The organism is Actinophytocola sp. KF-1, assembly GCF_054661535.1.
Genome location: NZ_BAAFVK010000003.1, coordinates 1 through 57,671 on the forward strand (window position 1 = coordinate 1; position 57,671 = coordinate 57,671).

The 57,671-nt window shown below is 73.7% G+C and carries 28 protein-coding genes (1 of these 28 running past the window's edge); 11 read left to right on the forward strand and 17 right to left on the reverse strand.

Features of this window, described 5'->3' with window-relative positions; all coding sequences use genetic code 11:
• Nucleotides 1–208: 208 nt before the first annotated feature.
• The gene (locus ACYQ77_RS10280; protein ID WP_459709794.1) at nucleotides 209–958 is read right to left on the reverse strand and encodes a GNAT family N-acetyltransferase; all 750 of its coding nucleotides are present in this window, start codon (nucleotides 956–958) and stop codon (nucleotides 209–211) included.
• 22 nt (nucleotides 959–980) lie between these two features.
• Here ACYQ77_RS10280 and ACYQ77_RS10285 point away from each other — a divergent pair, with 22 nt between their 5' ends.
• Nucleotides 981–1,955 carry a GlxA family transcriptional regulator gene (locus tag ACYQ77_RS10285; RefSeq protein ID WP_459709796.1) on the forward strand — a complete coding sequence of 325 codons (975 nt, stop codon included), beginning with the start codon at nucleotides 981–983 and terminating at the stop codon, nucleotides 1,953–1,955.
• Between the two features lie 163 nt (nucleotides 1,956–2,118).
• On the opposite strand, the gene ACYQ77_RS10290 is transcribed toward ACYQ77_RS10285, so the two are convergent.
• Nucleotides 2,119–5,097 carry an AfsR/SARP family transcriptional regulator gene (locus ACYQ77_RS10290; protein WP_459709798.1) on the reverse strand — a complete coding sequence of 993 codons (2,979 nt, stop codon included), beginning with the start codon at nucleotides 5,095–5,097 and terminating at the stop codon, nucleotides 2,119–2,121.
• Nucleotides 5,098–5,223: 126 nt separating this feature from the next.
• Between ACYQ77_RS10290 and ACYQ77_RS10295 the strand changes: the two genes are divergently transcribed.
• Nucleotides 5,224–5,406: a hypothetical protein gene (locus tag ACYQ77_RS10295; RefSeq protein WP_459709800.1), complete on the forward strand. Its 183-nt coding sequence runs from the start codon at nucleotides 5,224–5,226 to the stop codon at nucleotides 5,404–5,406.
• On the opposite strand, the gene ACYQ77_RS10300 is transcribed toward ACYQ77_RS10295, so the two are convergent.
• The 8 genes from ACYQ77_RS10300 to ACYQ77_RS10335 form a co-directional block, all read right to left on the reverse strand.
• The gene (locus tag ACYQ77_RS10300) at nucleotides 5,399–6,538 is read right to left on the reverse strand and encodes a GNAT family N-acetyltransferase (protein ID WP_459709802.1); all 1,140 of its coding nucleotides are present in this window, start codon (nucleotides 6,536–6,538) and stop codon (nucleotides 5,399–5,401) included. The genes ACYQ77_RS10295 and ACYQ77_RS10300 overlap by 8 nt on opposite strands.
• Before the next feature lie 5 nt (nucleotides 6,539–6,543).
• Nucleotides 6,544–7,737 (reverse strand): MDR family MFS transporter, encoded by a 1,194-nt coding sequence (locus ACYQ77_RS10305; RefSeq protein WP_459709804.1) that lies wholly within the window; start codon nucleotides 7,735–7,737, stop codon nucleotides 6,544–6,546.
• Between the two features lie 31 nt (nucleotides 7,738–7,768).
• Nucleotides 7,769–8,035 carry a hypothetical protein gene (locus tag ACYQ77_RS10310; protein ID WP_459709805.1) on the reverse strand — a complete coding sequence of 89 codons (267 nt, stop codon included), beginning with the start codon at nucleotides 8,033–8,035 and terminating at the stop codon, nucleotides 7,769–7,771.
• Nucleotides 8,036–8,139: 104 nt separating this feature from the next.
• Nucleotides 8,140–9,663, reverse strand: a complete 1,524-nt coding sequence (locus tag ACYQ77_RS10315; protein WP_459709806.1) for an aldo/keto reductase — start codon at nucleotides 9,661–9,663, stop codon at nucleotides 8,140–8,142.
• Nucleotides 9,660–11,300 (reverse strand): B12-binding domain-containing radical SAM protein, encoded by a 1,641-nt coding sequence (locus ACYQ77_RS10320; protein ID WP_459709808.1) that lies wholly within the window; start codon nucleotides 11,298–11,300, stop codon nucleotides 9,660–9,662. The genes ACYQ77_RS10315 and ACYQ77_RS10320 overlap by 4 nt, the downstream gene beginning before the upstream one ends.
• A gap of 13 nt (nucleotides 11,301–11,313) precedes the next feature.
• Nucleotides 11,314–13,491 carry a PDZ domain-containing protein gene (locus tag ACYQ77_RS10325; protein WP_459709810.1) on the reverse strand — a complete coding sequence of 726 codons (2,178 nt, stop codon included), beginning with the start codon at nucleotides 13,489–13,491 and terminating at the stop codon, nucleotides 11,314–11,316.
• A complete protein-coding gene (locus tag ACYQ77_RS10330) occupies nucleotides 13,488–14,168 on the reverse strand; it encodes a hypothetical protein (protein ID WP_459709812.1) in 681 nt (226 codons plus the stop codon). The genes ACYQ77_RS10325 and ACYQ77_RS10330 overlap by 4 nt, the downstream gene beginning before the upstream one ends.
• A 34-nt stretch (nucleotides 14,169–14,202) precedes the next feature.
• Entirely contained in the window at nucleotides 14,203–14,415 is a 213-nt protein-coding gene (locus ACYQ77_RS10335; RefSeq protein WP_459709814.1) for a hypothetical protein, read from the reverse strand.
• A gap of 369 nt (nucleotides 14,416–14,784) precedes the next feature.
• On the opposite strand from ACYQ77_RS10335, the gene ACYQ77_RS10340 reads away from it, so the two are divergent.
• Nucleotides 14,785–16,602 (forward strand): S8 family serine peptidase, encoded by a 1,818-nt coding sequence (locus ACYQ77_RS10340; protein ID WP_459709816.1) that lies wholly within the window; start codon nucleotides 14,785–14,787, stop codon nucleotides 16,600–16,602.
• A 42-nt stretch (nucleotides 16,603–16,644) separates the two neighbouring features.
• Here ACYQ77_RS10340 and ACYQ77_RS10345 read toward each other — a convergent pair whose 3' ends face one another.
• From ACYQ77_RS10345 to ACYQ77_RS10355, 3 genes are read right to left on the reverse strand one after another with little or no spacing between them, the layout of a single operon-like run.
• Entirely contained in the window at nucleotides 16,645–17,538 is an 894-nt protein-coding gene (locus ACYQ77_RS10345) for a carbohydrate ABC transporter permease (protein ID WP_459709818.1), read from the reverse strand.
• A 1-nt stretch (nucleotide 17,539) separates the two neighbouring features.
• A complete protein-coding gene (locus ACYQ77_RS10350; protein ID WP_459709819.1) occupies nucleotides 17,540–18,436 on the reverse strand; it encodes a carbohydrate ABC transporter permease in 897 nt (298 codons plus the stop codon).
• A gap of 26 nt (nucleotides 18,437–18,462) precedes the next feature.
• Nucleotides 18,463–19,740, reverse strand: a complete 1,278-nt coding sequence (locus ACYQ77_RS10355; RefSeq protein WP_459709820.1) for an extracellular solute-binding protein — start codon at nucleotides 19,738–19,740, stop codon at nucleotides 18,463–18,465.
• A 246-nt stretch (nucleotides 19,741–19,986) separates the two neighbouring features.
• On the opposite strand from ACYQ77_RS10355, the gene ACYQ77_RS10360 reads away from it, so the two are divergent.
• On the forward strand, nucleotides 19,987–21,036 hold the full coding sequence (locus ACYQ77_RS10360) for a LacI family DNA-binding transcriptional regulator (protein WP_459709822.1): 1,050 nt from the start codon (nucleotides 19,987–19,989) through the stop codon (nucleotides 21,034–21,036).
• A gap of 4 nt (nucleotides 21,037–21,040) precedes the next feature.
• Here the strand turns inward: ACYQ77_RS10360 and ACYQ77_RS10365 are convergent, their stop codons facing one another.
• From ACYQ77_RS10365 to ACYQ77_RS10375, 3 genes are all read right to left on the reverse strand, one after another.
• Entirely contained in the window at nucleotides 21,041–22,066 is a 1,026-nt protein-coding gene (locus tag ACYQ77_RS10365) for a peptidoglycan-binding domain-containing protein (protein ID WP_459709823.1), read from the reverse strand.
• 110 nt (nucleotides 22,067–22,176) lie between these two features.
• The gene (locus ACYQ77_RS10370; protein ID WP_459709825.1) at nucleotides 22,177–22,737 is read right to left on the reverse strand and encodes a DUF6292 family protein; all 561 of its coding nucleotides are present in this window, start codon (nucleotides 22,735–22,737) and stop codon (nucleotides 22,177–22,179) included.
• Nucleotides 22,734–23,081: a hypothetical protein gene (locus ACYQ77_RS10375; protein ID WP_459709826.1), complete on the reverse strand. Its 348-nt coding sequence runs from the start codon at nucleotides 23,079–23,081 to the stop codon at nucleotides 22,734–22,736. The genes ACYQ77_RS10370 and ACYQ77_RS10375 overlap by 4 nt, the downstream gene beginning before the upstream one ends.
• Nucleotides 23,082–23,806: 725 nt before the next feature.
• On the opposite strand from ACYQ77_RS10375, the gene ACYQ77_RS10380 reads away from it, so the two are divergent.
• From ACYQ77_RS10380 to ACYQ77_RS10400, 5 genes are read left to right on the forward strand one after another with little or no spacing between them, the layout of a single operon-like run.
• The gene (locus ACYQ77_RS10380; RefSeq protein ID WP_459709827.1) at nucleotides 23,807–24,796 is read left to right on the forward strand and encodes a TauD/TfdA family dioxygenase; all 990 of its coding nucleotides are present in this window, start codon (nucleotides 23,807–23,809) and stop codon (nucleotides 24,794–24,796) included.
• Nucleotides 24,793–26,043 (forward strand): serine hydrolase domain-containing protein, encoded by a 1,251-nt coding sequence (locus tag ACYQ77_RS10385; protein WP_459709828.1) that lies wholly within the window; start codon nucleotides 24,793–24,795, stop codon nucleotides 26,041–26,043. The genes ACYQ77_RS10380 and ACYQ77_RS10385 overlap by 4 nt, the downstream gene beginning before the upstream one ends.
• 1 nt (nucleotide 26,044) lies before the next feature.
• The gene (locus tag ACYQ77_RS10390; RefSeq protein ID WP_459709830.1) at nucleotides 26,045–35,089 is read left to right on the forward strand and encodes an amino acid adenylation domain-containing protein; all 9,045 of its coding nucleotides are present in this window, start codon (nucleotides 26,045–26,047) and stop codon (nucleotides 35,087–35,089) included.
• 13 nt (nucleotides 35,090–35,102) lie between these two features.
• Nucleotides 35,103–54,626: a non-ribosomal peptide synthase/polyketide synthase gene (locus ACYQ77_RS10395; protein ID WP_459709832.1), complete on the forward strand. Its 19,524-nt coding sequence runs from the start codon at nucleotides 35,103–35,105 to the stop codon at nucleotides 54,624–54,626.
• Complete coding sequence (locus ACYQ77_RS10400) at nucleotides 54,623–55,864, forward strand: MFS transporter (protein ID WP_459709834.1); 1,242 nt, start codon at nucleotides 54,623–54,625, stop codon at nucleotides 55,862–55,864. Before ACYQ77_RS10395 ends, ACYQ77_RS10400 begins: the two co-directional genes overlap by 4 nt.
• A gap of 68 nt (nucleotides 55,865–55,932) precedes the next feature.
• Here ACYQ77_RS10400 and ACYQ77_RS10405 read toward each other — a convergent pair whose 3' ends face one another.
• On the reverse strand, nucleotides 55,933–56,148 hold the full coding sequence (locus ACYQ77_RS10405) for an MbtH family protein (RefSeq protein WP_459709836.1): 216 nt from the start codon (nucleotides 56,146–56,148) through the stop codon (nucleotides 55,933–55,935).
• Nucleotides 56,149–56,290: 142 nt separating this feature from the next.
• Here ACYQ77_RS10405 and ACYQ77_RS10410 point away from each other — a divergent pair, with 142 nt between their 5' ends.
• Together ACYQ77_RS10410 and ACYQ77_RS10415 are read left to right on the forward strand one after the other, a co-directional pair.
• Nucleotides 56,291–57,052, forward strand: coding sequence for a thioesterase II family protein (locus ACYQ77_RS10410; RefSeq protein ID WP_459709838.1), 762 nt, complete (start codon nucleotides 56,291–56,293; stop codon nucleotides 57,050–57,052).
• Between the two features lie 80 nt (nucleotides 57,053–57,132).
• Nucleotides 57,133–57,671, forward strand: the 5' portion of a protein-coding gene (locus ACYQ77_RS10415; RefSeq protein WP_459709840.1) for a winged helix-turn-helix domain-containing protein. 430 nt of this gene lie beyond the right edge of the window; the window shows 539 of its 969 coding nt (coding positions 1–539); the start codon lies at nucleotides 57,133–57,135; its stop codon lies beyond the right edge, outside the window.

Genomic DNA, 57,671 nt, shown 5'->3' on the forward strand with positions numbered 1-57,671 from the left:
GTCTTCGCCGACGACTTCCAAACCATCAAGGTCTTCGCCGAACGCGACAACACCAACATCATCCACTGGAACCGCTACGACACCGGCGGCCACTTCGCCGCACTCGAAGTCCCCGAAACCCTCACCGACGACATCCGCACCTTCTTCGCCACACTGCGCTGACGCGCACGACAGGCCGAGCCCGCACGCGGGCTCGGCCTGAGGCACGTCACGTGGACGAGTACCAGGTGGACATTCCCGCGACGGCGTAGCCGAGCGACTCGTACAGCGGCCGTCCCAGGCGGGAGGCGGTCAGCGTGAGCCGGTGGTCCCGCAGCTGCTGGATGCTCGCCAGCATGACGGCCCTGCCGACCCCACGCGACCGGAACGCCTCGGTCGTCCCGACCCAGTAGTGGCTGCCGACGCCGTCGGCGAGCAGGGACACGCACGCACCCGCGGGCTGGGCGTCGACCAGTGCGAGGTGGACGGCCGCGTCACCGCGCTCGACCAGACCGGGCGGGAAGAGGTCGCCGGGACGGGGTGGCTGGAACCGGGTCAGTCCGAAGCTGTCGATGACGATCCGCTCGGCGGCGACGAGGTCGGCCTCGTCGAGTGCCCGGACGACGTCGAGCGCAGGGGCCGGGGCAGGCCCCGGCTCGCGCAGCATGACCGGCATCTGCCAGTCGCGCAGGCCGAGGAGGCCCAGATCGGTGGCCGAGTAGGGGTCCTCGAGGTCGACCGGTCCGGCCGCCTGCCGCACCAGTGCCGTGATCTCCGCGATCTCGGCGGCGTCGAGGTCCGGCTCCTGGATCAGCACGCGGGTGCCGTTGCGCGCGCCGCCGACGACGGCGAGGTAGCCGCGTGCGCGGACGACGCGGTCGCCTCTCGCCGTGCCGGTCGCCGCCCAGAAGGCCGCGGAGTTGCGGGCCTGCAGCAATGGCGCGTCGTCGAGGCTCACTGTCGGTCTGTCGGCGGTCATGCCGAACGGTACCGTGCTACGAATGGCTGTGCCCCCGCGCCGGATCGCGTTCCTCGTCTACGACGGCGTGACCCTGCTGGACGTCGCGGGGCCCGCGGAGGTGTTCACGGCGGCGAACCGGTTCGGCGCGGATTACCGGACCGTCCTGTTGTCACCGACGGGGGCGGACGTCCGGTCGAACCTCGGGTTCGCGGTCACCGTCGACGGCGCCGTCACCGCCGGGCCCGCGCCGCACACGTACCTGGTGCCCGGCTCCGACCTGTACCCGCGCCGCCCCGTGCCGCGGGAGCTGGCGGAGGCCGCGCGGGTGCCCGCGGCGGGCGCCGAGCGCGTCGCGTCGATCTGCACGGGCGCGTTCGTCCTCGCCGCCGCCGGCCTGCTCGACGGCAAGCGCGCCACCACGCACTGGCAGGTCACCCACGAGCTCGCCGCCCGGTGCCCGACGTGCCAGGTCGAACCCGACGCGATCTACGTCCGCGACGGCACCACGTACACCTCGGCGGGGGTGACCGCCGGCATCGACCTGGCGCTCGCGCTCGTCGAGGAGGACCACGGGCCCGACCTGACCCGTGAGGTGGCCCGCGCGCTCGTGGTGTACCTGCAGCGTGCGGGCGGCCAGTCGCAGTTCTCCGCGCCGCTGCAGGGCCCGCCGCCGCGTTCCCCCGCGCTGCGGAAGATCACCGACCTGGTGACCGCCAACCCGCAGGGGCGGCATTCGCTGGGGGAGCTCGCGAAGCACCTCAACGTGAGCACCCGCCAGCTCACCCGCCTGTTCCACGACGAGCTGTCCACCACGCCGGCCCGGTACGTGGAGGACATCCGGTTCGACATGGCGAGGGCGCTGCTCGACCAGGGGCACACCGCGACGCACGCGGCGACCCTCGCCGGGTTCCCCAGCTACGAGAGCATGCGCCGGGTGTTCGCGAAGAAGCTGTCGATCAGCCCCGCCGCCTACCAGCGCCGGTTCCGCACCGCCGCGCGAGACGACACGGGATAGCGCCGGATCGCCGACGGCATCGTGATCGAGCGCTGGACCGGCCGCGACGACCTCGGCACCGCACCGCGGTTTGGCCGGGTGCCGCCGTCACCCATGTACCTGCTGCGGTCCGCGCCGGCCGAGCGGCGCGCGACCGCCCGTTTCCGCCGTGATCCCGGCACGCCTACCGGGGCAGGCGCAGGGAACGCGGCCCCAGCTTCAACTCGGCGAGGATGTCCGCGCAGTCGCGGCGGCACACCTCGGCGGCGGCGTTCTCGCCGAGTGCGGTGAACACCAGGTCCATGCGCGCCAGCGTGCGTGCCTGCTGCAGCGCCGCGCCGAGCGCGCGCCAGATCTCGAGCGACTGCCGCAGCGGCTCGACCGCCTGCGCGGGCGTGGCCCGGCCCGCTTCGAGGTCGCCGCGGGACCGCAGCACCTCGCCGACGCCCTCCCGGTCCCCGACCTCCTGCTGGACGCGCAGCGACCGGTCCAGCCGCGCCTCGGCGTCCGCCCACCGGCCCAGCCTGATGTCGAGGTCGGCCTGCGCCTGTTCGACCCACGCGGTGCCGCGGTCGTCCTCCAGCGCACGGGCGGTGACGTACGCCTTCTCCAGCGCGCGTTCCGCCTCGGGGTGCCTGCCGACGTCCATGAGCGCCAGGCCGTAGTCGCGCAACAGGATCGCCATGGTCCGGCCGCCGACCGTGTCGCCGAGCTCGACCGCCTCCTCGATCAGCTCCACCGCCCGTTCCGGTTCGCCGAGGTCGGTGTGCAGGTTGGCCAGCGCGTTGAGCACCCGGCACCGCAGCCGCGGCTGGATCGCGCCGCGGCGCGCCAGCTCGAGGGCCTGGTCCAGCGCGTCGGCGGCGTCGGTGAACCGGTCCAGCATGCGCGCGGCCCGGCCCGCGTGGTTGAGCGCCTGGAACTCCCGTTCCTGGTCACCGAGCCGCCGCGCGACGGCGAGCTCCGCCGCGGCGATCGCGGGCAGCTCCCCGTACTGGTCGCGCTGCGACCGCATGGCGAACAGCGCGCCGAGCAGCCGCACCAGCATGTCCTCGTGCCCGTGGGCCTCGGTGGCCACGATCGCCGTGTTCAGCGTGTGCTCGCGGTCGTCCTCATAGGACCGCAGCGCGAGGAAACCCGCGATCCGCAACGCGATCGTCCCGGCCAGCGTGCCGTCGCCGAGCCGGCACGCCTGGTTCACGGCGCTGACGAGGGCGACCCGCTCGGCCTCGAACCACTCGGCGGGCGCGCGCCGGACCGCCTCGGCCACGGCCGGTGCCGGGCCTGCGTCGGCGGGCAGGGCGAGGTCGGCCGCGAACGCCATGCCGTGGTCGAGCCGTTCGTCGGCCTCCGTCGCGAGCACCAGCCAGCCGGTCAGCATCGCCGATTGCGCACGGGCGAGCGTGGCGGGCTCGTCCTCGGCCGCCGCGCGCTCGCGCCCGAAGTCCGCGACGAGGTCGTGCAGCCGGAACCTCGGCTGCCCGAACGCGTCCCGGCCGAGCGGTTCCACCAGGTGCGTGTCGACGAGTTGGTCGAGCACCGGCTCGACCGGTCCGCCGCCGGTGGCGTCGAGCAGGCGGTGGGCCACCCACGCGGGCCAGTCCGGCGCCGCGATCAGCGCGAGCCGCCGGAAGAGGCCGCGCAGCGGCGGGTCCAGCGCCTGGTAGCTGAGCTCGATGCTGGCCCGCACGTCGAGGTCGCCGACCGCCAGCTCGTCGAGCCTGCCGCGTTGTTCGGCCAGCCTGCGCCGGAAGTGCGCCAGCGTCCACTCGGGATGCACCGACAGCCGGGCGGCGGCGATGCACACCGCCAGCGGCAGGTGCCCGCACAGGTCGGCGATCGCCGCGGCCGCGTCCGGTTCCCGTGCCACCCGTTCCGCGCCGACGACGCGGGCCAGCACCTGCGCCGCCGCCTCCGGAGCGGGCACGGGCACCGTCCACCTGGCCGGCCCGGCCAAGGCGGCGAGCTGCCGCCGCGACGTGACCACGGCGCCGCAGGAGGCCGCACCCGGCAGCAGCGGCCGCACCTGGGCCTCGCTCGCGGCGTCGTCGAGCACCACCAGCAGCCGCCGCTGCGCGAGGTGGCCGCGGTACATCGCGACCCGCTCGTCGCGGTCGTCCGGCAGCGCGGCACCGTCCACGCCCATGTCGCGCAGCAGCCTGCCGACGACGACGTGCGGGTCGGCGGGCTGGTGCGTCCCGCGCAGGTCGGCGTACAGCTGGCCGTCCGGGAAGTCGTCGCCGACCGCGTGCGCGGCCGCCAGCGCCACGGTCGTCTTGCCGACCCCGCCGGGCCCGACCAGCACCACGACCCGGCCGGACGGGGTGGGTGTGCGGAGCGTGGCGCACACCTCGCCGATCAGCTCGTCCCTGCCCGCGATCACCGCCGTCACCGGCGGCAGCTGCCGGGGCACCACCCGGGCGGGGGCCGGGGGCGCCACGACGTGGTCACCGTTGAGGATCCGCTGTTCGAGGCGCCGCAGCGGCGGCCCGGGTTCCACCCCGAGGTCCTCGACGAGGCGGCGGTAGGCGTCCTGGTAGGCGGCCAGGGCGTCGGCGCGCCTGCCCGCACCGGCGAGCGCCAGCATCTTGATCTCGTGCAACCGCTCCCGGTACGGGTGGTCGACGATCAGCGTCGCGACCCTGCGCAGCACGTCGTCGTGGCGGCCGAGGGCCAGCTCGGCGCTGAGCTGGGCCTCCGCGGCGGCGAGCAGCTCCTCGTGCAGGGCGTGCCTGGTGTCCTGGGCGAAGTCCTCGGCGATGTCGGCGAGCGCGGGCCCGCGCCACAGCGCCAGCGCCTCGTCGAACGTGCGGACGGCGGCCTCGAGCCTGCCGTCCGCCCGGGCCTGCCTGCCCTTCTCGACCAGCGCCCGGAACTCGACGAGGTCCAGTTCGTGCCCGCGCAGGCGCAGCTCGTACCCGCCGGGCCGGGACAGGATCAGGTCGCCGGTGCCGTCGCCGAGCCGCTTGCGCAGGCGGCTGATCATGTTGTGCACCTGCGCCTTCGCCGTCGTCGGCGGCCGTTCCCACAGCAGGGCGATCAGCTGGCTGGTCAGGGTCAGCTGGTCGGCGTTCAGCAGCAACGCGGCCAGCAGGAGCCGGTCCCGGCCGCCCCCGAGCGCGACCGGGCGTCCGGCAGACGACACCTCGATCGGCCCAAGCACGCCCAAACGCACCGAAACCCCCGCAGACAACGCACCGTTCGACTTCCCGCAGTTGTCGAACGGTACCCGTGCGGCGCGGCCCGTGCCCGGACCTGTCGACCCTGCCGTCCTACGGTTGCCAGGGGCGTGACCCAGCGCCTGCGCTGCTGTTCGGTGCTGCCCCTGCCGAGGTGCTTGGCGACCATGTGCGCGTGCCTGCCGCGGCGCGCCGAGTACGTGCGGGGACTGGCCCCGGCGCCGCAGCTTCTCCACGACTGGGGCAGCCGCCGCGCCGGGCGCGATGGCATCCCGGTCGAACCGGTCACGTGACCCCGCCGAGACGGGCGAAGGTGGCGCGGTGGTGGCGGTCGAGCAGCGCCGCCAGTTCGGTCACCTCGCCGGTCAGCCCGGCCGGGACCCGCACGTACGTCGACCGGGGTGCCAGCCCGCACCCGCGTGCGACCTTGGCCTGGTAGGTCAGCGGGCCGAACACGACGGTGCGCAGCCGTGCCCGCAGCGCGTACGCGATGACCTCGTAGTAGCAGACCGCGAAGTACCCGAAGTGCCGCTGCGCGTCCGCGGACAGGCCGGCCATCTTGACGTGCAGTTCGCCGCTGTGGGCGTAGCACAGCGCGAACGCCTCCAGCGCGCCGTCGCGCTCGGCCACCAGCACCCGGCACCACGGCGCGAGGTGCCGCTCGATGCGGTCCAGCAGCCCGTGCATGACCTCGTCGGGGATCTCGTGGCCGTGCCGGCGCAGCTGCTCGGTGTGCAGCCGCGCCATCTCGGCCTTGCGCTCCCCGAGCCGGTCCTCGCGCACCACCATGCCCGCACCGGCGAACTCGCGGCGTTCCCGGCGCACCGTGTTGCGCCGCCGCTTCGGCAGCGCGGCCAGGTAGGCGTCGAAGTCCCGCCACGCCGGGTCCAGCGCCAGCTCGGCCTGCGCGAGCGCGGCGAAACCGAGGTAGCCGCGGTCCGTGAGCAGGCCGGTCAGTAGGTCGCCGTCGGGTACGTGCGGCACCGCCGTGACCGGGCAGTCCCAGTCGCGGGCGGCGGCCGCGAGCTCATCGAGCATCGCGGGGAACGCGGCCGGGTCGCCGACGACACCCGGCAGGTAACCGCTCGGCAGCGTCGCGGTCGCCACCGGGTAGCCCGCCGCGGTGAGCCGGCCGGCGAGCCGGGCACGCATGGCGGTGATCTCCGCGTACGCGGCCGGGTCGGTCGCCTCGTCCACGTCGCCGGACAGCAGCAGCGCGATCGGGTCGTTGGTCGGGAAGGTGCCCGCGGCCACCCGCTGGGCGACCAGGCCCGCGTCGCCGGCGAGCACGTACCGGCCCTCGTCGCGGCGGCCCTCCTCGTCGGTGGCCAGCCACTCCGGTGTGGTCAGGATCGACCGGTGCGGCAGCGCGGTCCGCCAGTCCGCGGCCAGCTCGGCGATCCGGGACGCGCGTCGGGTGGTCATCGGCCTCATCTCGCGGGGGCCCGCCCCAGCCGCAGCTGCCAGGCGGCGGTCAGCACACCGACCGCGGCGCAACCGAACCAGAGGGCGTCGGGGTGGACGTCGTAGGCGAGCGTACCGGCCAGGGGCGCCGCGGCCACCGCGGCGGCCATCGCCGCGCCGTACACGCCCAGGTACCGGCCGCGGGTGTGCGCCGGGACGAGGCTCGCCACGTACGCGGTGCCGACCGCGACGACGACGATCTCGCCCAGCCCCCACACCAGCACGGTGCCCGCCAGCGCCGGCACGTCGGTGGCGAACGCGACCAGCCCGTAGCCCGCCCCGATCAGCAGGTAACCGGCGGCGAGCGCGGTGCCGGGCCGGAACCGCTTGAGGCGGGCGGCGGTGAGCGGCTGCAGGATGGCGACCGCCACGCCGTTGACCGCGAGGACCAGCCCGAAGTCCGCCGCCGTCAGGCCGAGGTCGGTGACGGCGAGCGGCAGCGTGACGAAGTTCTGGAAGAACACGAGGAACACCAGGAAGGTGATCACCGAGAACGCCAGGAGCCGGGGGTCCCGCCACGGCGAGCGCCCCTGGGCCGGGTCCCCAGGCGGCGGCCGGCGGTCGTGGCCGTCGCGGGGGACCAGCCACCACACCACGAGCGCGAAACCCAGCGTGGTGGCCGCGTCGAGGCGGAACAACCAGGCGTAGCTCGCCTCGGCGATCAGCCCGCCGCCCGCCAGCGCGGCGGTCAGGCCGAGGTTGGTGGCCCAGTGCAGCATGCTGTACGCGCGGGCCCGCTCGTCCGGCGCCACCACGTCGGCGACGAACGCGTTGAGCGCGGGCCGGTGCAGGTCCGCGGTGAGCCCGAGCGCGGCGACCAGCACCGCGACCGTCCACAGCGGACCGGCGGAGGGCAGCAGCGCCATGATCCCCGCCGTCGTGGCGAGGCCCGCGATCATCGTGCCGCGCCTGCCGACCCGGTCCGCGAGCCAGCCACCGGCCACATTGGACAACGCGAGGCCTGCGCCCTGCACGGTCAGCAGCGCGCTCGCGGTCACCGGCGCGACCCCCCGGTCACGCACCAGGTAGAGCATCAGGAAGGGGGCGACGAACGTCGCGAGCCGGTTGACGAGCGTGCCCAGCCACAGCGCCCGGAACACGGGTGGCAGCGGGGTTTTCGCGGCACCGGGCCGCGTGGCCGGCTCGGGGGCAGCTGTCACACCGCGCACCGTAGCGCCGGGCGCTGACAGCTCACTCGACGCCGTCGAGCACCCGGCCGGCGTAGCGGCCCACGGACTTCGCGAGGTCGTCGCCGTGCGCGACGTCGTCGTGCGCGTAGGCCCGCGCGGCGTCGACGACGAGGCACAGCCCCATGATCGCGTCGATGACCCGTTCGTACCGGGGGTCCGCGCTGTCGATGTGGAGCCGGTCCAGCACGCCCTGGATGCGCGCGTCGACCTTGTCGGCCAGTGCCAGCACGTCAGAGCGCAGTCGCGCGTCGTGTTCGGAGGCTGTCATGCCGACGACCATGTGTGCGCGACCTCGGGACCGCCTCAAGACTCGCTCAAGACCCGCTCGCGCAACGGGCCCGCGGCTTGCCCGGGATGAGGACGCGGCGCCGGTCAGGCGATGTCGCGCACGCGGTCCGCGAGCGCGGGGGCGAGCGCGACGGCCCGGACGACCGAGCCGACGTGCGCCACACGACGCGGCCCGGCGACGACCCGCGCGACGTTCTCGTCGGCGAGGCACCAGGCGAGCGCCACCTCGGCGAGTGGCCGCCCGCGGAGCGCCGGTGGCAGCCACACCGGCAGCAGCGCGGCGGAGGCAGCGAAGGCGGCACGCACCCGAGGGGGGATGCGGGACCGCCAGTCGTCCGCGGGGAAGCGGGTGGCGGCGTCGTACCGGCCGCCGAGGAAGCCGTAGGCCAGTGGCTGCATGGCCCACACCCGCCAGCCACGCGCCGCCAGTGCCGCCGCGACCGGCACGGCGACGTGCCTGTTGAGCAGGTGGTACTCCAGTTGCACGACCGCCCCGGCGACCGGCGGCTCACCCAGCCGAGCCGCGAGGTCGAGCCGGTGCGTGGCGATCCCGACTACCGGTGCGGGGGCTCGGTCGCTGGTCGGGCGCGGGTGTGCGCGGCTGGTGGAGGTGGAGGTTGGGCTGTTGGGGGTGGTGGTGTCTCGGGTCGGGTTGGGGGTCGAGCCGGGTGCTGTGGTGTGAGCCGGATCGGAGCCCGAGTTGGCGGCTGCGCCGCCGATGTCGGCGGAGTCTCCGATCGGGCGGGAGTCCGAACCGGGTGCTGGGCTGTGGGCCGGGCGGGGGTTCGCGTGGCCGGTGGAGGTTGCGCTGTTGAGGGTGGTGGTGTCTCGGGTCGGTTTGGGGGTCGAGTCCGGTGCTGTGGTGCAGGTCGGGCCGGGGCCCGAGTTGGCGGCTGCGCCGCCGATGTCGGCGGAGTCTCCGATCGGGAGGGAGTCCGAACCGGGTGCTGGGCTGTGGGCCGGGCGGGGGTTCGCGTGGCCGGTGGAGGTTGGGCTGTTGAGGGTGGTGGTGTCTCGGGTCGGGTTGGGGGTCGAGCCGGGTGCTGTGGTGCAGGTCGGGCCGGGGCCCGAGTTGGCGGCTGCGCCGCTGACCGAGGCGATGCTCGCGGTCGGAGTGGAGGCCGGGCCGCCGGTCGAGCCCAGGATCGGGCCGAAGGCCGTGCCGCCGATCGAGCCAGTGCCGGCGCGGTGGGCGAGCCACCTCAGCAACGACGGCAGCGAGCCGTCGGTGAACGCTGCCTCCGGCGGGTCCTTCACCAGCACCCCGGCCGCGTCGGGCAGTACCGCCTCGATGACCAGCAACTCCTCGGCGACGCCGGCGATCGTCACGTCGCTGCGTGGCCCCTCGGCACCCACAGCCCGGCCTGGCTTGACCACCGCGTGCCACGTCCGGCCCCGGCGTCGCTGCCAGTCGGCGAGTGCGCGCATGCCCGCGCCCGCCCCGTACCCCGGCGCGACGTCCACCCACCGCAGCCCGGCCGCCCACGCGGCGTCCAGCACCGCGTCCACCTGCTCGGCGGGTAGCTGGGCGTAGCCGTTCGGCGCGCCGTCCACCGTGTACGACCCGGCGAGGCCCCACGTGCCGAGCACGACCCGGTCGGCGATCATGCCGCCGGGACGCCCCGTGCGGCATCGATGCGTTCGCGTTGCGTCCGGTACCGCACTCCGCCTTCCAGCCGCTGCAACGCGAGCAGCAGCAGCGACCGCGACACCTCGAGTCGTTCGCGCACCGCGGTGAGCCGGTCGGCGGCCGCCGTCGTCACCGCGTCGGCCGGGGTGCCCGCGTCGAGGCTCGCGAGGGCCTCGTCCACGACCGACACGAACGCCTCGTTGACGCCGCGCTCGAAAGCGTCCACCGCGGTCTGGCCCTTCGGGGTCCGGCCCGGGGTGGGGCGCCGCCACTCGTAGGTGATGGCCGACTGCACCGCGGCGATGGTGTTCATGTACTCCTGGAACCCGGCCGCCGCGTCCTCCGCCACCCGCTTGGCCACCGCCACCCTCGGGTCCTTGAAGCGCGCCGACAGGTGCGTGCCGTGGTCCGCCAGCACCTCCTCGCGGCGCATCACCCGCAGCATCGGCGTGCCGAAGTGCGGGTCCACCGCGCTGTTCACGGTCACCGGCTTGCACTCGCCGATGTCGCGCAGGAAGTCCATGTTGCGGCGCAGCTGCCCGATCGTGGAGTCGTGGTGGAACATCATGAACCCCGGCTGGAACGACAGCCCGAGGTCGCGGATCACCCGCACGGCCGCACGGTTCTGGTCGGCCGTGTGCGCCTTGCCGTACAGCTTGAGGTCGCTGTCCACACCGGACTCCAGGCCCACGAAGCAGTGCCGCAGCCCGCCGGCCCGCAACCGCCGCAGCACGTCCGGTTCGGCGTTCTCCGCGCGGAACGACAGCGCGAGCGCGACGGGGGAGCCCGCCGCGGCCAGCCGGTCGCCGAACTCGGCGGCCCGCTCCTGCCCACCGCCGCTGCCGCCGAAGAACTCGTCGTCCACGATCAGCAGCTCCAGCAGGCCGAACCGCTCGTGCAGGTCGAGCACCTCGGCGACCATGCTGTCGACGTCCCTGCCGAGCCAGTCGCCCGACGGGAGACCGCGGCCGGGGCGCTCCAGGCCGTAGAAGCGGGGGATGCTGCAGAACGTGCAGCGGGCGTAGCAGCCGCGGCTCGTCGACATCGCCGCCAGCCCGTCGTTGTCGATGACCTCGGCGGTGAGGTCACGGGCCGGGTGGCCGAGCAGGTCGAGGTCGGTCAGCCTGCGGACCGGGTTCTGCCGCACCCCGGCCCCGTCCCGCGTGCACACCCCCGGCGCGTCCCGCCACGACCGCCCACCCGCGACCGCGTCCGCGACCCGCTGGACCGGCACCTCACCCTCGCCGCGGATCACCGCGTCCACCGACGGGGCCGCGGCCAGCACGCGGTCGGGGAAGAACGACACGGCGTGCCCGCCCACGAGCACCGGACCGCGGAAGCCGCCCGCCCGCAACAGCGCCGCGATGGCCTCGACCTGGGGCGGCAGGTGGTTGAGCACCACCGTGAACCCCACCAAGTCCGGCCGCGCGTCGAGGACCCGCCGCGCGGTGTCCTCGACGCTCCACTCGTGCATCATGCCGTCGAGCAGCACGGCCTCGTGCCCGGCCTTGCGCAGCGCCGCGCCGAGGTAGGCGAGCGCGAGGCATTCCACGGGCTTGGAGAACTTGTGCAGGACGTCGACCGGAGGGCGGACCAGGGCCGCGGTCACGGGCATGGCGACTCCTCCGTCAGAACAGGAACTGGGTGGTCACGTCGAGCAGCCGGACCGGGACGCCGAGCGCGCGGCGCAGGTCGCCCCAGTGCCTGCCGGACACGTCACGGCCCTGCCGGTTGAACCCGGTGCCGGGCACCAGCAGCAGGTCCGGCTCGGCGCCGGTGCGTTCCTTCTCCCGGCACACCGCCCGGTGGATGTCGTCGACGGTGGCCATGTCCAGCACCTGGATATTGCCGCCGAGGTACTCGTTGCGCGCCACCACGTAGTGCAGCGACCCGGCGTGCTCCGGCAGCCAGCGCCGCGCGAACGCCTTCGCCTGCGGCGCCATCAGCGGCGACGTGACGAGCCACGGCCGGGTGGCGCCCGCGCCCTCGATGGCGGCGGCCACGGTCCCCGCGTCGCCCCGGCTGAGCGACGGCGCGACGACGAGGCCGTGCGGGACGACGTACTTGCCGATCAGGTGCCCGGTGTACGGGTACTCCGCGGGCGCGCCGGGGTCCAGCGTGAGCGTGATCGTCGCACCGCCCCGGCGCACCACGATCGGGGTCGGCCGGGTGAGCATCATGACGAGCGACTGCACCTCCGCCCGCGACTCGACCGGCAGGAACCCGACGCGCTCGACCACGTCCCCGGACCGGAAGCCCGCCCGCGCCGCGGGCGACCCCGGCACGGCACCGGTGATCCGCGCCTCGTGCGGGTCCGCGTAGCGCAGGTTCGCCTCGTACGCGCTCGGGATGATCACGATCGGCGTGCGGAACCGGTCGCGCAGCGCGGCCACCTCGCGGGCCGCCTTCGCCCACACCGCCTCGGTGTCGAACGGGATGACGTAGGGATGGTCGCGGGTGAAGCCGGGCAGGTTCACCCGGATCATCGCCGGGCGCAGCGGTTCGATCCTCTCGATCGCCTCGGCGAGCTTCGCGGCCGGGAACTCCGGCGTGGCGACGAAGCTCAGCCCGAACGGGATGCGCCGCTCCGACAGCCGCTCCAGGCAGGACAGCGCGGTCGCGGTCTGCGTGCGCCGCTCGTTCATCACCTGGGTGCGCAGCGGCGCGTCGATCGTGTTGGTCGACACGATCAGCGTGACCGGCCTGACCTCGTCCAGCAGGTCGATCACCCGGGGGAGCAGCGGGCTGCCGTTGGTGATGAAGTAGAACTCCTCCGCGCTCCTGGCGCGCAGCTCGCGCAGCACTTTCGGCAGCTTGGGGTCCACGAGGAACTCGTTGATCTCCCACTGCGACTTGAACAGCATCCGCCGCGCCCGCGGCATGAAGTACCGCAGCCGCGTGGTCATCTCGTCGTCGGTGATGACCTTCTTGCCGCGCGCGACCGCGAGGTCGTCGGGGTTGCCGTACAGGTAGCAGAAGTTGCAGGCCACGTTGCAGACCCGCGCCAGGTACTCGTAGATCTCCGCGGGGTGGCAGTCGGACTCGACGAGCCAGCCGGAGAGGTCCCGCAGCTGGAAGCCGTCGACCCGGTTCGCGGCCGGGCCCGCGAGCGTCAGCGCGGGCACGCCCGCCGCGGTCAGCGGCGCGACGGTGACCACTGTGGACAGCAGCGCCCAGTGCCGCGCGACCGTGACGATCGTGGGCTCGGTGGCCGCCACGGTGTGCAACGGCTGCAGCCCGCTGCCGGGGATCTCCTTGCGGGAACCCAGATCCGGGGCCGCGCACCCGGTGGTGGGCAGCGGCACCCGCCGCCCGTCCGCCACCAGCTCGTCGACGTCGACGGGGCACCCGTCGTGGCACAGGTCGACGGTGTCCAGCAGCGCGGCGAGCACCGCGGCGGCGAACCCCAGGGGGTCCGCGGGTGGCGCGCCGACCGGGGGCAGGGGGAACGCGAAGACGAAGTCGGGTGAGGGGTCGTCGTGCACCGACCAGCGGTCGTGCTCGTCGCCGGCACGCCACCGGGCGTTCCTCGTCGGCACGCCCGCGACCCGGGGCACGGTGATGCGCAGCAGCGCGTCCAGGTACCCGGCGAAACCACCCCCGGCGGCGGCCGGGACGTCGTGGACGGGCGTGTCCTCGTGGTGGGCACGGAGGCGGAAACCGTTGACCGGCACGGGTTTCCCGCCGCGGTGCGGCACGGCGGCGGCGAGCACCTCGGCGACCACGTCCGCGGCGTAGCCGAGGAACGCGGCGCGGGCGGGCGGGGCGGGGACGGTCGCGGCTCCGGGCCGCAGCAGCGAGGTCATGCCGCGACCTCCGCGAGCCAGCGGCGGGCGAACCCGGGCACGGTGCCCGCGGCCGGGCTCCCCGGCGGGTCCTCGGTGAGCGCGGTCAGCGCCGCGTCGCGGGCCACGAGCAGGTCGCGGTCGGGCGGCGCCACCCGCGTCTGGGGCGCCCGGTACCGCACCGGGGTGCGGATCTGCAGCGACATGGTCCCGTCGGCGGGCGCGAGCACACAGTGGAACTCGTCCCACGGCAGGTAGTACACGTGGCCGGGGACGTCCTTGGTGTGGTGCCACAGGGACAGCCGCGGCGAGCGCAGGTCGCCGCCGTTGTCGAACAGCATGTGGTGGTAGTCGCCGCGCAGCATCCGCGTGGCGAAGCTGAACCGGTGGAAGTGCGGGGAGATCCGGCCCTCGGCCCGGTGGCACTCGAAACTGTCCCGGTCGAAGTGGTTGAGCACGACGCGGAAGCGCCCCGGCTCGTCGTGCAGCAGGAACGTCTTCGGCTCCACCCCGGGCACGAGGACGCGCCGGGTGCCGGCCACGAGCGCCCCGGCGGTCATCTCCTCGAGACGGCCACGTACCAGGTCGAGCCAGTCCAGCGGCTCGGACAGCGCGGCCACCGCGTGGGCGGCGAACCCGTCGGCCGGTGCGGCGCGCAGCCGGCGGACCAGGTCGTGGAATCGGTTCGCACCTGGCACGTGACCCTCCTCGTTCCCGTCCGTGGCCGGCAGGTCAGACGACGTTCACGGCCGCCATGGACTCGACGAGCCACTTGTTGAGCGCCTCGGCCCTGGCCACGAGGTCCTTGCTCGTCCAGCCGCGCTCGGCCATCAGGGCCTGCGCCTTCTCGAGGTCGTTGAGCGCCTCCAGCAGCTCGTCGATGCCGATGTCGAGCGACGCGGGCGTGGACGTTCCGGCGTTCTCGGGGTGTTCCTGCTCCGGCATATTCCTCACCTTTCTCCGGTGCGCCCCAGGACGCGTCCCGGGCGGCATGTCCCAGGCAGCGAAACACCGGTCCCGACGGGCCGGCAATCGCGCTGTAGTGACTCCCGAGGGACCACCGACCGGCCCTGGACCGGTCCCAAGTAGACCCCGGTGGCGGGGGCTGAATAGGACCTTCGGCGCATCCGCGTGGACCGAAGGACGCAAGCCGTGAATGTCCGGATGGTTCGCAGCCTGGTTGGTGATTGTCCTACCGGTCGCCGTGTGTCTACTGTCGAGGGTGTCCGCGCGGACACGCTCCACCCCCTGCACCACACCCCGGGCCCGCGTGCCCCGGGTGTGCCTTCCCCTACCCCGAGGGAGAACCCCGACATGGGAGAAGTTCGCGTGTCCTGGTCACGAAGACTGGCCGGCCTCGCGGTGGCCGCGGCCGCGGCGACGGCAGGTCTCGCCGCGACGCCCGCGGCGGCCGAGGGCGACGTGCTCGGCGCGGGCCGGGCGGGCGCCATCGACGGCAGCTACATCGTCGTGCTCGCCGACGACGCCTCGGCGCGGTCCGCCGCGGCGACCACCGCGCGCTCGCTCACCACCGAGTACGGCGGCGCGGCGTCCGTGGTGTACCGCCACGCGCTCAACGGCTTCGCCGCGCGGATGACCGAGCGGCAGGCGCGGGCGATGGCCGCCGACCCGAGGGTCGAGTACGTCGAGCAGGACGCCGTCGTGCGTGCCACCACCGACCAGCTGAACCCGCCGTCGTGGGGCCTGGACCGCATCGACCAGCGGGACCTGCCGCTGGACGACAGGTACTCCTACGCCCCGACCGCCGCGAACGTGCACGCGTACGTGCTCGACACCGGCATCCGGACCAGCCACACCACCTTCGGCGGCCGTGCCACCTGGGGCACCAACACCGTCGGCGACGGCAACGACAGCGACTGCAACGGGCACGGCACGCACGTGGCGGGCACCATCGGCGGCGCGGAGTACGGCGTCGCCAAGGGCGTCCAGCTGGTCGCCGTCAAGGTGCTCGACTGCGCGGGCTCCGGCAGTTTCGCCGGCGTCATCGCGGGCATCGACTGGGTGACCGCGAACGCCGTCAAGCCCGCGGTCGCGAACATGAGCCTCGGCGCGTCCGGCAGCCACGCGGCCACCGAGGACGCGGTGCGCAACTCCATCGCCTCCGGGGTCGCCTACGCGATCGCGTCCGGCAACTCCAGCGCCGACGCGTGCAACTACACCCCGGCGCGGGTGGCCGAGGCGATCACGGTGAACGCGACGGACGAGTCCGACACCCGCGCGTCCTTCTCCAACTACGGCTCGTGCACGGACATCTTCGCGCCGGGCGTCGGCATCACCTCGTCGTGGTACACCGGCGACACCGCGACCAACACGATCAGCGGCACGTCCATGGCCACGCCGCACGTCGCGGGTGCGGCCGCGCTCTGGCTCGCCGACCACCCGAGCGACCCGCCCGCCACGGTGGCGGCCGCGCTCGTCGCCAACTCCACCCCCGGCAAGGTGGCGAGCCCGGGCACGGGCTCGCCGAACCAGCTGCTGTTCACCCCGTCCGACGGGACGCCGGGCGCGCCGCTCGTCGCCAACCCGGGCAACCAGACGAGCAGCGTGGGCACGGCGGACTCGGTGCGGCTGACCGCGTTCGGCGGCACCGCCCCGTACACGTGGTCCGCGACCGGACTGCCCGCGGGCATGTCGCTCGACGCCACGGGCCTCGTGTCCGGCACCCCGACCACCGAGGGCGCGCACGAGGTGACCGTGACCGTCACCGACAGCGCGGGCCTGTCCGGCGGCACGACGTTCGGCTGGACGGTGTTCCCGCCGAGCACCGACTGCGCGGCGAAGACCGCCAAGAAGAAGATCGCCATCACCGACAACGCGACGGTGAGCAGCCCGCTGGCGATCACCGGCTGCGCCGGTGCCGGCTCCTTCGAGGCGACGGTCGAGGTGCACATCGAGCACACCTGGATCGGTGACCTCGTGGTCGACCTGGTCGCCCCCGACGGCACCGCGTACAACCTGCACAACCGGACCGGCAGCGGCACGGACAACATCGACCAGGTCTACTCGGTCGACCTGTCCGGTGAGCTCGCCGACGGCACGTGGAACCTGCGGGTCAGCGACCGGGCGGCCGGGGACACCGGCCGGATCGTGAGCTGGACGCTGGACCTGTGACGCCGGGCCGGTGGCGGGGGAGCGGCCCCCGCCACCGGCTGGTCACCGGCTGAAGCCCGCGGTGAGGCCGCGCAGCAGCTGCCTGCGGCCGAAGGTGTAGAGCGCCAGGATCGGCAGCGTGGTGAGCACGACCGCGGCGACGATGGCCGGGACGTTCACGCTGTACTGGCCCTGGAAGCTCCACAGCGCGAGCGGCAGGGTCCGCTTGTCCGGGCTCTGGGTGAGCACCAGCGGCAGCAGGAACCCGTTCCAGATGTTCAGTGCGTTGTAGACGGTGACCGTGAGGATGGCGGGCCGGGTCAGCGGCGCCGCCAGCCGCCACATCGTCATCCACTCCGAGGCCCCGTCGATCCGCATCGCCTCGAACAGCTCCTTCGGCACGTCGCGGATGAAGTTCGCGAGCACCAGCACGGACAGCGGGATGGCGAACGCGATCGACGGGAGGATCAGTGCCAGCAGGCTGTCGTACAGGTGCAGCTCGATGATGATCAGGTAGATGGGGATCACCGTCGCCTGCAGCGGGATCGCCAGGCCCATCAGGAACAGCCCGTTGACCGCGCGCAGGAACCGCATCCGCCAGCCGCGCACGATCGCGTAGGCGGCCATGAAGGACACCACGACCGCGGGCACGACCGCGCCCGCGGTGGCGATGACGCTGTTGAGGAAGTACGTGACGAAGCCGGACTCCAGCACGAACCGGTAGTTCGCGAGGGTGGGGTCGCCCGGCGGCACCATCGGGTTGCTCGAGTAGTAGTTGCTCTGCAGCTTGAAGCTCGTGATCAGCACCCAGTAGATGGGGATGACGATGATCGCGAGCCACAGCCAGCCCGCCAGGCCGCCGAGCCAGTTGCGGCCGGCGGCGGCCGGGTTGCCGGTGCGCTGCCGGGGGCGGTGCTCCTGCGTCCGCTGCGGGGGCCTGGTCAGCGTGAGGCTCATGTCAGGCCCCCTCGAACTGGCTCTGGGTGGCGTCCCGGCCGCCCAGCCTGCGCAGCAGCAGCGCGAGCGCCAGGCCGACGAGGACGAGGATGACGGCGATGGCGCTGGCCGGGCCCATCAGGTTGGCCTGGAACCCCCGCTTGTACATGTCCAGCGCGAGCACGCGGGTCGCGTCGCCGGGGCCGCCCTCGGTGAGCACGAAGATGAGGTCGAAGAAGGTCAGCGACCCGACCACCATCAGCGTCGAGGACGTGATGACGGTGTGCTTCAGCTGGGGCAGGGTGATGCTGAAGAACTGGCGGACCCGGCCGGCGCCGTCGATCTGCGCCGCCTCGTACATGGTCTGGGGGATCTGCCGCACGGCGCCCTGGTAGATCAGCGAGTGGAACGGGATGAACTGCCAGGACACCACGAACACCACGAGGCTGAACGCGAGCGTCGGCCTGCCGAGCCAGTCCTGGGTGAGGAAGTCGATGCCCAGGCCCGCGCCGAGGCCGAAGTTCGGGTCGAGCAGCGCCTTGTAGGCGATCGCGATGGCCGCGGAGCTGAGCAGCAGCGGGATGAAGTACAGCACCGCGAGCACCGCGCGGTAGCGCTGCTGCCCCGCGAGGAACGTGCCGATCAGGATGCTCAGCGGGGTCTGCACCGCCCAGGACGCGAGCATCACCAGGAAGGTGATCCACACCGCGTGCGGCAGGCCGGGGTCGGCGAGCACGGCCCGCCAGGTGTCCAATCCGGACGGTTGGATGGTGCCGAGCCCGTCCCACGTGGTGAAGCTCAGCAGGAACACGCCGACGAGCGGGACGACGGCGAAGCCGGTGAAGAACACCAGTGCGGGCACGACCAGCCACGGCAGGACGCCGTGGCGGCCGCGCCGCTCCGCGTGGGGTGTGCTCACGGACCTATGATCGCGCGCGGGCCCGCTCACTGCCCGGTTGCCGCGTTGAGGTTGTCGGCGAACTGCTGCGGCGAGATCGACAGCTGGAACAGCTTCACGATGTTGTCGAGCAGGGTCTCGGCCGCGGTCGGGTTCAGCGCCTGGTCCCAGGACTGGGCGAAGGTCTTCGCGTTGCTGGCGACGTCGTAGACGAACGAGACGAAGTCGGCGTTCTTGCTGGCCTCCAGCTCCGACTGCGTGCCCTTCAGGATCGGCACGCCGCCGGATTCGATCCAGTCCTTCACCTCCTGGTCGTCGAGCACGCCGGTGGTGAAGAACTTCTTCGCGACCTCCTTCTGCTCCTTGCTGGCCTTCGCGGAGATGGCGAGGTACTGCCCGGGGTTGCCGACCGCGTCGCTCGGGTCGCCGGTGCCGCCCTCGACCGGCGGGAAGTTCATGTAGCCGAGGCCGCCGCTCGGCACGAAGTCACCGCCCTGCGCCTGCTGGATGCCGTAGGACCAGGAGCCGTGCAGCATCATCGCGGCCTTGCCGGTGTAGAGCAGGGCCTGGTCGGCGTTGGAGTCCGCGGTGATCGAGGAGAAGCCGTCGACGAAACCCCTGGCGCGCACCAGGTCCTGCAGCTTCGTGAGCGCCTGGATGGCGGCCGGGTGCGACCACGCGTCCTTCTCGCCCTCGAACGCGGCCTGGAACACATCGGGGCCGCCGATGCGGTCGAACAGGAACTCGAGCCACATCATGTTCGTCCAGCGGGACTGACCGCCGAGGGAGAACGGCGCGATGTTCTTCGCCCGGAACTTCGGCACCAGCGCCATGATGTCGTCCCACGACTGCGGCGGTTCCACACCGACGTCGGCGAACACCTTCTTGTTGTAGTAGAGGACGATCGGCTCGACCGTCTCGCACGGCATCGCGTAGATCCTGCCGTCGATGGTCGCCGGGCCGAACGACGTGGGGATCAGCCGGTCCTTCACCTCCGGGTGCTCGTCGAACCACGAGGTGAGGTCGTCGACCTGGCCCGCCTCGACCCAGGTGCGCAACCCGCCGCCGCCCCAGCCCCAGATGATCGTCGGCGCTTTCCCCGCGCCGAGCGCGGTCTTGATCTTCGTCTTGTACGGGTCGTTCTGGAACGTGGTCGTGCTGATCTTCGAGTCGGGGTTGGCCGCGTTGAACCGGTCGACCGCGCCCTGCCGGATGCCTTCCTGCGGCGGGCCGCTGAGGAACCAGTACGTCGCGCCGCCGCCGCTGCCCGGTCCCGAGGTGCCGCAGCCCGAGAGTGCCAGCGAGACAGGCACGCTCGCGGCCAAACCGAGGACGGTACGTCGAGAAATTGGTGTGCCCACGCTGGTGCTCCGTTCTCGCGCCGAGACTCCACTGACTCGCGTTTCGAAAACTTTCGAAAAGTTTCGAAAACCGGCGTCGTCAGCCTAGGGAGGACCGGTGATTAGTGTCAAGACGCGTATTACTCGATTGCCTGGAATAGATGCCAAAAGTATGCTCACCAGGCATCTCGAAACATTTCGAAACTTTCGGCCCTGAGCAAAGGAGACGTGATGACGACGGCCGACCGGTCGCCGGCGAAGGGCGCGGGGAAGCCGGCGCCCGACGGCGCCAGGCGCACGACGCTGGCGGCCGTCGCACGGCTGGCGGGCGTCTCCGTCGCGACGGTGTCGAAGGTCGTCAACGGGCGCAGCGACGTGGCGCCGGAGACCCGTTCCCGGGTGCGGGAGCTGCTGCGCCGGTACGACTACGTGGCGCCCGCCGTCCGGCGCACGGAGGGGCAGGCGGGCCCGGCCGTCGAGGTGCAGTTCGCGGGGGACCTCAAGCCGTACGTCGCGGAGGCGCTCGACGGCGTCGTGGACGCCGCGACCGAGCTGGGGGTCTCCGTGGTGGTCAGCAGGCCGGACCGCGGCCCGCGGTGGGCACGGGACCTGGTGGCGATGGGCCGCCGCGCGCTGATCGCGGTCACCAGCGTGTACACCCCGGCGTACGTGGACGCGCTGACGCAGGCGGGGCTGCCCCTGGTCGTGCTCGATCCGCTGCACCTGCCGCACGCCGACGTCAACAGCGTCGGGTCGACCAACTTCGCGGGCGGCTTCGCGGCGACCCAGCACCTGCTCGGGCTGGGCCACCGGCGCATCGCCTACCAGGGCGGCCCGTCCGTCGCCGCCGCGAACCAGGCCCGCGCGCACGGCTACCGGGCCGCGATGGAGGCGAGGGACCTGGTGGTGCCGGACGCCTACGTCCGGTCGGGGGAGTTCACCTACGAGACCGGCGTCCACGGCGCCGCGGCGCTGCTGGACCTGGCGGACCCGCCGACGGCGGTGTTCGCGGGGAACGACGAGATCGCGCTGGGTGTCGTCGAGACCGCCCGCACCCGCGGCCTGCGCGTGCCGGAGGACCTGAGCGTCGTCGGCTTCGACGACTCGCTCCTCGCCAGGGTCGCGTCACCCCCGCTCACCACGGTGCGGCAACCACTGCGCGAGATGGGCGGCGTCGCACTGCGCACCGCCCTCCGCCTGGCCGACGGCGAACGCCTCGAGTCCCACCACGTCGAACTCGCCACGGAACTGGTCGTCCGAGGATCGGCCACCCGGATCTGACGGCTTACGGCAGCAGGGCCTCCCACGTGAGCTTGCCGACCAGGCCGTCGTCCTCGAGGCCCCTGCTCGACTGGAACGCCTTCACCGCCGCCTCGGTCTTCGGGCCGAAGTCGCCGTCCACGCGGCCCGGGGTGAAGCCGCGGTAGATGAGCAGCTCCTGGAGGTAGCGGATCTCGCTCGCGTCCGGGTCGTCGCGGCGCAGGACGCGGCGGCCGGTCGCGGGACCGCCCTCGACGTACTCCTTCACCTGCCGCTTGACGCTGCCACCGGTGGCGCCCGCGTCGGCTTCGCGGGGCGGGTCGATGCCGGCCGGGACGGGGGAGACGCCGAACGTCTGCTCGTACCAGGCGATCGCCGCCGTGGTCTTGGTGTTCGACTGCAGGATCGGGTCGGCGGCGGCCAGGTTGGCGATGTCGAGGTTCAGCCCGGTGTGGGCGTTGATGGCGGCGCCGTCCATGTCGTACAGCCCGGCGAGCAGGCGCGCGATCGTCCACCACTGCTCGCTGTGCCGCGACTCGTGGTAGATGGTGTCCATGTTCTCGACGGCCTCGCCGCTGTCCTGCGCCTTGACGTACAGGTCGCGGTTGACGGTGACGGCCCACGGCCGCCAGTCGAAGACGGCCCAGTTCGTCCCGGCGTCCCCGAACGCGATCGGCACGTACGGCACACCCGCGGCGGTGAGCTGCTCGTTGGCGGCGGCCGCCAGCGCGTCGAGCTGCTCCTGGGGATCCATGGAGCTGTGCGCCGTGCCGTAGGTGTCGTCGACGTAGTCGGCGATGCTCTCCTCGGACCGCAGCCCGTCGAGGTCACCGAACTGCGCCTCCAGCGCGGCCCACGTGTTCGCCCCGCACACGCCCTCGGGGTCGCCGATCATGTGGTCCTTCTGGTACTGGATGAGCGCGGCCTCGGTGATCGGCCCGAAGTCCCCGTCGATGTTGCCGACGGGGTAGTGCATGTCGCGCAGCATCTGCTGCAGCAGCCGGACGTCGTTGTTGTCGAAGTCGCCCTGCTGCACGGTGGGCCGGGTCATGGCGGTGTCCCCCTTCGTCGGGTTCGTCCACGATGACCGGCGCGACCGGCTGGTTTCCCTCCCGAATGGGCAGCCTTCCGGTCGGCGCCCGCCCGACTTCCGGCCGCGGGTCAGCCGAGGGCGGCGATCTTCTCGGCCAGCTCGGTGCGGTCGGTGACGGGGAGCACCGGCCGGATCCTGTTCACGTGCCTGCCGTCGGTGGTGTCGGTGACGAACCGGGCGACGGCCGCGGGCGGCGGCACCGCGTCGCCGACCAGGTACGCGATGACCACCGGGGGTTCGGCGGGGGCGGTCTCGACGGCGATGTGCCAGCCGAGCCGTTCGTCCCAGAGCAGCATGAGGTCGTGGTGGGGGTGGGCGACGGACCGCTCGTCCAGGGCGAGGTAGGCGGTGGCCGTGTCGGTGACCTCGTGGCCGGTGGCGTCCGCGGGCACACCGACCGCCGCGGCGACGCGCTGCACGTACCCGGCGAGGCGGCGGCTGAGGGGCACCGGCCTGCCCGCGGGGGAGTCGAGGCCGAGCATGTCCAGCAACGCGGTGAAGTCGCCGCGGTCGCGTGCGTTGCCCGCGACGGTGCGCACCGCCCGCTGTTTCTGGTCGTCGCGTTCCCGCTCCGCGCGGGTGCGGGCCGCGACGAACAGGGATCGAGGGGACGTCGGGGTGGTGGTCATCGTGCTCCTGCCGGTCGGTCGTGGTGGGGTGGCCGGCGGGCGGCCGGCGCGCCCCGGTCCAGGTCGGCCTGCCGCAGCCGGAACACCTGCGGCTCGAGCCCGAGGTACTTGGTGGTCTCGCCCGCCCGGGCCATGCCGTTGTGGCGGACGACGGAGGCGGCATGCGTGTTCTCGGTGCCGGTCGCGAGGTCGCGGACCTGGTCCATGACCGGGCTCAGCCAGCGCGCCACGTCGGGATGGCCGGAGACCTCGAGCGCGGCCGCCGCGTCGTCGACCTGCCACGGCCGCAACGTGAGGCGTTCGGTGGGCAGCGCGCTGACCGGTCCAGCGCGGAGGGAGTTCATCAATTGCTCGTTTCGTGGGCGGACGCGTTTCCGCCGGGAGAAGTGCGCCGAGGACGAGGCCGGCCCTGCTGCCGGTGTACGAGGTGCCGTCGGCGTCATCAACACTACAGGACGGCGCCGGGGGCGGGTGGCGCTCGCGCGCCGGGGCCGGGTGCGCAAAACGCGTTTCGCCTCGGGCGCCCGCCGGATCGACGGCCGTCGCTACCCGGTTTCCGGCCGGCCAAACTGCGCTGTTCGAGTGATCCGCAAAAGGTGTTCGTGCACGTTCCGGAACCGTATTCGGCCGGTCGGGCGCGTGACATTCGCTTGGTCCGATTATGACGATCGACACTGTGGATTCCCGGCATTCACGACGAGGATTGTCGCTGCTCGATGCGCAGTGTTCTGGGGTCGCGGTCGGCCGGTGGCCGGCGATGTGGGAGGGCAGTGGTGACGGCTGCGGCGAAGGAGGTAGCGCTCAGAACTTCACTGCGAGGACGGTAAGTCATGCGTCGTTGACGGCGCGGGCGGTAGGGCCCGCGTGTGAGGAATGACGACAGCACGTCGTGTTGGCGACAGCGGTCCCGGACGAGTCGCGTTCGTCCAGGGCCGCTGTTTGTTTGTCGCGGTGGCACGGTCCCCATTCAGCCACGGCTGAAAGAGGTGGCCGCGCCGCCGCGGCGCCCGGAGGCTGGGGTTTCGGAAAAGCCGGGTGTGAGCGGCGCGCAGCGAAAGGGAAAACGAAAATGTCCCGATTGGAAACGCTGGTCCTGGACGACGGGGAACGAGCGGCGACCGACGCGCTCGTCGACGAGGTGTTCGCCCAGTGGCAACCGTGGGACGCGCTCGCGTTCGCCGACGAGGCCGGTGCCGTCGCCCAGTACCTGCCCGCGCGGGTGCGGCGGTTCCTGGCCCGGGTCCGGATCGAACAGGCCGACGTCGCGGTCCTGTCCGGGCTGCCGTTGAGCGCCGACCTCGCGCCGACGCCGACGGGGTGGGAGATGGCGGCGAAGACGGCCGCCGGGCAGCGCGAGGAACTGCTGCTGCTGGTGTGCGCGGCCGCGCTCGGCGACCCGTTCGCCTGGTCCGACCAGCAGAAGGGCCGCATGGTGCACGACGTGTGCCCGGCGCCGGGACAGGAGCGTTCCCTCACCAGCGCCAGCAGCGAGGCCACCCTCTCCCTGCACACCGAGGACGTCCACCACCCCTGCCGCGGTGACTACGTCGCGCTGCTCTGCCTGCGCAACCCCGACGACGTGGGCACCACGTTCGTCCACGTCGACAGCCTCGACGTGCCGGAGGACAAGCGCGCCGTCCTGTCCGCCGACCGGTTCCGGTTCTTCGCCGACGACTCCCACGAGAACACCGAACTGGACCAGGAGGACGTGGCGGGCAGGCACGAGAACAGGTTCAGCATGGACGGCTCCGTGCTCTTCGGGCCCGCCGACTTCCCGTACCTGCGGATCGACCTCGACTTCGCGGCGGCCCGGGACGGGGACGCCGCCGCCGAGGAGGCGATGCGGGTCGCGTTCGAGTCGCTGCGCAGGTCCGTCGAGCGGGTCGTGCTGCGGCCCGGCGACCTGGCGTTCCTCGACAACTACCGGGTCGTGCACGGCCGCGAGCCGTTCAACCCCCGCTACGACGGGCAGGACCGCTGGCTCAAGCGGGTCAACCTGATCCGCGACATCCGCAGGGTGTTCGTGGAGACGCGGTCGCTGACCCGAGTCATCGCGTGAACGCCGAGTACCTGGGGCGGCTGCTCGCCGGGCTCGCGGAACGGCACCAGGTACCCGGCGCGCAGCTCGGTCTGCACCGCGACGGTCGGACCGTCCTCGCGGAGACCGGCGTCGAACGGTACGGCGGCGCGACGCCGGTCTCCCCCCGCTCCGCGTTCCCGTACGGGTCGGTCACCAAGGCGTTCACCGCGACCGTCGTGCTGCAGCTCGTCGCGGCGGGGGATCTCGGGCTGGACGACCCGATCGGGACGTACCTGCCCCGGCCCACCGACGTGGACCGCGTCGTCACACCCCGCCACCTGCTCAGCCACACCAGCGGCCTGCCGTGCGACGCCGAGGAGCCCGGCGCTGTCCGGAGCCTCACGCTGATGCACCCGCCGGGCACGGCCTTCTCCTACTCCAACGCGGGTTTCGTCCTCGCAGGCGCGCTGATCGCCGAGATCACGGGCATGACATGGCAGGACGCGGTCGAGACGTTCGTGCTGCGGCCACTGGAGATCGAGCCCGCGTTCTGCGCCGGCCCGTCGCGCAGGCCCGTGGTGCCCGGGCACTCGGTCCGGACGCGGACGGTGCCGGTCGAGCCGCTGTTCCCGGCGGCCGACGCACCCGCCGGGGCGCTGGCGGGCAGCGCCGCGGACCTGGTGGCGTTCGGGCGCGCGCACCTCGACGGGCGGCTGCCGCACAGCGGCAGGCTCGCCGACATGCGCACGGGCGGCGGGGACGGGACGCCCTACGGGCTCGCCGACGGCTGGGGACTCGGCCTGGCCCGCTTCCGCGCGGGGGACACCGACTGGTTCGGGCACGACGGCACCACCGACGGCACGACCAGCCACCTGCGGTTCGAGCCGCGCAGCGGCGTGGTGCTGGCGCTGACCACGAACGCGTCGTGCGGACTGGCCCTGTGGGACGACCTGCTGGCCGCCCTGGGGGACGCCGGGCTGGCGGTCGGCACGTACCCGTCGCCGAGGATCGCGGCGCCCGCGGTGGCCGAGGTCCCGGACTGCCTCGGCGACTACGTGAACGGGGACGTCCGCTACTCGCTCGTGCGCACGGCGGACGGCGCGGTGCGCGTCGACCTGGACGACGGGCTGCTGCGGGAGCTGACGTTCTACGAGGAACTGCGGTTCTGCGCCGAGTTCCCGGACGAACCGCCCGTCGCGGGCCGGTTCGTCCGCGACCCGGAGTCGGGGGAGATCGGGTTCATGCAGGTCGGTGGGCGGGTCGCACGGCGGAAGGCAGGTGTCTAGCGTGACCCACGGGACGTTGACCGGTCCGGCGAGCGGCACGCGCCCGGGAAACCCGGCGGACCGGTGCGTGCACGAGATCGTCGCGGAGCGGGTGGCGCGCACCCCCGGCCGCACCGCCGTCGCGTGCGGCACGACGCGGCTCGGCTACGCGGAACTGGACGCCCGCGCGAACCGGGTGGCCCACGCGCTCGTCGAGCGCGGCGCCGGGCCGGACACGATCGTCGGGCTGTGCCTGGACCGCGGCGCCGACCTCGTGGTGGCCGTGCTCGGCATCCTCAAGGCAGGCGGCGCGTACCTGCCGCTCGACCCCGCCTACCCGGCGGAGCGGCTGGACTTCATGCTGCGGGACAGCGGCGCACCGCTGGTGCTCACCAGCCGGGACCTCCGGGACCGGCTGCCCGTCCCGGACGCCGCGGTCGTCGCGCTGGACACCCTGGCCGGCACGGCCGCCGAGCCGCCCCGGGTGCGTGCGCACCCGCGCGGCCTCGCCTACGTGATGTACACGTCGGGCTCGACCGGCACCCCCAAGGGCGTCCTCGTCGAGCACCGCGCCGTGGTGCGGCTGGTGTGCGACACGAACTACGTCGACGTCACGCCGGACGACGTGGTGGCGCAGCTCGCGTCCGTGTCGTTCGACGCGTCGACGTTCGAGATCTGGGGCGCGCTGCTCAACGGCGGCTGCGTGGCGCCCGCGCCGCCGGGCGTGCCGTCGGTCGCCGAGCTGGGCGCGTTCCTGGCCGCGAGCCGTGCCACGGTCGCGTTCCTGACCACGGGGATGTTCAACGAGGTGGCCGACGCGGACGTGACCGCGTTCGGCGGGCTGCGCTGCCTGATCACCGGCGGTGAGGCGGCGTCGGCGAAGCACGTCGCGCTCGTGCGGGCGCGGTACCCGGAGCTGGCGCTGGTCAACGGCTACGGCCCCACGGAGAACACGACGTTCACCACGTGCCACCGGCTGCCCGCCGAGGTGCCCGCGACCGTCCCCATCGGACACCCCATCACCGGCACCACCGTGCACGTGCTCGACCGGCGGCTGCGGCCGGTGCCGCCGGGTGCCGAGGGGGAGCTGTACACCGGCGGTCTCGGGCTGGGCCGCGGGTACCTGAACCGGCCGGGGCTGACGGCGACCCGGTTCGTCGCGGCGCCGGACGGGGAACGCCTGTACCGCACCGGTGATCTCGTCCGGCGGCGGCCGGACGGGACACTGGAGTTCCTCGGCCGCGACGACGACCAGGTGAAGATCCGCGGCTTCCGGATCGAGCCGGGCGAGGTCGAGGCCGCGCTGCGCGGGCACCCCGGGGTGGCGGACGCGGCCGTGGTGGCGCGCACCGAGCCGTCCGGCCACAAGCGGCTCGTCGCCTACGTCGTCGGCCACGCGCCGGACCTGCGCACTTTCCTCGCCGAACGGGTGCCGGGCCACCTGGTGCCCAGCGCGTTCGTCACCCTGGACCGGCTGCCGCTCACCCCCAACGGCAAGGTCGACCGGCGCGCCCTGCCCGCCCCGGACGCCACCGCCGACGGGTACGCCGCCCCGGAGAACCCGGTCGAGGAGGCGCTGGCGGAGATCGTCGCGGAGGTGCTCGGCCGCGACCGGGTCGGCCGGACCGACGACTTCTTCGCGCTCGGCGGCGACTCGCTGCTCGGCGTGCGGGTGCTGTCGCGGGTCCGCGACCGGCTGCACGTCGAGCTGCCCGCGCGGGCGCTGTTCACCGCGCCGACCGTCGCCGGTCTGGCGGCCGGCATCGAGGGGAACCCGGCCGCCACGACCCCGATCACACCGGTGCCGAGGACCGGTGCGCTGCCGCTGTCCTTCGCACAGCAGCGTTTCTGGTTCGCCCACGAGTTCGCGCCCGACGCCGTCGAGTACAACGTGTGCGTCGGCCTGCGGCTGCGTGGCGAGCTGGACCGGGACGCGCTGGCGGCGGCCTGCCGCGAGCTGGTCGCCCGGCACGAGCCGCTGCGCACGACCTTCGCGACCGTCGCGGGCCGCGCCCACCAGGTGATCGGTCCACCCGGCCTCGCGCTGTCCACAGTGGATAGCGCAGACGTGGGCGCGTTGCTGCGCGACGCGGTGAGCACGCCGTTCGACCTGCGCCGCGGCCCCCTGTTCCGGGTGCTGCTCGCCCGCACCGGCGCCGACGACCACGTGCTGGTCCTCAGCATGCACCACGCGGTGATCGACGGCTGGTCCATGGGCGTGCTCGCCGACGAGCTGGGCGCGCTCTACCGCGCGGCACGCGACGGCGGACCCGCCGCGCTGCGACCGCTCACCGTCGGCTACCCCGACTACGCCGTCTGGCAGCGCGACCAGCTGGCCACCCTCGACGGGCAGCTGCGGTACTGGCGGGAACGGTTGCAGGGCCTCGCGCCGCTGGAGCTGCCGACCGACCGGCCGCGCCCGGCGGTGAAGACGACCGCGGGCGCCGCCCACCGGTTCACCATCCCCGCCGACCTGACCGACGAGCTGACCGCCCTGGGCCGCCGGTGCGGTGCCACGCTGTTCATGGTTCTCGTCGCGGCCTGCCAGGTGCTGTTCGCCCGCTACTGCCGCCAGGAGGACGTCGCGGTCGGCACCGCGGTGTCCGGCCGGAACCGGGCCGAGCTGGAGGGCCTCATCGGCTGTTTCGTCAACACGCTGGTGCTGCGCGCGACCGTGGACCCCGGCCTGTCGTTCACGGACTTCCTCGCGCAGGTCCGGGAGACGACGCTGGGTGCGTTCGCCAACCAGGACGTGCCGTTCGAGCGGCTGGTCGACGAGCTGTGCCCCGACCGCGACCCCAGCCGGACCCCGCTGGTGCAGGCGATCGTGGCCCTGCACAACGCGCCCGCCGGCCCGGTCGACCTCGACGGCCTCGTGGTCGAGGAGCTGGCGCTGCCGCAGGTGTCGGCGATCTTCGACCTGGACGTCGAGTTCACCGAGCGCGGCGGCGCGCTGCACACCGTCATCGAGTACAACACCGACCTGTTCGACGCGCCGACGATCGAGCGGCTGGCCGGCCACCTGCGGGTGCTGCTCGCCGCCGTGGTCGCCGACCCCGGCACGCCGGTGTCGGAGCTGCCGCTGCTCACGCCGGCCGAACACCGGCAACTGGCGGCGTGGAACGCCACCGCGGCGCCGTTCCCGGCCGACCGCTGCGTGCACGAGCTGGTCGCCGAGCAGGTCCGGCGGTCCCCGGACGCGATCGCGGTCGTGCACGGCGACGACCACCTCACGTTCGCCGAGCTGGACCGCCGCGCCAACCGGCTCGCCAACCTGCTCGTGGCCCGGGGCGTCGGCCCGGACGTGCCGGTCGGCGTGTGCACCGAGCGCGGACCGGGGTTCGTGGTCGCGCTGCTCGCGGTGCTCAAGGCGGGCGGCGCCTACGTGCCGCTCGACCCCGCGCAGCCCGCCGAGCGGCTGGCCTTCATCGTCGCCGACACCGGCGCGCCGATCGTGCTGACGGACACCGGGTTCGCCGGCACGGGTGCCGAGCTCGTCGGACTCGACGCGGCCGGGTGGCCCGACACCGCGCCCGACGCCGGCGCCGGGCCCGGCAACCTCGCCTACATCGTCTACACCTCCGGCTCGACCGGGCGGCCCAAGGGCGTCATGGTGGAGCACCGGTCGGTGGTCAACCTGTGCGCCTGGTACGCCCGGCACTACGCGATCACCCCCGCCGACCGCGGCGCGCAGGTCGTGTCCGCCGGCTTCGACCCGGTCGCGCTCGAGGTGTGGTGCAACCTCGCGGCCGGTGCGAGCCTCGCCGTGCCGGACGAGGACGTGCTGGCCGACTCGCGGGACCTCGCGCGCTGGTTCGCGCGGTACGGCGTGACCATCGTGCTCGTCCCGACCCCGCGGCTCCCCGACGTGCTGGCCGGACTCGAGTCGGTGCCCAACCGGATGCGGGTGCTCATGACCGGCGCGGACGTGCTGCGCACGCGGCCCCGGCCCGGTTCCGCGCTGCGGCTGGTCAACCACTACGGCCCGAGCGAGGCGACCGTGCTCGTCACCGGCGTGGACGTGACCCCGGAGCCCGCCGGAGTGCTGCCGCCGATCGGGGCGCCGATCGCGAACACCCGGCTGGCGGTGCTGGACCCGCGCGGCAACCCCGTGCCGGTCGGTGTGCCGGGCGAGCTGTACATCGGGGGCGCCTGCCTCGCCCGCGGGTACGTCGGCCGGCCGGACCTCACCGAGGAGCGGTTCGTCCCGGACCCGCTCGGGTCGGGGGAGCGGGTCTACCGCACCGGGGACGTGGTCCGGTGGCTGCCCGACGGCAACCTCGACTTCGTCGGCCGGGCCGACCACCAGGTCAAGATCCGCGGCCACCGGGTCGAGCCGGGCGAGGTCGAGACGGTGCTGGCCGGGCACCCGGACGTGGCGAAGGCCGTCGTGCTGGCCAGGGAGGACGTGCCGGGGCACAAACGTCTCGTCGCCTACGTCGTGCCCGCCGAGGACGCGGACCTCGACGGGGACGACCTGGCCGCGTTCGCGGCGCGGTCGCTGCCGGTCTACATGGTGCCCTCGGCGTTCGTCGTGCTCGGCGCGCTGCCGGTGACGGCCACCGGGAAGGTCGACCGCCTGGCCCTGCCCGAGCCGCGGGCGACCGGCGCCGACGGGCACGTCCCGCCCGCCGGTCCCGTGCAGGAGCGGCTCGCGGCGATCTGGGCCGAGGTGCTCGGCGTGGCCCGGGTCGGCGCCGACGACAACTTCTTCGCCCTCGGCGGCGACTCGATCCTCGCGATCCAGGTGGTGTCCCGGGCTCGGCAGGCCGGGCTGTGGCTGTCGTCGAAGGACCTGTTCCTCGCGCAGACGGTCGCGGCGCTGGCCGGCCGCGTCACCGTGGCACCCACCGCGGCCGAACAGGCCCCGGTCACCGGGGACGTGCCGCTGACCCCGATCCAGCGGATGTTCTTCGCGCGGATCGAGCACCCGGGCGCCTTCCAGCAGCACCTGACCGTGGAGCTGGCCGAACCCGTCGACGAGGACGCGCTGCGTGCCGCCGTGGCCGCGCTGCCCGCCCGGCACGAGGCACTGCGGATGCGGTACCCGGGCGGCAGGCAGGTCGCCACCGACGACGAGCGCGTGGTGTTCGACCGCGGGGAGCCCGCACTGTCCACGATGGACATCGCGGACGGCCCGCTGCTCAGAGCCGTGCTGCACGGGAACCGGCTGCTGCTGGCGGTGCACCACCTCGTCGTGGACGGGGTGTCGTGGCGGATCCTGCTCGAGGACCTCGCGACCGCGTACCGGCAGGCGAGCGCGGGCACCGGGATCGACCTCGGCGCCCGCACGACCTCGTTCCCCGAGTGGGCGCGGCGGTTCACCGCGCACGTCGCCGCGGGCGGGTTCGCGGCCGAACGCGACCACTGGGCCGACGTGGTCCGGCAGGCGGACCCGTCGGTGCCGCTCGACGGCGACGGCCCGAACGACGCCGGCTCCACCCACACCATCCACACGCGACTCGACGAGGAGACCACCCGCGCGCTGCTGCGCGGCACCGAGATCACCGACGTCCTGGCGGCCCTGCTCGGCCGCGTGCTGACCGGCTGGACGGGCCGCGACCGCGTCCTGGTCAGCGTCGAGGGCCACGGCCGGGAAGAGGTGGTGGACGGGGTGGACCTGACCCGCACGGTCGGCTGGTTCACCACCTCGTACCCGGTCGTGCTGACCGGCGGCCGGGACGACACGCTCCGCGCGGTCCCCGGTCGTGGTCTTGGCTACGGCGCGCTGCGGTACCTCGACGGCGCGTTCGCCGACCACCCGCACCCGGCCGTCAGCCTCAACTACCTCGGCCGGTTCGACGACCCCGGTGACGGCCCGTTCCGCGCCGTGTCCGAGCTGGGCCTGCACCAGCACCCCGCGGACACGCGGCTGTCCCAGCTCGACGTGGTCGGCGCCGTGCGGGACGGGCGGCTGGAACTCACCTGGTACTACTCGGAGAACCTGCACCGGCGGTCCACGGTCGCGCGGCTCGCGGGCGAACTGTGCGCGGCGCTGGAGGACGTCGCCGCCCCGGCGAGGTCGCTCGCCGCACCCGGTGTCGAGGACGCGTACCCACTGACCCCCACGCAGACCGGCATGCTGTTCGACGCGCTGACGGCGCCCGGCCGCTACCTCGCACAACTCGACCTGGTGCTCGACGAGGTGCCCGACCCCGAGCGCCTGGCGCGGGCGTGGCAGCACGTCGTGGACCGCACCCCGGTCCTGCGCACGGCGGTGGCGTGGCGCGACCTCGACCGTCCACTCCAGATCGTGCACCGCGCCGTGCGCCTCCCGGTCACGGTCCACGACTGGCGTGCCGTGCCGGACGTCGACGGGCGGTGGCGGGAGCTGGTGGCCGGCGACCGCGCCGCGGGCACGGACCTGGCACGCGCGCCACTGACCCGCCTGACGATCGTCCGCACCTCGGACCGCCAGGTCCGCGTGCTCTGGACGTTCCACCACGTCCTGCTCGACGGGTGGAGCGCCTTCCACGTGCTGAACGACGTGTTCGCCGGCCACGACGGCCGGGCGGGCAATCCCGCCCGCCGCCCGTTCCGCGACTACGTGGACTGGCTGCTGGCGCGGGACGAGGCGACCGCGCGGGAGTACTGGCGTACCGCGCTCGCCGGGTTCCGCACGCCGACCCGGCTGCCGCAGGACCACGCGCCCGCGCGCCACCAGCCCCAGGCGACGGAATGGCTGGACGTCGACCTGCCCGACGAGTTGTCGCGACGGCTCGCGGAGTTCGGGCAGCGCAACGGGTTGACCGCCAACACCCTCGTCCAGGCCGCGTGGGCGATCCTGCTGTCGACCTACTCGGGCGAGCAGGACGTGTGCTTCGGCGCCACCGTGTCGGGCCGGCCGGCCGACCTGCCCGGCGCGGGCGACATGGTGGGCATCTTCATCAGCACGCTGCCGGTGCGCGTGCCCGTCGACGGCCGGCGCGACGTGCTGTCCTGGCTGCGTGACCTGCAGGCCGGACAGGCGCGGGCGCGGCAGCACGACAACCTCTCGCTCGCGACCGTGCGGTCGTGCGCCGCGGTCGAACCCGGCCGCGCCCTCTTCGACAGCATCGTCGTGTTCGAGAACTACCCGGTCGACCGGCGGCCCGCCGACAAGCCCGGGGTGCGGCTGCGGGAGGCGAGTGGAGTCGAGGTCACCGGCTACCCGCTGAACCTCGTCGTCTACACCGGTGAGCGGCTGTCGTTCGTCGTCCGGTACGACCCCGGCCTGTTCGAGGCCGGCACCGTGCGACGGCTCGCCGACACCCTCACCGTCGTGCTGGACGGGCTGGCCCGTGACCCCGGCCGGCCACTCCACTCGCTCCCGCTGGCCGGCCCGGCCCAGCGCCCGGTCGTGGACGACGTCCGCTCCCACCCCGCGTGCGGGGTGCCCGAGCTGTTCGCGGAGCAGGTGCGGCAGACCCCGGACGCGGTCGCCGTCGAACACGGCGGCGAGCGGCTGACCTACGCCGAGCTGAACGCGCGCGCGAACCGGCTGGCGCACCGGCTGATCGCGCGCAGCGTGCGGGCCGAGTCGCGGGTGGCGACGCTGCTGGACCACACGGTCGGCGCGGTCGTCGCCGTGCTCGCCGTGCTGAAGGCGGGCGGGGTGTACGTGCCGCTGCACCCCAGCAACCCCGGTGCGCGCAACCGGCTGATCGTCCGCGAGACCGGCGCGGTGCTGCTGCTCACCGACCGGGAGATCGACATCGGCGTCGGCACGCTCGCGGTGGACGACGAACCCGGCCTCCCGGACACCGATCCGGGGCGGGTGATCGAGCCGGACCGGCTGGCGTACGTCATGTTCACGTCCGGCTCGACCGGCACGCCGAAGGGAGTCGCGGTCACCCACCGGGGGATCGTGAGCCTGGCGCGGGACCGCAGGCTGCGCACGCACGAGCGGGTGCTGTTCCACTCGCCGCAGGCGTTCGACGCGGCCACCTACGAGCTCTGGACACCGCTGCTGTCCGGCGGCACGCTCGTCATCGGCCCCGCCGACCTCGACGCCCGGCACGTACGGGCGCTCGTCGCCGAGCACCGGCTCACCGCCGTGTTCCTGACGACGGCGCTGTTCAACGCGCTCGCCGACGAGCAGCCGGACTGCCTCGCCGGGGTCCGCGAGGTGTGGACCGGCGGGGAGACGGCCGCGCCGGAGGCGTTCACGCGGGTGCTGGCGGCGTGCCCGGACACCGAGGTGGTGCACGTCTATGGGCCCACCGAGGACACGACGTACGCGACGTGCCGGCCGGTGACCGCCGCGCAGGCCCGCACGGGGGTCGTCCCGATCGGGCTGCCGATGGACGACACGCGGGCGCACGTGCTCGACCGGTACCTGCGGCCGGTGCCCGCCGGGGTGACCGGCGAGCTGTACCTCGGCGGCAGCGGCCTGGCCCGCGGCTACCTCGGGCGTCCCGGCCGGACCGCGGAACGGTTCGTCGCCGACCCGTTCGGTGCCGGCGAGCGCCTGTACCGCACGGGCGACCTGGTCCGGTGGGGGGCCGAGGGGGACCTGGAGTTCGTCGGCCGCGCGGACGGGCAGGTGAAGATCCGCGGGTTCCGGATCGAGCCGGGCGAGGTGCGGGCCGCGCTGCTGGCCGAGCCGTCGGTCAGCGCGGCCGTGGTCGTCGTGCGCCGCGAGCACCTCGTCGGGTACGTGGTGTCCTCGGCGGAGGCGCCGCGGCTGCGGGCGTCGCTCGCCGAACGGCTGCCGGACTACCTGGTGCCGTCGGACATCGTGGTGCTGGACCGGTTGCCGCTCAACGCCAACGGCAAGGTCGACGTGGCCGCCCTGCCGGACCCGGTGGTGGCGCGACCCGAACCGGACGCGTACGTGCCGCCCCGCGACCCGACCGAGGAGGCGCTCGCGCGGATCTGGGCGGAGCTGCTCGGCGTGGAGCGGGTCGGCGTCGACGACGACTTCTTCGCGCTCGGCGGTGACTCCATCGTCAGCCTCCGCGTGGCGTCCCGGGTGCGCCGCGGCTTCGGCGTCGACGTGTCACCCCGCGCAGTGTTCGAAGCCCCGACCGTCGGCGCCCTCGCCGCGCGGGTGCGTGACCTGATCCTGGCGAAGTTCGAGAACTGACGGAGAGTGCTCGATGGACGTTCCAGCGTCTGACGACCGGCTGGCCGCACTGCCCGAGGAACTCCGGGAACGGCTGCGCAGGCAGCTGGCCGGTGAGGTCGGCACCGCGGCGGACGACGAGATCACGCCGGTCGCGGGCACCGACGGGCTGCCGCTGTCGTTCGCGCAGCAGCGGTTGTGGTTCCTGGACGAGTTCGAGCCGGGCGGCGCCGAGCACCACAGCCCGTGCGGGCTGCGGCTGTCCGGCGAGCTGGACGTCGACGCGCTGCGGGCGGCGCTGAACGGGCTGGTCGCCCGGCACGAGTCGCTGCGCACCACGTTCGGTTCGGTGGACGGCGGTGGGGTGCAGACGATCCACCCGCCGTTCGCGGTGCCCCTCCGGTGCGTGGACCTCGCCGCGGCACCGGGCGACCTGGACCAGGTGCTGCGGGACGAGCTGGCCCGGCCGTTCGACCTGCGTGCGCTGCCGCTGTTCCGGGCGCTGCTGGTGCGGGTGGCCGACGGCGAGCACCGGCTGCTGCTGAACGCGCACCACATCGTCACTGACGGGTGGTCGACGGGTCTGCTCGTCGACGAGCTGTGCGCGCTGTACACCGCAGCGGTCTCCGGCGCGCCAGCCGCGCTCCCGCCGCTCCCGGTGCGGTACGCGGACTTCGCGGTGTGGCAGCGGGAGCGGCTGTCCGGTGGCGCGCTCGACCAGGGCATCGCCTACTGGACGGAGCAGTTGGCCGGCCTGGCGCCGCTGGACCTGCCCGCCGACCGGCCGCGGCCGCCCGTGCGCACGTCGTCCGGGGCCGCGCACGAGTTCGCGGTCCCCGCGGAGCTGACCGCGCGGTTGCGGGAGCTGGCCCGCGAGTCGGGCGCGACGCTGTTCATGGTGCTGGTGGCGGCGGTCCAGGTGCTGTTCGCCCGGTACACGGGCCGGCGCGACATCGCGGTCGGCACGGTGACGTCCGGGCGGAACCGCGCCGAGCTGGAGAACGTCGTCGGGTTCTTCGTCAACACAGTGGCCCTGCGGTCCGATGTGGACACGACGCTGTCGTTCGCCGGGTTCCTGTCGCGGGTGCGGTCGACCGTGCTGGACGCGTTCGCGCACGACGAGGTCCCGTTCGAGCGGCTCGTGGAGGTGCTGCGGCCGGAGCGCGACCCGAGCCGCACGCCGCTGGTGCAGGCGATGGTCGTGCTGCAGAACACGCCGGCGCGCACGGTCGAGGTGCCGGGGCTGCGGGTCGGCGAGTTCGTGCCGCCGGTGTCGGCGGCGAGCGTCGACCTGCAGCTGGACTTCCGCGAGCGGGACGGCGCGCTGACCGGGTTCGCCTTCCACAGCACGGACCTGTTCGACGCGGCCACGGTCGACCGCATGACGGGGCACCTCCTGGTGCTGCTGCGCGCGGTCGCCGACCGGCCGGAACGGCCACTGTGGAAGGTGCCGCTGCTGACCGCGGACGAGCGCACCGAGATCGCGCGGCTGCACCACAGCACCCCGGGCCGTCCGGTCGCGCGGTGCCTGCACGAGCTGTTCGCCGAGCAGGCCGCGCGGACCCCGGAGGCCACCGCGGTCGTGTTCGAGGACGCCGCGCTCACCTACGCGGAGCTGGACGCCCGCGCGAACCAGGTGGCGCACCACCTCGTCGCCGAAGGTGTCGGCCCGGACGTGCTGGTCGGGGTGTGCGCGCCCCGCGGGGCCGACCTGGTCGTCGGGTTGCTCGCCGTGCTCAAGGCCGGTGGCGCGTACGTGCCGGTGGACCCGGACCTGCCGGAGGAACGGCGTGCCTACCTCGTCGCGGACTCCGGGGTGCGGGTGGTGCTCACCGAGGAGCGGCTGCGGGCGCCGTTCGCGTACCCGGCCACGCCACCCGAGGTGCGCACGGCGCCGGACAACCTCGCGTACGTCATCTACACGTCCGGCTCCACCGGCCGCCCGAAGGGTGTCGCGGTCACCCACGCCAACGTGGTGCGGTTGTTCGGCACCACCGAGCCGCTGTTCGGCTTCGGGCCCGGCGACGTGTGGACCCTGTTCCACTCCTACGCGTTCGACTTCTCGGTGTGGGAGCTGTGGGGTGCGCTGCTGCACGGCGGCCGCCTGGTCGTCGTGCCCCACGCGGTCACCCGGTCGCCCGAGGACTTCCGCGCGCTGCTCGCGCGGGAGCGGGTGACGGTGCTCAACCAGACGCCGTCGGCGTTCTACCGGCTCGCCGACGCCGACCTCCCGCCCACCCTGCGGTACGTGATCTTCGGTGGCGAGGCGCTGGACACCTCGCGGCTCGGCGGCCGGCACGCCCGTCAGGCGCTCGTGAACATGTACGGCATCACCGAGACCACCGTGCACGTCACGCACCTCGCGCTCGACGCGGGCGCGCAGGGCAGCCCGATCGGCGCCGCCCTGCCCGACCTGCGGGTCTACGTGCTCGACCCGGCCCTGCGGCCGGTACCCGTCGGCGTGCCCGGCGAACTCTACGTCGCGGGTCCCGGCCTCGCCCGGGGTTACCTCGGCCGCCCGGCACTCACCGCGAGCCGGTTCGTCGCCGATCCCTTCGGCGGTCCCGGCGAGCGCATGTACCGCACAGGCGACCTGGCCCGCCGGACCGCGGGCGGGCTGGAGTACCTCGGGCGCGGCGACCAGCAGGTCAAGATCCGCGGCTTCCGCATCGAGCCCGGCGAGATCGAGGCCACCGCGGAACAGCACCCCGGGGTCCGCCGGGCCGCGGTCGTGGTGCGCGAGGACACCCCGGGCGACAAGCGGCTCGTCTGCTACGTCGTGCCCGCGGGCGCCGCACCCGGCACCGCCGACCTGCGCAGGTTCCTGGCGAGCAGGCTGCCCGCGCACATGGTGCCCGCCGCGGTCGTCACGCTGCCGGAGCTCCCGTTGACCACCAACGGAAAGCTCGACCGGCGCGCCCTGCCCGCGCCGGAGGGACGGCCGGAGCTGGACGACCCGTACGTGGCGCCACGCGGCGCCGCCGAGGAGACCCTCGCCCGGATCTGGGCGCAGGTGCTCGGCGTCGAGCGGGTCGGCGTGCACGACAACTTCTTCGACCTCGGCGGCGACTCGATCCTGAGCCTCCAGGTCGTGTCCAGGGCGCGGCAGGCCGGGCTCGCGCTGACGTCCAAGGCGATGTTCCTGCGGCAGACCATCGCGGAACTGGCCGCGGACGAACTCACGGCGGCCACCAACGCCGAGGACGAACCGGCCGACGGTGACCCTGCCGACGGTGCCGTGCCGCTGACGCCCGTCCAGCGCTGGTTCTTCGACACCGTCACCGTCCACCCAGGACACCACAACCAGTCGCTCCTCCTGGCGGTGGCCGAGGACGTCGACGAGGCCGCGCTGCGGACCGCTGTGCACGCGCTGCCCGCCCACCACGACGCGTTGCGCAGCCGGTTCGACGACGGCCCGCGCCAGCGGGTCGCGGCCACCGAGGACGGGCCGGTGTTCACCCGCGAGCACCGCGCCGCGACCGACGACGCCGTCACCGAGATCCAGGCGAGCCTCGACCTGGCACACGGCCCCGTGTTCCGTGCCGCGTTGTTCGACCAGGACCCCGACGGGCGGCCGCGGCTGCTGCTGACCGCCCACCACCTCGTCGTGGACGGGGTGTCGTGGCGGATCCTCCTCGACGACCTCGGCACCGCGTACCGCCAGGCCCGCCGCGGCGAACCGGTCGACCTCGGCGTCCGGTCGACGTCCTTCCGGCGCTGGGCGCGGCGGCTCACCGAGCACACCGCGCGCGGCGGGTTCGACGACGAGCGGGACCACTGGGCGCGGCAGGACGCCGACCCCGCGCTGCCACTCGACAGCGAGGGCCCGAACACCGTGGCGAGCACCCGCGTGGTGACCGCCCGGCTGGACGGGGCACGCACCGCCGCCCTGCTCCACGACGTGTCCACTGTGTACCGGACGCGGGTCGACGAGGTGCTGGTCGCCGCGCTCGGCCGGGTGCTGCGCCGGTGGACCGGGCGGCCGAGGGTGCTGCTCACCCTGGAGGGCCACGGCCGGGAGGACCTGTTCGACGACGTCGACCTGTCCCGCACGGTCGGCTGGTTCACCACGCTCTACCCGGTCGCGCTGGACGTGCCGGACGACGACTGGGGCACCGCGCTGAAGTCGGTCAAGGAACAGCTGCGGAGCATTCCCCGCCGCGGCCTGGGGTACGGCGCCCTGCGGTACGGGGGCCGGCTCGCCGCCGCCGCCGAGCCGCTGATCAGCGTCAACTACCTCGGCCAGTTCGACGTCCCGGCCGACGACCTCGTGCGGGAGCTGCTCCCGTCCGCGGGTGCCGACCACCACCCCGGCCAGGTCCGCCCGCACCTCATCGACGTGGTGGCGGTGGTGGAGCACGGCACGCTCGAGTTCCGCTGGGTCTACTCGGCGGCCCGGCACCACGAGGAGACGATCACCCGGCTGGCCGCCGACCTCGTGGCCGCCGTCGACGCGATCGTGGCGCACTGCGCCGAACCCGGCGCGGGCGGCTGCACCCCGCACGACTTCCCGCTGGCCCGCCTCGACCAGGCCGCCGTGGACCGGATCGTCGGCGACGGCCGGTCCGTCGAGGACGTCTACCCGCTGACCCCGATGCAGAGCGGCATCCTGTTCCACTCGCTGAGCGGGCACGACGCCGACGTCTACGCGAACCGGATCAGCCTCACCGTCGACGGCGTCACCGATCCGGAGGCGTTCGGCGCGTCCTGGCAACGCGTCGTGGACCGGACCCCGGCACTGCGCACCGCGATCGTCTGGTCGGGCCTCGCCGAACCGGTGCAGGTCGTGCACCGCGCCGCCCGGCTCCCCATCACCCACGACGACGCACCGCCGCCCCTCGACCTCGGCACGCCGCCGCTGCTGCGGCTGACGATCCAGCGCCTGTCCGGTGCCGCGGTGCGCCTCACGCTGGCCTCCCACCACGTGCTGCTGGACGGCTGGAGCTGCATGCTGGTGCTCTCCGACGCCCTCGCCGAGTACGCGGGCAAGCCGGTGCCGCCGCGCAGGCCGTTCCGCGACTACCTGGCGTGGCTCGCAGGCCAGGACGAGCCTGCCGCCGAGGCCCATTGGCGCGGTGTCCTCACCGGACTGTCCGCGCCGACCCCGCTCCCGTACGACCGGCCGGCCGGCGGCGCGCACGCGTCCCGCTCCACCGAGGAGATCGGCTGCGACCTCCCGGACGACGTGTCGAGCCGCCTGTACGCCATGGCGACCCGGCACCGGCTCACGATCAACACGCTCGTGCAGGGCGCGTGGGCGCTGCTCCTGTCGCGGTACAGCGGTGAGCGGGAGGTGTGCTTCGGCGCGACCGTGTCCGGCCGTCCCGCGGAGCTCCCCGGCGCCGAGTCGATCGTCGGCCTGTTCATCAACACCCTGCCGGTGCGGCTCGACGTCGACGGCGGCGCGGACGTCCTGTCGTGGCTGCGGGACCTGCAGGTCACGCAGGCGGAGTCCCGCCAGTACGGGCACGTCTCGCTGGCGCAGCTGCGGTCGTGGAGCGACGTGCCGGGCGGCGCGAACCTGTTCGACAGCATCGTCGTGTTCGAGAACTACCCCTACGACACCACGCAGGCGGTGCGCGACTTCTCGTCGGAGGAGGGCACCAACTACGCGCTCAGCCTCATCGCCCACGCCGGTGACCGGCTGGAGCTGGCGCTCGGCTACGACCCCGCGCTGTTCGACGCCGGGACCGCGGCGCGGATCGTCGCGCACCTGCGGGCGCTGCTGACCGCGCTCGCCGACGAGCCGGGCACCCTCGCCGAGGTGTCCATGCTCACCGAGGCCGAGCGGCACCGGCTGACGGTGGAGTGGAACGGCACGGCCGAGGAGTTCCCGCCCGCCCGGCCCGTGCACACGCTGTTCGAGGCGCGGGTGCGGGAACGGCCCGACGACATCGCGGTGCTGTACCGGCATGCGGCGCTGACCTTCGCCGAGCTGGACGCCCGCGCCAACCGCCTGGCGTGGCACCTGGTGGAGCACGGCGTGGCGCCCGGGGTGCCGGTCGGGATCCGTCTGCCGCGGGGGCTGGACGTCGTCGTCGCGATGCTGGGGGTGCTGAAGGCGGGCGGCGCGTTCGTCCCCCTGGACACCGAGTTCCCCGCCGAGCGCGTCGAGTTCATGCTCGCCGACACCGCCGCGCCCGTCGTGGTCACCGAGGAGACCCTGCGGGCCGCCGCCCACCACCCGGCGACCACCCCGCCGTGCCCGGCAGGTCCGGACGACCTCGCGTACGTGGTCTACACGTCCGGCTCGACCGGCACCCCCAAGGGCGTGATGGTCGAACACCGCAACCTGTGGCACATCGCGCACGCCTGGGACTCCCGCTACGGCCTGACCGCGCTGCGGCCCCGGTTCGCCTGTGTCGCCAGCGTGTCCGTGGACCTGTTCTTCGCCGACCTGCTCCGCTCGGTGTGCTTCGGCGGCAGCCTCGTGGTGTGCCCGGCCGACGCGGTCGCGGACCCGCCCGCCCTGCTCGACCTCATCGCGGACACCGGCGCGACCGCGCTGGAGATCAGCCCGTCGCTGGCCCGCGCGGTCGCCGAGGAGGCCGCTCGGCGGGGGAGCGGCCTCGCGGCGTTGCGCCTGCTGTCGGTCGGCTCGGAGGGCTGGCGCACCGAGGACTGCGCCGCCGTGCTGCGCCAGGTCGGCCCGGACACGCTGGTGGTCAACGCGTACGGCGCCACCGAGACCACGGTCGACGCCACGGTGTTCCAGCCCGCTCGCGAGATGACGGGCACGCTCGTCCCCGTCGGCAGGCCGCTGCCCAACACCCGCGTGTACGTGCTCGGCCCGGACCTCGCGCCGGTTCCGGTCGGGGTGCCGGGCGAGCTGTACGTCGCGGGCGACGGCGTCGCCCGCGGGTACTGGCAGCGGCCCGATCTGACCGCGCAGCGGTTCCGCACCGCGCCCTGGGGGGAGCGGCTGTACCGGACCGGGGACCTCGTGCGGTGGCAGGAGTCCGGCGACCTGGTGTTCCTGGGCCGCGCCGACGACCAGGTCAAGCTCCGCGGGTTCCGCATCGAGTTGGGCGAGGTCGAGGCCGCGCTCGCCGCCCACCCGGAGGTGGCGCGGGCCGCGGCGACGGTCCGCGAGGACCGCCCCGGCGTGCGGCACCTGGTCGGCTACGTGGTCCCGGTTCCCGGCACCGCACCGGCCACCGCGGGCCTGCGTGCGTTCCTCGGCCGGACACTGCCCGGCCACATGGTGCCGTCGGTGTGCGTGGTCGTGGACGCGCTGCCGATGACCCCCAACGGCAAGGTCGACCGGCGGGCGCTGCCCGCACCGGACACCAGGCCGGACGCCGGGACGCCGTACGTCGCGCCGCGCACCGCGACCGAGCACGTGCTCGCCGGGATCTGGGCGCAGGTGCTCGGTGTCGAGCGGGTCGGCGTCGAGGACAACTTCTTCGACCTCGGCGGCGACTCCATCCTCAGCATCGGCGTCACGTCCCGGATCCGCGCGGTCCTGGGCGTGGAGCTGTCGCCACGGCACCTGTTCGACACCCCGACGATCACCGGCCTCGCCGACGCCGTGGCGACCGGGAAGGCACCCGAACCCATCGAGGCCGTCGACCGGTCCGGCCCGCTGCCGCTGTCGTTCGCGCAGCAGCGGTTGTGGTTCCTCGACGAGTTCGAGCCGGGCGGCCACGAGTACCACACGATCACCGCGCTGCGGCTGACCGGGACGCTCGACACCACCGCGCTGGCCGCGGCGCTGCGCGGGCTCGTCGAGCGGCACGAACCGCTGCGCACCACGTTCGGCACCGTCGACGGGCGCGGCGTGCAGGTCGTGCACCCGCCGTCGGACGTCGACGTCCACACCGTCGAGCTGACCGAGGCGGAGCTGGAGCCGTACCTGCGCGACGATCTGCGCCGCCCGTTCGACCTGCGCGAGGGGCCGCTGCTGCGGGTCCTGCTGGCCCGGCCGGCGGCGCGGGAGCACGTGCTGGTGCTGACCGTGCACCACATCGTCACCGACGGGTGGTCGATGGAGATCCTCGCCGAGGAACTCGGCACGCTCTACACGGCCGCGGTGCGCGGCGTGCCCGCCACGCTGCCCGCACCACCCGTGCAGTACGCGGACTTCGCGGCGTGGCAACGCAAGCAGCCACTCGAGGACAAGCTGGCCTACTGGGAGGACCGGCTCCGCGGGCTCGAGCCGCTCGACCTGCCCACCGACCGCCCGCGCCCCGCCGAGCGCGGCCCGGCCGGCGCCGTGCTGCCGTTCGAGTTCCCCGAGGACCTGTCGGCGCGGCTCGTCGAGCTGTGCCGCCGGGAAGGCGTCACCCTGTTCATGGCGCTCGTCGCGGTCACGCAGCTGCTGTTCGCCCGCTACTCCGGTCAGCGGGACGTCGCGGTCGGCACCGTGACGTCCGGCCGCGACCGCGCCGAGCTGGCGCGGCTGGTCGGGTTCTTCGTCAACACCGTCGTCCTCCGCTCCGATGTGGACGGTTCGCGCTCGTTCACCGAGCTGCTGGCGCAGGTCCGCGCGACCGTCCTGGACGCGTTCGCGCACGACGACGTGCCGTTCGAGCGGCTGGTCGAGGCCCTCGCGCCGGCGCGCGACCTGAGCAGGACGCCGCTCGTGTCGACCATGGTGGTGCTGCAGAACAACCCCGGCCACGCGCTGGAGCTGCCGGGCCTGCGGGTCGAGGAGTTCATGCCGCCCGTCGCGTCCGCCACCTTCGACCTGACGCTGGACTTCCACGAGCGCGACGGGAAGCTCGCCGGGTTCGCCGAGTACAGCACCGACCTGTTCGACGAACCCACCATCGCCGCGATGATCGGGCACCTGCGGGTGCTGCTCGACGGCATCGTCGCCGACCCGGACACCCGGCTCGACCGGCTGCCGCTGCTGTCGGGCGCGGAACGGCACCGGCTCGTCGTCGACGCCAACGACACCGACGTCGACTTCCCTCCGGTCCGCTGCGTCCACGAACGGCTGGCCGGACAAGCCGCGCGGCACCCCGACGACACCGCCGTGCTCGCCGGGGACCACGCGCTGACCTTCGCCGAGCTGGACGCCCGCGCCAACCGCCTCGCCCACCACCTCGCCACGTTCGGCGTCGGCCCCGGCGTCCTGATCGGCGTGCACATGGACCGCGGCGTGGACGTGGTCGTCGCGTTGTTCGCGATCCTCAAGGCGGGCGGCGCCTACGTGCCGCTCGACCCCGGCTACCCGGCGGAACGCCTGGCGTTCATGCTCGCCGACACCGCCGCGCCGGTCGTGCTGACCCAGCGGCACCTCGCCGGCCGCCTGCCCCGCCACGACGGGCTGCTGGTGTGCGTGGACGACGACCTGCCCGCCTACCCCGCGCACGCCCCGGACTCCGACGTCGCGCCGGACGACCTCGCGTACGTCATCTACACGTCCGGCTCGTCCGGCACCCCGAAGGGCGTCATGGTCGAGCACCGCCACCTCGACCACATCGCGAACGCGTGGGACGCGCGGTTCGGGCTGGCTGCCGCGCGGCTGCGGTTCGTCTCGGTGTCGAGCCTGTCGGTCGACCTGTTCTTCGCCGACATCATCCGGTCGGTCTGCTTCGGCGGCACGCTGATCGTCTGCCCCGCCGAGTCGATCACCGAACCGGCGGAGCTGCTGGCGCTCATCGACCGCACCGGCGCCACCGGGCTCGAACTGGTGCCGTCGCTCGCCACCGCCATGCTCGACGAGGTGGACCAGCTGCCGCCGCTGCGGCTGCTGTCCATCGGGTCGGAGGGCTGGCGGGCGGCCGACTGCCGCGCGCTGCTGGCCCGGCTCCACCCCGCCACCACCGTGGTCAACGCCTACGGCGGCACCGAGGCCACCGTCGACTCCACCGTGTTCACCCCGACCGCCGCGTCGCTGGCCGGGCGCACGTTCGTCCCCATCGGGCAGCCGCTGCCGAACACCCAGGTGTACGTGCTGGACCAGAGCATGAACGTGGTGCCCGCCGGGGTGCCGGGGGAGCTGTACATCGGCGGGGCCGGGGTGACGCGCGGCTACTGGAACCGGCCGTCGCTCACGGCGGAGCGGTTCGTCCACGACCCGTTCCGGCCCGGCGGCCGCCTGTACCGCACCGGCGACCGCGTGCGGCGGCTGCGCGACGGGAACCTCGAGTTCCTCGGCCGGGTCGACGAGCAGGTCAAGGTCCGCGGCTTCCGCGTCGAGCTGGGCGAGGTGGAGACCGCGCTGCTGGCGCACCCCGCCGTCCGCCAGGCCGCCGCGGTGACCCACGAGGGCCATCTCGTCGGTTACGTGGTGACCGACGTGCCTGTCGACGGGCTGCGGGAGTTCATGACCGGCCGGCTGCCCGACTACATGGTGCCGTCGGCGTTCGTCCGCCTCGACGAGCTGCCGCTGACCCCGAACGGGAAGGTCGACCGGCGTGCCCTGCCCGCGCCCGCGCCACGCGACCCGGGCGAGGACCACGTCGCGCCGCGCACCGACGTGGAGCGGACCCTCGCCGGGATCTGGGCCGAGGTGCTCGGGGTCGAGCGGGTCGGCGTGCACGACAACTTCTTCGACCTGGGCGGCGACTCGATCCTGAGCATCCAGGTGGTGTCCCGCGCCCGCCGGGCGGGACTGCGCCTGACGTCCAAGCTCATCTTCCTCCGGCAGACCGTCGCGGCACTGGCGTCCGGGATCACCGTCGCTGCGGCGCCACCGGAGCGGCAGGAACCGGTGACCGGCGACGCGCCGCTCATCCCCGTGCAGCAGTGGTTCGCCGAGACGCAGACCGTCAATCCCGACCACTACGCCATGCCCGTGTGCCTCGAACTGGCCGACGGCGTGGCCGAGGACGTGCTGCGGTCGGCGTTCGCCGCGCTGGCCGCCCACCACGACGCGCTGCGGATGCGGTTCGGCCGCGACCGCCAGTACGTCGCGGACGCGCCACCGCCGTTCGAGCGCGTCGACCTGTCCACACTGGACGGACCGGACCAGGACGCCGCCGTCCAGGAGCTGGCGACGGCGACCCACGCGAGCCTGAGCCTCACCACGGGGCCGGTGGCGAAGGCCGTGCTGATCGACCGCGGCCCTGGCACGCCGTCGCTGCTCCTGCTGAGCGTGCACCACATGGTCGTCGACGGCGTCTCCTGGCGGATCCTGCTGTCCGATCTGGACACCGCATGCCGCAACCTCGCCGCGGGCGGGACCGCCGGGCTGGAACCGAGGACCACGTCGTTCCTGACCTGGGCGCGGCGGCTCGCGGAGTACGCGAGCGGGGGCGGCTTCGACGACGAGCTGGGGTACTGGACCGCATCGGCCGCTGACCTGCCCCTGCCCGTCGACCTGCCGGGCGGCAACCTGGCGGGCTCGGAGCGGACCGTCACCGTCCACGTCGACGAGGCCACCACCGGCGCGCTGCTGCACGACGTGCCGCCCCGGTACCGGGCCAGGATCACCGACCTGCTGCTGGCCGCGCTCGCCAGGACCCTGTCCCGGTGGACCGGCGCGCCGCGTGCCCTGATCGGGATGGAGGGCCACGGCCGGGAGGAGCTGTTCGACGACGTGGACACCTCCCGCACGGTCGGCTGGTTCACCACCCACTTCCCGGTCGTGCTGGCGGTGCCCGACGGCGACTGGGGCGACGTGCTCAAGGCCGTCAAGGAGCAGTTGCGTGCCGTGCCGGGCCGCGGCATCGGCTACGACGCCCTGCGGTACCTCAGCCCCGCCTGGACAGGGCCGGACGTGCGGGCGCCGATCTCCTTCAACTACCACGGCCAGGTGGACGCCATGGCCGAAGGCACCGTGTTCCGCGGCCACTCCGCGCTGTCCGGCGAGATCCAGGACCCGCGCGAGACGCGCCCGTTCCTGATCGACGTCGTCGGCATGCTCGACCACGGCCGCCTCACGTTCTCCTGGACCTACTCGGCGAACGTGCACCGCGCCGAGACGGTCGAGCGGCTGGCGACCGGGTTCACCGACGCGCTCGCCGCGATCGCCCGGCACGGCACCCGGCCGGGCGCGGGTGGCTGCACGCCGTCGGACTTCCCGCTCGCCCGCCTCGACCAGACCACCGTGGACCGGCTCGTCGGCGACGGCCAGGCGGTCCAGGACGTGTACCGCCTGACGCCCATGCAGAGCGGCATGCTGTTCCACTCGCTGTCCAGTCGGGACACCGACGTCTACGTGCACCAGACCGCCGTCGTGCTCGACGGGGTCCGCGATCCCGCACTGCTCGCCACCGCGTGGCAGCGGGTGGTCGACCGGACCCCGGTGCTGCGCACGGCCGTGGTGTGGGAAGGCGTTCCCGAGCCCGTGCAGGTCGTGTACCGGGACGTCCGGCTGCCCGTCACCCACCTCGACTGGAGCGACCTCGGCGAGGCCCGGTGGCGGGCGGAGCTCGACCGGTACCTGACCGCCGACCTCGCCACCGGGTTCGACCTCGGCGCCGCTCCGCTGCTGCGGATGCTCGTCGCGCGCCTCGGCGAGGACTCCGTGCTGCTCGTGGTGACCACCCACCACCTGCTGCTCGACGGGTGGAGCACCGCGGACGTCTCCGGCGAGGCGCTCGCCGTCCACGCCGCGCTGCGCCGGGGACAGGTGCCCGAACACCCCCGGCGGCGCCCGTTCCGCGACTACGTCGCCTGGCTGGCCGCGCAGGACCAGTCCGCGGCCGAGGACCACTGGCGTGCCGTGCTGTCCGGGTTCGCCGCGCCGACACCGCTGCCCTACGACCGGCCGCCCGGCCGCGCGCACACCGCCAGCTCGGCGGTCGGCGTGCCGGTCGAACTGCCCGCCGACCTGTCCGCGCGGCTCACCGACTTCGCCCGCCGCAACCGGCTCACGGTGAACGCGATCCTGCAGGGCGCGTGGGCGGTGCTGCTGGCGCGGCACAGCGGCGAACGCGACGTGTGCTTCGGCGCCACGGTGTCCGGCCGGCCCTCCGAACTCGCGGACGTGGACTCCATCGCGGGCTTGTTCATCAACACGCTGCCGGTGCGGGTCACCGTCGACGGCGACCGCGACGTGGTGTCGTGGCTGCGGGCGCTGCAGGCCGAGCAGGTGGACGCCCGCCAGTACGAGTACGTCTCGCTCGCCCAGGCGCAGGCGTGCAGCGACGTGCCGCGGGGCACCAACCTGTTCGACACGCTCGTCGTGTTCGAGAACTACCCGTTCGACGCCACCATGACCGAGCGGTTCGGCGTGCGGGTCACCGACGTCCTCGCCGACGACGCGACGAACTACCCGCTCACCCTCACCGCGCACGCCGCCGATCGTGTGCACCTGCTGCTGCACTACGACCCGGAACTGTTCGACGCCGCCACGGTGGCCGGCCTCGGCGTCCGGCTGCGCACGCTCCTCGACGGGTTCGTCACCGGCCCGCACCGGCGGCTGGCCGAGGTGCCGGTGCTCGACGACGCGGAACTGCACCAGGTGCTCGTCGCGTGGAACGAGACCGGCTCGACCGCGGCCGACGGCCGGTGCGTGCACGACCTGTTCGCCGACCAGGCCCGGCGCCACCCGGACACCGTCGCGGTCCTGCACGGCGACACCACGCTCACCTACGCCGGCCTGGACGCCCGCGCCAACGGGCTCGCGCACCGGTTGCGCGCGCTCGGCGCCGGGCCGGGCGCGCTCGTCGCCCTGTGCCTGGAACCCGGGCCGGACGCGGTGATCGCGATGCTGGGCGTGCTCAAGGCCGGTGCCGCGTTCGTGCCGCTCGACCCCGGCTACCCGCCGGAGCGGCTGGCGTTCCTGCTGGCCGACACGACCGCACCAGTGCTCGTGACCCGCACGCCGCTGCTGGACCGGCTGCCCGGGCACGCCGCGGCCGTGGTGTGCCTCGACCGGGAGCGCGCCGAAGCCGGTGCCCCGCCCGACGTCGAGACCGGGCCCGACGACCTCGCCTACGTCGTCTACACCTCGGGCACCACCGGCACCCCGAAGGGCGTCATGGTGGCGCACCGCAACCTGCGCCACATCGTGGCCGCGTGGGACATCGAGTACGGGCTCACCGCCCTGCGGCCCCGGTTCCTGTCGGTGTCCGGCACCGGCGTCGACCTGTTCTTCGCCGACGTGCTCCGCTCGCTGCTGTTCGGCGGGTCGCTGGTGATCTGCCCACGCGACGCGGTGACCGACCCGCCCGCGCTGCTGTCGCTGGTGGAGCGGACCGGGGTGACCGCCATGGAGATCACCCCGTCGCTGCTCACCGCCCTGGTGGCCGCGGGCGCCCGGCTCGACGCGCTGCGGCTGCTGTCGGTGGGGTCGGAGGGCTGGCGGACCGCCGACTGCCTCGCCCTGCTCGACCGCGTCGGCACCGGCACCGTGGTCGTCAACGCCTACGGCGCCACCGAGACCACGGTCGACGCCACCCTGTTCCGCCCGTCGACCGGCAAGCTCGACACCGAGTTCGTGCCGATCGGCACGCCCCTGCCCGGCACGGCCGTGTACGTGCTGGACGCGGACCGCAATCCGGTGCCGCCGGGTGTCGCCGGCGAACTGTACGTCGGCGGTGCCGGGGTGGCGGCCGGGTACTGGCGCAGGCCGGACCTGACCGAGGCGCGGTTCGTCGCCGCGCCGTGGAGCGGGGAGCGGCTGTACCGCACCGGTGACCTCGCCCGCCGGCGTCCCGACGGCGTGCTGGAGTTCCTGGGGCGCGCCGACGACCAGGTCAAGGTCCGCGGTTTCCGGATCGAGCTGGGCGAGGTCGAGAGCGTCCTCGCCGAGCACCCCGGCGTGGCCGCGGCGGCCGTCGCGGCACCGAGGGACGAGCGCGGGCGCACCCGCCTGGTCGGCTGTGTGGTGCCGGGCCCCGGTGGCGTGCCGGGCAGTGCGGACCTGCGGGAGTTCCTGCGCAGGCGCCTGCCCGAGTACATGGTGCCGTCGGGTTTCGTGACGCTCGACGCGCTGCCGGTCACCCCGAACGGGAAGCTGAACCGGCGTGCCCTGCCCGCCGATCTGTCCGTTGTGGACACCGAAACGCCGTTCCGGGCACCCAGTGGTCCGGTCGAGACGGTCCTCGCGGACATCTGGGCCGAGGTGCTCGGGGTCGACCGGGTCGGCGCCGACGACAACTTCTTCGAGCTGGGCGGCGACTCGATCCTCAGCATCCAGGTCGTCTCCCGCGCCCGTGCCACGCTCGGCGCGGCCGTGTCGCCGAGGCAGCTGTTCGACACCCCCACGATCGCGGCGCTGGCCCGCGGGCTCACCCGGGGCCGGGGCGAGGCGCCGATCCCGGCCGCCGACCGGGACGGGCCGCTGCCGATGTCGTTCGCGCAGCAGCGGTTGTGGTTCCTCGACGACTTCGACGCCGGCGGCGCCGAGTACAACACGGTGGTGGCGCTGCGGCTGCGCGGCACGCTGGACACCACGGCCCTCTCGGCGGCGCTCGACGGGCTGGTGGCCCGGCACGAGTCGCTGCGCACCACGTTCGACGCGGTCGAGGGCCGGGGTGTGCAGGTGGTCCACCCACCCGCCGCGGTGCCGGTCCGCACGGTCGAGGTGTCCGAAGAGGACCTGCCGGCGCTGCTGCGGCGGGAGTCCACCGCGCCGTTCGACCTCCGCCGCGGCCCGCTGTTCCGGGTGCTGCTCGCCCGGCTCGCCGACGGCGAGCACGTGCTGGTGCTCGGCCTGCACCACATCGTGACCGACGGCTGGTCGATGGGTGTCCTCGCCGACGAGCTGGGCGCCCGGTACACCGCGGCCGTGCGGGGCGAACCGGTCGCGCTGCCGCCGCTGCCCGTGCAGTACGCGGACTACGCCGTGTGGCAACGGGAACGGCTGTCCGGGACGGAACTCGACGAGCAGCTCGCGTACTGGCGCGACCGCCTCGCCGGCCTGCCCCCGCTGGACCTGCCGACCGACCGGCCCCGCCCGCCCGTGCGCACCGCCACCGCCGCCAACCACGACTTCCGGGTCCCCGGGGACGTCCTCGGGCGGCTCAAGGAGGTGGCGCGGGCGCACGACGCGACGCTGTTCATGACCCTCGTGGCGGCCACGACCGTGCTGCTGTCCCGGTACAGCGGGCAACGGGACGTCGCCGTGGGCACCGCCGTGTCCGGCCGCGACCGGACCGAGCTGGAGCCGTTGATCGGGTTCTTCGTCAACACCCTGGTGCTGCGGTCCGATGTGGACACATCGGCGCGGTTCGGCGACTTCCTGCGGGACGTGCGCGCCACCGTGCTCGACGCGTTCGCGCACGACGAGGTGCCGTTCGAACGCGTCGTGGAGGCCGTCCAGCCGGACCGCGACCCCAGCCGCACCCCGCTGGTGCAGGCGATGGTGGTGCTGCAGAACACCCCGGTGCGCGAGCCGGAGCTGCCCGGGCTGCGGATCGAGGACGTCGAGCTGCCGACCGAGGCCGCCGGGCACGACCTGACCGTGCAGTTCGAGGAGGTCGGCGGGGAGCTGGCGGTGGCGGTCGACTACAACGCCGACCTCTTCGACGCCGGCACCGTCGAGCGGATGGGCACGCACCTGTCCCGGCTGCTGGCGGGGATCGCCGCCGACCCCGGCACCCCACTCCGCGGGTTGCCGTGGCTGACCGACGAGGAGCGGCAGGCGGTGGCGGAGTGGAGCGGCGGCCCGGCCGCAACGTCCGCGGCGTCCGCAGGCCGGTGCGTGCACGAGGTCTTCGCCGGCCAGGCGGCCCGCACCCCGGACGCGTCGGCGGTGACGTTCGCCGGGACGGCGCTGACCTACGCGCAGCTGGACGCGCGGGCCAACCGGCTGGCGCACCACCTGGTGGCCCTCGGCGTCGGCCCGGACGTGCCCGTCGGGGTCTGCCTCGAACGGAGCGCGGACGCGATCGTCTGCCTGCTTGCCGTGCTGAAGGCCGGGGGTGCGTACGTGCCGCTGGACCCCGGCTACCCGCCCGACCGGCTCGCGTTCATGCTCGAGGACACCGCCGCGCCGGTCGTGCTGACCGTGAGCCGGTGGCGTGACCGGCTGCCCGGGCGCGTCGTGTGTGTCGACGACGACCTACCGGACCTGCCCGCGACCCCGCCACCGAACCGGGTGCGGCCGGACAACCTCGCGTACGTGATGTACACGTCCGGGTCCACCGGGCGGCCGAAGGGGGTGCTCGTCACGCACCGGGCCGTGGTGCGGCTCGTGTGCAGCACCGACTACGTCGACCTGCGTCCGTCCGACGTGGTCGCCCAGTCCGCGTCGATCTCCTTCGACGCCGCCACGTTCGAGATCTGGGGTGCGCTGCTCAACGGCGCGACCCTGGCGGTGGCGGACGCGCAGGTGCCGTCGGTCGAGGACCTGCGTGCGTTCCTGGCCTCGGCGCGGGTGACCGTGCTGTGGCTGACGGCGGGCCTGTTCCACGAGGTCGTCGACGCGGACGTCACCGCCCTGGCCGGCCTGCGGTACCTGCTGGCGGGCGGCGACGTGCTGTCGGCCGCGCACTGCGCGCAGGTGCTGGCGGCGGTCCCCGGGCTCCAGCTGGTCAACGGGTACGGGCCCACCGAGGGCACGACGTTCACCACCTGCCACCGGCTGCCCGGGCCGCCGGACACCACCGTCCCCATCGGCAGGCCCGTCGCGGGCACGACCACCCACGTGCTGGACGCCGACCTGAACCCGGTCCCGGCCGGGGTGCCCGGCGAGCTGTACGTCGGCGGGCTCGGCGTCGCGCGCGGCTACCTGGGCAGGCCGGGGCTCACCGCCGAACGGTTCGTCGCGTCGCCGTGGGGTGCGGGGGAGCGGCTGTACCGCACCGGTGACGTGGTGCGGTGGCGGCCGGACGGGACGGTGGAGTTCCTCGGCCGCCGCGACGGGCAGGTGAAGATCCGCGGGTTCCGCGTCGAACTCGGCGAGGTCGAGGCCGCGCTGCGTGCACACCCCGGGGTCGCCGAGGCGGTCGTCGTCGCGCACGATGGCGGCGGGCACAAGCGGCTCGTCGCGTACGTCGTGCCCGTCGGCGCGGCGCCGGACCTGCGCGGGTTCCTGTCCGGGCGGCTGCCCGCGTACCTCGTGCCGTCGGCGTTCGTGGTGCTGGACCGCCTGCCGCTCACCCCCAACGGCAAGGTGGACCGGCGCGCCCTCCCCGCACCGGACCTGGTCACGGGTGACGGGGCGCCGCGCACCCCGGTCGAGGAGGCCCTGGCCCGGGTGTGGGCGGAGGTGCTCGGCGTCGAGCGGGTCGGCGTGCACGACAACTTCTTCGACCTCGGCGGCGACTCGATCCTGAGCCTCCAGGTGGTGGCGAAGGCGCGGCGTGCCGGGCTGCGGCTGACGTCGAAGGCGCTGTTCCTGCACCAGACCATCGCCGGCCTGGCCTGCGAGGTCGCGGTCGCGGCGCCGGACGACGGGGAAGGGGCGGCCGTCACCGGCGAGGTCGCGCTCACCCCGGTGCAGCACTGGTTCTTCGCCGAGTTCGACAACCACACGCACCTCAACCAGTCGGTGTTCGTGGAGCTGACCCCGGACGTGGCGGAGGACGCCCTGCGGACCGCGATCGCCGCGCTGTGGGCGCACCACGACGCGCTGCGGCTGCGGTTCACCCGCGACGATGGCCGATGGCGCCAGCACCACGGGCCCGGCGCCGACGTGTTCACGCGCGTCGATCTGTCCGGTCTGGCGCCCGCCGCGCAGGACGCCGCCGTCGTGGACGCCGCCGTCGCCGCGCAGCGCGGGTTCGTGCTGGAGACCGGGCCGCTGGTGCGGGTGCTGATGTTCGCGCTCGGACCGGACCGGCCGCCGAGGCTGTTCATCACCGCGCACCACCTGGTGGTCGACGGCGTGTCGTGGCGGATCCTGATGTCCGACCTGGACGTCGCGTACCGGCAGGCCCGGCGGGGCGACCCGGTCGACCTCGGCCGCAAGACGACCTCGTACCAGGAGTGGGCGCGGCGCCTCCACGAACACGTGGCGGCGGGGTCGTTCGACCACGAGCTCGCGCACTGGACGGCCGTGACCGCCGAACCGATCCCCGTGGACGGCGCCGGCGAGAACACCGTCGCGGCGACCGAGACGATCTCCGTGGAACTCGACCCGGGCGAGACGGGGGCGTTGCTGCGGACCGTGCCGGTCACGCACCGGACCCGCGTCGACGACGTGCTGCTCGCCGCCCTCGCCCGCGTCCTGTCCGAGTGGACCGGCCGGGACCGGGTGGCGCTCGCGATGGAGGGCCACGGCCGCGAGGACCTGTTCGACGACGTCGACCTGTCCCGCACCGTCGGCTGGTTCACCACTCTGTTCCCGCTGGTGCTGGCGGTGCCGGACACCGAGGACTGGGCGGCGACGATCGCCTCGGTCAAACGGCAGCTGCGTGCGGTGCCCGGCCGAGGGCTGGGCTACGGCGCCCTGCGGTACCTGTCCGGCACGGGCGCCCGGGCGCTGGGCGGCGCTGCGCTGCCCGAGATCAGCTTCAACTACCTCGGCCGGTTCGACGACTCCGCCGGGGCGGGCGACGGGCTGTTCGGCGCGGACCTGCCGGTGATCGGCGAGGACCAGGACCCGGCCGGACGGCGGCAGTGGCTGATCGAGGTGGCGGGCAGCGTCCACGGCGGGCGGCTCGGCTTCTCCTGGACCTACTGCCCCGCCATCCACCACCCCGCCACCGTCCAGCGCCTGGCCGGCCGGTACCTGAACGCCCTGCGCGCGATCGCCCTGGGGGACCGATGAGTGTGCGGATCGAGCCGCTTCCGCTGTCCCGCAACCGGAACTACAACCTGCTCTGGATCACACAGGTGGTCTCCGAGCTGGGGTCGGACATCTCCTACATCGCGTTCCCGCTGCTGATCCTCGCCACCTCGGGGTCACCGCTGGAGATGGGCATCGTGTCCGCCGCGAGCGCGGCCGCCCACATGGTGGGGGAGCTGCCCGGCGGTGTGCTGGCCGACCGCTTCGACCGCAAGAAGATCATGCTGCTGTGCGACGGCTGCCGCGCGCTGGCACTCGGCAGCCTCGCGGTCGCCTTGCTGGCGGGGGTGTTCTCCTTCGAGCACGTCCTGGTGGTCGCGGTCGTCGAGGGCCTGTGCGCGTCGATGTTCGGGCCGGCCGAGGAGGCCACGGTGCCGAGGATCGTGCACGAGACACAGCTGTCGACCGCGGTGGCCCGCAACACGGCCAGGACCTACATCGCGGGACTGGTCGGGCCGGGGCTGGGTGGTTTCCTGTTCAGCGTCAACCGCATGGTGCCGTTCCTCGTCGACGCGGTCTCCTACGCGGTGTCGTTCGTCGGCCTGCTGTTCCTCCGGCTGCCGCCACGGGAAGCCGATGCCGCCGCCGACGACGACGAGGAACCCGCGGCGGAGGGCCTGTCCTCGGGGTTCGCCTGGGTGCTGCGGCACCGCGTGATCCGCACGACGCTGGTGTGGATCGTGGGCTCCAACCTCGTGTTCGCCGCGCTCGTCATCGTCATCCTGGCGCTGGCCGGCGAGCACGAGGCGGGCCCGGGGGAGATCGGGATCATGATGTCGTTCTTCGGCGTCGGCGGGCTGCTCGGCGCGGTGGTGGCGCCCCGGCTGCACGCGGCGCTGCCCGCACCGGTGATCGTGCTCGGCTTCTCGTGGATCGCGGCGGCCCTGACGACGGCGATGGCGTTCGCGCCGGGCGGCCTCGCACTGGGCGCGATCCTCGGCGTGGTCGCGTTCTTCGCCCCGGTCGCGAACACGACGATCATCACCTACCAGATGACGGTCACGCCGGACGAGTACCGCGGCAGGCTCAGCGGCGTCACCGGCCTGTGCGGGGGTGTGGCGGGGGCGCTGGGCCCGCTCGTGGGCGGCCTGCTCATGACGGGCACCGGCGGCGGGGCCACCGGCGTCCTGGCCTGCGCCACCGCCCTGGCCGTGATCGCGATCGCCGCGACGCTGAACCCCACCCTGCGGCGGTTCCCCACCCTGCGGCAGCACGCCTGACGGAACGGCACCGGAAGACACGACGACGCTGGACCGGTCGCTCAGCCCGGCGTCGTCGTGTCTCCGGATCAGCCGTGCCGGTCCATCGCCTCCGCCAGGCTGCGCGGCCGCATGTCCGTCCAGTGCTGTTCGACGTAGGCCAGGCATTCCTCGCGGCCCGCTTCCTCGTGCGCCACCTGCCAGCCCGCCGGAACGTCCGCGAACGACGGCCACAGCGAGTACTGGCCCTCGTCGTTCACGAGCACCAGATATGTTCCGTTCTCGTCCTCGAAAGGATTGGACATCCGCGTTTTCCCTCCGCCGCGCACGGGCATGGTCTCGTTCGATCGTTCGCCACCCCGGCGGTGTTCTCAACGTCCTTCAGCCAGCGCCGAAACACGTCGGCGCGCCATTGTTTCCCGCGCGCGGGCTGCGAGCATGGTGGATATGGCAGCACGCGTCGGTTCGTCGTGGTTTCGCCGGTTCCGCCCGATTCCGGATTCCCGGCTGCGGCTGGTGTGCTTTCCGCACGCGGGTGGGTCGGCGAGCGCCTACCGGTCGTGGCCCGCGCTGCTGCCCGCTGACGTCGAGGTGCTCGCCGTGCAGTACCCGGGCAGGCAGGACCGCGGGCACGAACCGTGCCCGGCCGACCTGCACGAGCTGGCGGACGCGGTCACCGCCGCGCTCGACCCGTTCCTCGACCGGCCGCTCGCCTTGTTCGGGCACAGCATGGGCGCGTCCGCTGCGCACGAGGTGGCGCTGCGGATGGGGAACCCATTGGTGCACGGCCTCTTCGTGTCCGCGCGCCTGCCGCCCCGGCACCACCGCCCCCGCGACCCGCACCAGGACGACGACGCCCTGCTCGCGGACGTCCGCGCGCTCGACCCGGCCGGCGCGGCGGTGCTCGACGACCCGGACCTGCGCGCCCTGCTGCTGCCGCCGATCCGCGCCGACTACCGGATCGCCGACACGTACCGGCCGAGCGCGGACCCGGTGGTGGACGTGCCCGTCGTGGCGTACGTCGGGGACCGCGACCCGTGCGTGCGGCCGTGGCAGATGCAGGCCTGGTCCGAGATCACGAATGCCGGTTTCGACGTGGTCGAGTTCCCCGGCGACCACTTCTACCTGAAAGCCGCCGCGGACCGGTTGACCGGCGACATCGGCAGGCGGCTCGGTGCTCGGCTTGCGAGGTCCACGTCCGGCAACTAGGTTCAACTGTCGGGCCCCGGGAAACACGGGCGCGACGAAGGACGCGACCCTTCGCCTGTCGACCCCGTGGTCTGCCGACGTTGTTCGTCATCCCGGTCATCGGCGCGTTCATCGAGAATGTCCGGGGAATTGACGTGCTGAGATTACATTTCACCGCCGAGGCGCTGGCGCGCGTGCGAATGCGGGTCACGCTGGGGCCGATCGCGGAGAGCGTTTTCGCGCTCAACCTGTTCATGGGTGAGAACAACGTGGCGTTCAGGACCTGGCGTGCACAGGTCCGCGGCCGGCTGAGACACCGGGTGGACGCCGTCGAGCGGCTGGCGCCGTCGGGCAGGCCGCTGTCGGACCTGCTGTGGTTGCTGGACCAGGCGAGCGCCGAAGCGCCGCGCACGCAGGCGATCGCGCGGCTGTCGGAGTTCTGCCGCGCCGCCGTGCTGCCGTACTGGCGGCAGGCGTACAGCCGGATGGAACTGGAACGGGAGGCGCGGGGCCGGATCGTCATCACCAAGGGTGTGGAGCGGATGCTCAGCACCCTGCACCCGAAGGTCCGCTGGCGGTCGCCGGTACTGGAGATCCCCGACGAGCGGCACCTGGACGTGCACCTCGACGCGCGCGGCCT

Coding starts and splice junctions, on each gene's coding strand:
- ACYQ77_RS10280 (WP_459709794.1), bottom strand. CDS start 958: ATGACCGCCGACAGACCGACAGTGAGCCTCGACGACGCGCCATTGCTG.
- ACYQ77_RS10285 (WP_459709796.1), top strand. CDS start 981: ATGGCTGTGCCCCCGCGCCGGATCGCGTTCCTCGTCTACGACGGCGTG.
- ACYQ77_RS10300 (WP_459709802.1), bottom strand. CDS start 6,538: ATGACCACCCGACGCGCGTCCCGGATCGCCGAGCTGGCCGCGGACTGG.
- ACYQ77_RS10310 (WP_459709805.1), bottom strand. CDS start 8,035: ATGACAGCCTCCGAACACGACGCGCGACTGCGCTCTGACGTGCTGGCA.
- ACYQ77_RS10315 (WP_459709806.1), bottom strand. CDS start 9,663: ATGATCGCCGACCGGGTCGTGCTCGGCACGTGGGGCCTCGCCGGGTCG.
- ACYQ77_RS10320 (WP_459709808.1), bottom strand. CDS start 11,300: ATGCCCGTGACCGCGGCCCTGGTCCGCCCTCCGGTCGACGTCCTGCAC.
- ACYQ77_RS10325 (WP_459709810.1), bottom strand. CDS start 13,491: ATGACCTCGCTGCTGCGGCCCGGAGCCGCGACCGTCCCCGCCCCGCCC.
- ACYQ77_RS10335 (WP_459709814.1), bottom strand. CDS start 14,415: ATGCCGGAGCAGGAACACCCCGAGAACGCCGGAACGTCCACGCCCGCG.
- ACYQ77_RS10340 (WP_459709816.1), top strand. CDS start 14,785: ATGGGAGAAGTTCGCGTGTCCTGGTCACGAAGACTGGCCGGCCTCGCG.
- ACYQ77_RS10345 (WP_459709818.1), bottom strand. CDS start 17,538: ATGAGCCTCACGCTGACCAGGCCCCCGCAGCGGACGCAGGAGCACCGC.
- ACYQ77_RS10360 (WP_459709822.1), top strand. CDS start 19,987: ATGACGACGGCCGACCGGTCGCCGGCGAAGGGCGCGGGGAAGCCGGCG.
- ACYQ77_RS10365 (WP_459709823.1), bottom strand. CDS start 22,066: ATGACCCGGCCCACCGTGCAGCAGGGCGACTTCGACAACAACGACGTC.
- ACYQ77_RS10370 (WP_459709825.1), bottom strand. CDS start 22,737: ATGACCACCACCCCGACGTCCCCTCGATCCCTGTTCGTCGCGGCCCGC.
- ACYQ77_RS10375 (WP_459709826.1), bottom strand. CDS start 23,081: ATGAACTCCCTCCGCGCTGGACCGGTCAGCGCGCTGCCCACCGAACGC.
- ACYQ77_RS10380 (WP_459709827.1), top strand. CDS start 23,807: ATGTCCCGATTGGAAACGCTGGTCCTGGACGACGGGGAACGAGCGGCG.
- ACYQ77_RS10395 (WP_459709832.1), top strand. CDS start 35,103: ATGGACGTTCCAGCGTCTGACGACCGGCTGGCCGCACTGCCCGAGGAA.
- ACYQ77_RS10400 (WP_459709834.1), top strand. CDS start 54,623: ATGAGTGTGCGGATCGAGCCGCTTCCGCTGTCCCGCAACCGGAACTAC.
- ACYQ77_RS10405 (WP_459709836.1), bottom strand. CDS start 56,148: ATGTCCAATCCTTTCGAGGACGAGAACGGAACATATCTGGTGCTCGTG.
- ACYQ77_RS10410 (WP_459709838.1), top strand. CDS start 56,291: ATGGCAGCACGCGTCGGTTCGTCGTGGTTTCGCCGGTTCCGCCCGATT.